The sequence below is a fragment of the Pseudomonas sp. URMO17WK12:I11 genome, assembly GCF_007677725.1.
Classification (GTDB): domain Bacteria; phylum Pseudomonadota; class Gammaproteobacteria; order Pseudomonadales; family Pseudomonadaceae; genus Aquipseudomonas.
Map to the genome: position 1 here is coordinate 55,234 of NZ_VEDF01000011.1, position 57,100 is coordinate 112,333.

Annotated in this window: 52 protein-coding genes (2 of these 52 running past the window's edge); 19 read left to right on the forward strand and 33 right to left on the reverse strand. The window is 62.2% G+C overall.

Features of this window, described 5'->3' with window-relative positions; all coding sequences use genetic code 11:
• The 15 genes from FS665_RS19430 to mtnA all read right to left on the reverse strand — a co-directional run.
• Positions 1-364: the 5' portion of an NAD(P)-dependent oxidoreductase gene (locus FS665_RS19430; protein ID WP_145192154.1), read on the reverse strand. It extends 563 nt beyond the left edge of the window; only the first 364 of its 927 coding nucleotides appear in the window; the start codon lies at positions 362-364; its stop codon lies off the left edge, out of view.
• Between the two features lie 200 nt (positions 365-564).
• Complete coding sequence (gene wecB, locus FS665_RS19435) at positions 565-1,689, reverse strand: non-hydrolyzing UDP-N-acetylglucosamine 2-epimerase (RefSeq protein WP_145192156.1); 1,125 nt, start codon at positions 1,687-1,689, stop codon at positions 565-567.
• On the reverse strand, positions 1,682-2,692 hold the full coding sequence (locus FS665_RS19440) for a polysaccharide biosynthesis protein (protein WP_145192159.1): 1,011 nt from the start codon (positions 2,690-2,692) through the stop codon (positions 1,682-1,684). Before FS665_RS19440 ends, wecB begins: the two co-directional genes overlap by 8 nt.
• 21 nt (positions 2,693-2,713) lie before the next feature.
• Entirely contained in the window at positions 2,714-3,574 is an 861-nt protein-coding gene (locus tag FS665_RS19445) for an SDR family oxidoreductase (RefSeq protein WP_145192163.1), read from the reverse strand.
• Complete coding sequence (locus tag FS665_RS19450; RefSeq protein WP_256675113.1) at positions 3,571-4,830, reverse strand: glycosyltransferase family 4 protein; 1,260 nt, start codon at positions 4,828-4,830, stop codon at positions 3,571-3,573. Before FS665_RS19450 ends, FS665_RS19445 begins: the two co-directional genes overlap by 4 nt.
• A gap of 367 nt (positions 4,831-5,197) precedes the next feature.
• Positions 5,198-6,628, reverse strand: a complete 1,431-nt coding sequence (locus FS665_RS19455; RefSeq protein WP_145192165.1) for an MBL fold metallo-hydrolase — start codon at positions 6,626-6,628, stop codon at positions 5,198-5,200.
• 101 nt (positions 6,629-6,729) lie between these two features.
• Entirely contained in the window at positions 6,730-6,993 is a 264-nt protein-coding gene (locus FS665_RS19460; RefSeq protein ID WP_145192168.1) for a lipopolysaccharide assembly protein LapA domain-containing protein, read from the reverse strand.
• A 15-nt stretch (positions 6,994-7,008) separates the two neighbouring features.
• Positions 7,009-7,305, reverse strand: a complete 297-nt coding sequence (gene ihfB / locus FS665_RS19465) for an integration host factor subunit beta (protein ID WP_145192171.1) — start codon at positions 7,303-7,305, stop codon at positions 7,009-7,011.
• 764 nt (positions 7,306-8,069) lie between these two features.
• Positions 8,070-9,746, reverse strand: coding sequence for a 30S ribosomal protein S1 (rpsA, locus tag FS665_RS19470; RefSeq protein ID WP_008095150.1), 1,677 nt, complete (start codon positions 9,744-9,746; stop codon positions 8,070-8,072).
• A 124-nt stretch (positions 9,747-9,870) separates the two neighbouring features.
• Complete coding sequence (gene cmk / locus FS665_RS19475) at positions 9,871-10,557, reverse strand: (d)CMP kinase (protein ID WP_145192175.1); 687 nt, start codon at positions 10,555-10,557, stop codon at positions 9,871-9,873.
• The gene (locus FS665_RS19480) at positions 10,554-12,761 is read right to left on the reverse strand and encodes a bifunctional prephenate dehydrogenase/3-phosphoshikimate 1-carboxyvinyltransferase (protein WP_256675114.1); all 2,208 of its coding nucleotides are present in this window, start codon (positions 12,759-12,761) and stop codon (positions 10,554-10,556) included. Before FS665_RS19480 ends, cmk begins: the two co-directional genes overlap by 4 nt.
• A gap of 140 nt (positions 12,762-12,901) precedes the next feature.
• Positions 12,902-13,996: a prephenate dehydratase gene (gene pheA, locus FS665_RS19485; protein ID WP_145192180.1), complete on the reverse strand. Its 1,095-nt coding sequence runs from the start codon at positions 13,994-13,996 to the stop codon at positions 12,902-12,904.
• Complete coding sequence (gene serC, locus FS665_RS19490; protein WP_145192183.1) at positions 13,996-15,081, reverse strand: 3-phosphoserine/phosphohydroxythreonine transaminase; 1,086 nt, start codon at positions 15,079-15,081, stop codon at positions 13,996-13,998. Before serC ends, pheA begins: the two co-directional genes overlap by 1 nt.
• Before the next feature lie 129 nt (positions 15,082-15,210).
• Entirely contained in the window at positions 15,211-17,988 is a 2,778-nt protein-coding gene (gene gyrA / locus FS665_RS19495; RefSeq protein WP_145192186.1) for a DNA gyrase subunit A, read from the reverse strand.
• Positions 17,989-18,264: 276 nt separating this feature from the next.
• Entirely contained in the window at positions 18,265-19,341 is a 1,077-nt protein-coding gene (mtnA, locus tag FS665_RS19500; protein ID WP_145192189.1) for an S-methyl-5-thioribose-1-phosphate isomerase, read from the reverse strand.
• Between the two features lie 202 nt (positions 19,342-19,543).
• Between mtnA and ubiG the strand changes: the two genes are divergently transcribed.
• The 3 genes from ubiG to FS665_RS19515 all read left to right on the forward strand — a co-directional run bounded on the left by ubiG (position 19,544) and on the right by FS665_RS19515 (position 21,769).
• Positions 19,544-20,242, forward strand: a complete 699-nt coding sequence (gene ubiG, locus FS665_RS19505) for a bifunctional 2-polyprenyl-6-hydroxyphenol methylase/3-demethylubiquinol 3-O-methyltransferase UbiG (protein WP_145192192.1) — start codon at positions 19,544-19,546, stop codon at positions 20,240-20,242.
• A gap of 2 nt (positions 20,243-20,244) precedes the next feature.
• Positions 20,245-20,916 carry an N-acetylmuramic acid 6-phosphate phosphatase MupP gene (gene mupP, locus FS665_RS19510; protein ID WP_145192195.1) on the forward strand — a complete coding sequence of 224 codons (672 nt, stop codon included), beginning with the start codon at positions 20,245-20,247 and terminating at the stop codon, positions 20,914-20,916.
• A 112-nt stretch (positions 20,917-21,028) separates the two neighbouring features.
• On the forward strand, positions 21,029-21,769 hold the full coding sequence (locus tag FS665_RS19515; RefSeq protein WP_145192198.1) for a YciK family oxidoreductase: 741 nt from the start codon (positions 21,029-21,031) through the stop codon (positions 21,767-21,769).
• A gap of 43 nt (positions 21,770-21,812) precedes the next feature.
• On the opposite strand, the gene FS665_RS19520 is transcribed toward FS665_RS19515, so the two are convergent.
• From FS665_RS19520 to FS665_RS19550, 7 genes are all read right to left on the reverse strand, one after another.
• Positions 21,813-22,607, reverse strand: coding sequence for a TenA family transcriptional regulator (locus FS665_RS19520; protein WP_145192201.1), 795 nt, complete (start codon positions 22,605-22,607; stop codon positions 21,813-21,815).
• A 39-nt stretch (positions 22,608-22,646) separates the two neighbouring features.
• Positions 22,647-25,103: an EAL domain-containing protein gene (locus tag FS665_RS19525; protein ID WP_145192204.1), complete on the reverse strand. Its 2,457-nt coding sequence runs from the start codon at positions 25,101-25,103 to the stop codon at positions 22,647-22,649.
• Between the two features lie 162 nt (positions 25,104-25,265).
• The gene (locus tag FS665_RS19530; RefSeq protein ID WP_145192207.1) at positions 25,266-27,098 is read right to left on the reverse strand and encodes an ABC transporter ATP-binding protein; all 1,833 of its coding nucleotides are present in this window, start codon (positions 27,096-27,098) and stop codon (positions 25,266-25,268) included.
• Complete coding sequence (locus tag FS665_RS19535; RefSeq protein ID WP_145192210.1) at positions 27,091-27,723, reverse strand: DsbA family protein; 633 nt, start codon at positions 27,721-27,723, stop codon at positions 27,091-27,093. The genes FS665_RS19530 and FS665_RS19535 overlap by 8 nt, the downstream gene beginning before the upstream one ends.
• 4 nt (positions 27,724-27,727) lie before the next feature.
• Positions 27,728-28,660, reverse strand: a complete 933-nt coding sequence (locus tag FS665_RS19540; protein WP_145192213.1) for a rhodanese-related sulfurtransferase — start codon at positions 28,658-28,660, stop codon at positions 27,728-27,730.
• Between the two features lie 225 nt (positions 28,661-28,885).
• Positions 28,886-29,182 carry a BolA family transcriptional regulator gene (locus FS665_RS19545; protein ID WP_145192216.1) on the reverse strand — a complete coding sequence of 99 codons (297 nt, stop codon included), beginning with the start codon at positions 29,180-29,182 and terminating at the stop codon, positions 28,886-28,888.
• A gap of 9 nt (positions 29,183-29,191) precedes the next feature.
• Positions 29,192-29,716, reverse strand: a complete 525-nt coding sequence (locus FS665_RS19550; RefSeq protein ID WP_145192219.1) for a DUF2059 domain-containing protein — start codon at positions 29,714-29,716, stop codon at positions 29,192-29,194.
• Positions 29,717-29,870: 154 nt separating this feature from the next.
• On the opposite strand from FS665_RS19550, the gene FS665_RS19555 reads away from it, so the two are divergent.
• A complete protein-coding gene (locus FS665_RS19555) occupies positions 29,871-31,265 on the forward strand; it encodes a class II fumarate hydratase (protein WP_145192222.1) in 1,395 nt (464 codons plus the stop codon).
• An 82-nt stretch (positions 31,266-31,347) separates the two neighbouring features.
• Here FS665_RS19555 and FS665_RS19560 read toward each other — a convergent pair whose 3' ends face one another.
• Together FS665_RS19560 and pap are read right to left on the reverse strand one after the other, a co-directional pair.
• Complete coding sequence (locus FS665_RS19560) at positions 31,348-32,301, reverse strand: DMT family transporter (protein ID WP_145192225.1); 954 nt, start codon at positions 32,299-32,301, stop codon at positions 31,348-31,350.
• A gap of 145 nt (positions 32,302-32,446) precedes the next feature.
• Positions 32,447-33,940, reverse strand: coding sequence for a polyphosphate:AMP phosphotransferase (gene pap, locus FS665_RS19565; RefSeq protein WP_145192228.1), 1,494 nt, complete (start codon positions 33,938-33,940; stop codon positions 32,447-32,449).
• 135 nt (positions 33,941-34,075) lie between these two features.
• Here pap and mnmC point away from each other — a divergent pair, with 135 nt between their 5' ends.
• The 5 genes from mnmC (at position 34,076) to FS665_RS19590 (ending at position 41,313) form a co-directional block, all read left to right on the forward strand.
• Positions 34,076-36,046: a bifunctional tRNA (5-methylaminomethyl-2-thiouridine)(34)-methyltransferase MnmD/FAD-dependent 5-carboxymethylaminomethyl-2-thiouridine(34) oxidoreductase MnmC gene (gene mnmC, locus FS665_RS19570; RefSeq protein ID WP_145192231.1), complete on the forward strand. Its 1,971-nt coding sequence runs from the start codon at positions 34,076-34,078 to the stop codon at positions 36,044-36,046.
• 164 nt (positions 36,047-36,210) lie between these two features.
• Positions 36,211-37,998, forward strand: coding sequence for an N-acetylglutaminylglutamine amidotransferase (locus FS665_RS19575; protein WP_145192234.1), 1,788 nt, complete (start codon positions 36,211-36,213; stop codon positions 37,996-37,998).
• Between the two features lie 3 nt (positions 37,999-38,001).
• Complete coding sequence (gene ngg, locus FS665_RS19580) at positions 38,002-39,747, forward strand: N-acetylglutaminylglutamine synthetase (RefSeq protein ID WP_145192237.1); 1,746 nt, start codon at positions 38,002-38,004, stop codon at positions 39,745-39,747.
• Positions 39,748-39,845: 98 nt separating this feature from the next.
• On the forward strand, positions 39,846-41,030 hold the full coding sequence (locus FS665_RS19585; protein WP_145192240.1) for an osmoprotectant NAGGN system M42 family peptidase: 1,185 nt from the start codon (positions 39,846-39,848) through the stop codon (positions 41,028-41,030).
• 55 nt (positions 41,031-41,085) lie between these two features.
• Positions 41,086-41,313: a YheU family protein gene (locus FS665_RS19590; RefSeq protein ID WP_145192242.1), complete on the forward strand. Its 228-nt coding sequence runs from the start codon at positions 41,086-41,088 to the stop codon at positions 41,311-41,313.
• A gap of 32 nt (positions 41,314-41,345) precedes the next feature.
• Here the strand turns inward: FS665_RS19590 and csrA are convergent, their stop codons facing one another.
• Complete coding sequence (csrA, locus tag FS665_RS19595) at positions 41,346-41,531, reverse strand: carbon storage regulator CsrA (RefSeq protein ID WP_145192245.1); 186 nt, start codon at positions 41,529-41,531, stop codon at positions 41,346-41,348.
• A 129-nt stretch (positions 41,532-41,660) separates the two neighbouring features.
• The gene (locus tag FS665_RS19600; protein ID WP_145192248.1) at positions 41,661-42,470 is read right to left on the reverse strand and encodes an SDR family oxidoreductase; all 810 of its coding nucleotides are present in this window, start codon (positions 42,468-42,470) and stop codon (positions 41,661-41,663) included.
• A gap of 213 nt (positions 42,471-42,683) precedes the next feature.
• On the opposite strand from FS665_RS19600, the gene FS665_RS19605 reads away from it, so the two are divergent.
• A complete protein-coding gene (locus tag FS665_RS19605; protein ID WP_103438227.1) occupies positions 42,684-42,836 on the forward strand; it encodes a DUF3309 family protein in 153 nt (50 codons plus the stop codon).
• Positions 42,837-42,887: 51 nt separating this feature from the next.
• Here FS665_RS19605 and FS665_RS19610 read toward each other — a convergent pair whose 3' ends face one another.
• The 3 genes from FS665_RS19610 to FS665_RS19620 form a co-directional block, all read right to left on the reverse strand.
• Complete coding sequence (locus tag FS665_RS19610; protein WP_145192251.1) at positions 42,888-44,552, reverse strand: cation acetate symporter; 1,665 nt, start codon at positions 44,550-44,552, stop codon at positions 42,888-42,890.
• A complete protein-coding gene (locus FS665_RS19615) occupies positions 44,549-44,860 on the reverse strand; it encodes a DUF485 domain-containing protein (RefSeq protein ID WP_145192254.1) in 312 nt (103 codons plus the stop codon). Before FS665_RS19615 ends, FS665_RS19610 begins: the two co-directional genes overlap by 4 nt.
• A gap of 191 nt (positions 44,861-45,051) precedes the next feature.
• Entirely contained in the window at positions 45,052-45,912 is an 861-nt protein-coding gene (locus FS665_RS19620; RefSeq protein ID WP_145192257.1) for a glycine betaine ABC transporter substrate-binding protein, read from the reverse strand.
• Between the two features lie 197 nt (positions 45,913-46,109).
• Between FS665_RS19620 and FS665_RS19625 the strand changes: the two genes are divergently transcribed.
• Positions 46,110-47,678, forward strand: coding sequence for a beta (1-6) glucans synthase (locus tag FS665_RS19625; protein ID WP_145192260.1), 1,569 nt, complete (start codon positions 46,110-46,112; stop codon positions 47,676-47,678).
• A gap of 25 nt (positions 47,679-47,703) precedes the next feature.
• On the opposite strand, the gene FS665_RS19630 is transcribed toward FS665_RS19625, so the two are convergent.
• Positions 47,704-48,069: a hypothetical protein gene (locus FS665_RS19630; protein WP_145192263.1), complete on the reverse strand. Its 366-nt coding sequence runs from the start codon at positions 48,067-48,069 to the stop codon at positions 47,704-47,706.
• A 189-nt stretch (positions 48,070-48,258) separates the two neighbouring features.
• Between FS665_RS19630 and FS665_RS19635 the strand changes: the two genes are divergently transcribed.
• A complete protein-coding gene (locus FS665_RS19635; protein ID WP_145192265.1) occupies positions 48,259-49,557 on the forward strand; it encodes a serine/threonine protein kinase in 1,299 nt (432 codons plus the stop codon).
• A complete protein-coding gene (locus FS665_RS19640) occupies positions 49,550-50,377 on the forward strand; it encodes a VacJ family lipoprotein (RefSeq protein ID WP_145192269.1) in 828 nt (275 codons plus the stop codon). Before FS665_RS19635 ends, FS665_RS19640 begins: the two co-directional genes overlap by 8 nt.
• A gap of 33 nt (positions 50,378-50,410) precedes the next feature.
• Here FS665_RS19640 and FS665_RS19645 read toward each other — a convergent pair whose 3' ends face one another.
• On the reverse strand, positions 50,411-51,346 hold the full coding sequence (locus FS665_RS19645; protein ID WP_145192272.1) for a lipid A biosynthesis lauroyl acyltransferase: 936 nt from the start codon (positions 51,344-51,346) through the stop codon (positions 50,411-50,413).
• Positions 51,347-51,457: 111 nt separating this feature from the next.
• Between FS665_RS19645 and minC the strand changes: the two genes are divergently transcribed.
• From minC to FS665_RS19670, 5 genes are all read left to right on the forward strand, one after another.
• Positions 51,458-52,216 (forward strand): septum site-determining protein MinC, encoded by a 759-nt coding sequence (gene minC, locus FS665_RS19650; protein ID WP_145192275.1) that lies wholly within the window; start codon positions 51,458-51,460, stop codon positions 52,214-52,216.
• A 100-nt stretch (positions 52,217-52,316) separates the two neighbouring features.
• Positions 52,317-53,129, forward strand: coding sequence for a septum site-determining protein MinD (minD, locus tag FS665_RS19655; RefSeq protein WP_054893840.1), 813 nt, complete (start codon positions 52,317-52,319; stop codon positions 53,127-53,129).
• 3 nt (positions 53,130-53,132) lie between these two features.
• Positions 53,133-53,387: a cell division topological specificity factor MinE gene (gene minE, locus FS665_RS19660; RefSeq protein ID WP_021782476.1), complete on the forward strand. Its 255-nt coding sequence runs from the start codon at positions 53,133-53,135 to the stop codon at positions 53,385-53,387.
• Between the two features lie 150 nt (positions 53,388-53,537).
• A complete protein-coding gene (locus tag FS665_RS19665; protein WP_145192278.1) occupies positions 53,538-54,173 on the forward strand; it encodes an RluA family pseudouridine synthase in 636 nt (211 codons plus the stop codon).
• 118 nt (positions 54,174-54,291) lie between these two features.
• Positions 54,292-55,581 carry a M18 family aminopeptidase gene (locus tag FS665_RS19670; RefSeq protein WP_145192281.1) on the forward strand — a complete coding sequence of 430 codons (1,290 nt, stop codon included), beginning with the start codon at positions 54,292-54,294 and terminating at the stop codon, positions 55,579-55,581.
• Here FS665_RS19670 and FS665_RS19675 read toward each other — a convergent pair.
• Both FS665_RS19675 and FS665_RS19680 read right to left on the reverse strand, forming a co-directional pair.
• Positions 55,557-56,360, reverse strand: coding sequence for a hypothetical protein (locus FS665_RS19675; protein WP_145192284.1), 804 nt, complete (start codon positions 56,358-56,360; stop codon positions 55,557-55,559). The genes FS665_RS19670 and FS665_RS19675 overlap by 25 nt on opposite strands.
• Before the next feature lie 46 nt (positions 56,361-56,406).
• Positions 56,407-56,949: a hypothetical protein gene (locus tag FS665_RS19680; RefSeq protein ID WP_145192287.1), complete on the reverse strand. Its 543-nt coding sequence runs from the start codon at positions 56,947-56,949 to the stop codon at positions 56,407-56,409.
• A 103-nt stretch (positions 56,950-57,052) separates the two neighbouring features.
• Here FS665_RS19680 and FS665_RS23440 point away from each other — a divergent pair, with 103 nt between their 5' ends.
• Positions 57,053-57,100 carry the start of a hypothetical protein gene (locus tag FS665_RS23440; protein ID WP_178108374.1) on the forward strand. Its footprint extends 120 nt past the window's final position, so 48 of the gene's 168 nt are visible here — the first part of the coding sequence; its start codon is at positions 57,053-57,055; the stop codon falls past the right edge of the window.

The window sequence follows — 57,100 nt, forward strand, 5'->3', positions numbered from 1 at the left end:
GCGTTTGGGCATCCACGACATCAGCCGCTGCCGATCCAAACACATCGATACTTGAGACGTGCACGTATCGCTTGATGCGCGAGCGCTCACAGGCTTGAAGAATGTTGACAATGGCCGGTTCGAACCAACCGCTGCCATCGGGTCTGAGCAGGTTCAGGACTGTACATCCTGGCGTCAGGATTGCGGTCAACGATCCCGGATCACTCACGTCGAAACGTTCGCAACGGACGTCGCTTTGAATCAGCCAGTCCGGCTCACTACGGTGAACCGCGTACACAATTTCAGTGCCTGCCGGCCTGTTATTCGCAGCGAGCAAATGCCGTCCTACGAACCCCGTGCCACCAATCACTACCAACTTATTCATGAGCTGCTAGATTCTCCATGCGAATATGAGTAGTGCGCACTCGTGCCATCGTGAGGCGCAGCAAACCTCGCGTCACTAGCCAAGCGCCTTGGCTGACATGTGTCTACGAGGCCCGCCAGAGGCAGAAGGGCAACCTATTGAGGCGCATAACTGCCCTGCGCATCCCGGCAGTGACCTGCCGGGATGCGCAGAGGAAGGTGCTATTTCGCCCACACGGTCCGGTTGATGTAGTCGGTGTAGCTATAAACGATGCGTACAACCTGCTTGGAAACCGGTCCGCCGAGGTAGTCCTGAACAACCGGGATCACGCGCTCACCACGGTCATGCTGACTGACCACAACGCGCACAGCGTCCAGCACCCGAGAAGGGGTCAAGCCGCACATGATCAATGTACCCTCGTCCATACCTTCAGGGCGCTCATGAGCATTCCGGATGGTTACCGCTGGCAGATTGAGCAGCGAGGCCTCTTCGGTAATCGTGCCACTGTCGGACAGCACACAGAGCGCGCCCATCTGCAGCCGAATGTAATCCAGCAAGCCATACGGTTTGACGAACCGAATCAGCGGATGCTCAAGGCTTTCGCCCAGATCTTCCAAACGTTTACGCGTGCGCGGGTGTGTCGAGACGATAATCGGGTGGCCATAGGCGTCGGCCAGTGCTCGCAAGGAAGCCAGCAGGTCTCGAAGGTTTTGCGGAGTATCGACGTTTTCTTCACGATGGGTGCTGACGATGAAGTACTTACCCTCCTCCAGCGACTCTTTCTGAAGCACGGTCGAAGCTTCAATTTGCGGCCGGTAGTAATCGAGCACTTCGTGCATGTGCGAGCCGGTCTTGATGATGGTCTCCGGTCGAATACCTTCGTCCAGCAAATAGCGACGGGCATGCTCGGTGAGGACCATGTTGATGTCGCTGAGGTGGTCGAGCACTTTGCGGTTCAGCTCTTCCGGCACTCGCTGGTCGAAGCAGCGGTTGCCAGCCTCCATGTGGAACACCGGGATCTTGCGGCGCTTGGCCGCAATGACGGCCAAACAGGTATTGGTGTCACCGTACAGCAGCAACGCATCGGGCTTTTCCAACTCGAAGATTGCATCCGATTTGGCGATAACCTCTGCAATGGTACCGGCTGCCGTGGCGCCGACTGCACCCAGGAAATGGTCAGGCTTTCGAATGCCGAGGTCATCGAAGAAAACCTGATTCAGCTCGAAGTCGTAGTTCTGCCCGGAATGCACGAGTACATGATGAGTCTGCTCATCGAGTTCCGCGATGACGCGGCTCATCTTGATCAGTTCAGGTCGGGTGCCGACCAGCGTCATAACCTTAAGCATTGAGTTCTTCCCGGACGTAGTCGAGCTTCAAGAGCAGGGTTTTGATGCCTTCGATGTCCAAGCGTTCCGTGTTATGCGAGGTATAGTCATCGAGCTCAGAAATATGCTGCTCGCCTTCGACGAAATATTTTTTGTAGTTAAGGTCACGGTTATCCGCTGGAATCCGATAGTAGCGCCCCATGTCATCCGCTTTGGCCATCTCTTCGCGGGAGATCAGCGACTCATACAGCTTCTCACCGTGGCGGGTGCCAATCACCTTCACCGGGTTCTCTCGCTTGAACAGCTGCTTCAGCGACTCTGCCAGATCGGCAACGGTGGACGCTGGTGCTTTTTGTACGAAAATATCGCCTTGCTCGGCGTGCTCGAACGCGTGCAGCACTAGATCCACGGAGTCTTCCAGCGACATGAGGAAACGGGTCATGTTGGGGTCGGTCACAGTTAGCTCGTTACCAGCCTTGAGCTGATCGACGAACAGCGGAATGACCGAACCACGCGAGGCCATGACGTTGCCATAGCGTGTTGCGCAAATCACAGGACCTTGCTGAGGGATCATGCGCGACTTCGCCACCATCAGCTTCTCGGCCATTGCCTTGGAAATACCCATCGCATTGATCGGATACACGGCTTTATCGGTGCTGAGCACCACTACACGCTTGACGCCGTTGGCGATAGCGGCATTCAGCACGTTCTCTGTACCCAGCACGTTGGTTTTGACCGCCTCCATTGGATAGAACTCGCAGGATGGAACCTGCTTGAGGGCGGCCGCGTGGAAGATATAGTCGACCCCGACCATTGCCTCGGACACACTCTGATAATCGCGGACGTCGCCGATGTAGAACTTGACCTTGTCATTGGACAAAGCAATGCGCATGTCTTCCTGCTTCTTTTCGTCGCGGCTGAAGACCCGGATTTCTTTTACATTGGTGTTGAGAAAGCGCTTGAGTACGGTATTACCAAACGAGCCAGTGCCACCGGTAATCATGAGAATCTTGTTATCGAACACAGATAAGTCCTTATAAATTAGTTAAACGCGCTGAGCGTGCATGAATTCGATGAGCGCTGGCCAGGCCGGCGGCTGATAACCAGTAGTGGTGCGGAAGCGGGTAGAGTCCAGTGAGCGATCAATCACCAGCTTCGCATCTGGGCTGATCTCGATAGACTTGCCGTAAATCCGCGCCACGAGTTCAAGCAACGTGAATTTGTCGATGGGCTCGGCAGACACATGGTAAAGACCCTTCAGCGAAGGGTTGGGAATGACGTAATCGAGGATGACTCGTGCCAATTCCGCAGTGGGCAAGCCCGAAAAAATCGCTTTGGTGAAGCCCCTGGTGCTGCCTTCCTGCGAGAGGAACCAGTCGATCAGCGAGGCGCTGCTCTGCAGCTCGTGACCAATGATCGACGTACGCAACGTCACCGCGTGATCTAGATGATGCAGCTCTCCGATGAATTTGGATTTGCCATACAGATCAGTGCAATCTGATTCATCGCTTTCCGTGTACATACCTTTGCTACCGGAGAAAACGCAATCCGTGCTGATGTGAATCAGCCGTGCGCCCGCCACCTTGCAGAGCGTCGCCAGCCGATGCGGCAACATGGCGTTGATGGGCAATGCGGTCAGCGGATCTTTAGCATCCGCCAGTTGCTTGATCAAACCCACACAGTTGATCACGACATCTGGCTTGGCCTTGGCGAAAGCAGCTGCCAGTGCATCCGGGTCAAGAACGTCGACACCCGCCAATAGGCAGTCCTGCTCAGCGCGCGAGAAAAACTTATCGGCGGCTCGCGATCGAACGGTGCCTGTTACGCGATGAGGAGAATTAGCTGACAAATACCGAAAAACGGCACTCCCCAGCATGCCAGAAACACCCAAAACCAAAACATTCATGGTATAGCCCTGTCCTTTCCAATCCTTTGCTCGAACATCTGCAGCAGTGCCATGCACTGCGCCTTGAGTTCAAAATTTTCTGAGAAATAGGCCCGCCCTTGAGCCCCCATAGATTCCCGCGCTTCAGCCGGCAACGCCTGCAGCGTGCTAATGCACGTCGCAAGCTGTTCACTATTTTCCGCAGGACACGTTACACCAGCACCAGCCTCATTGATAACGCGTGCGCCTTCGCCATCCAGGCACCCGATGATCGGTCGGCCCGCGGCCAGATAGGCCTGGACTTTGCTTGGAATGGTGAAGCCGAATATCTTGTCACGGTTGAGGGTGACCAACAGGGCACCGCTGAGCGCAAACAGTTGCGCCATCGCCTCACGCGGGTAGGCGCCGGCAATAATCAAGTTATCCAACCCCAGTCGGGTTGTTTCCTCTTGCAGCCATGATGCTCTGCTGCCGGTGCCCACTACGACAATCGCAGCTTGTGACTGGCGAGCTTTCAATGCGCGCGCCGCATCGACGATGGTTGGCAGTGCCTGCGCGCTTCCCAAATTGCCAGCGAACACCACGCAAAATCTTGATTGCAGCGTCTCGATCAACCAAGCGGGAAGCAAATTGTTCTGGCCAGATGCTGTTTGCTGAAGATAAGAATTTGGGTAGTAAACAATCTTCTCAGCCTTGGCATAACGCTTCACAGGGTCGATGAATGCCTTGGATTGGACCAACAATACGTCCACACCCCAGTACAAGGCCCGCACAAACTGGCCTACGCCGCGAAGCACCCATTTGTTTTTAATGAAGCCGGTCGCCTCCAGACTTTCAGGCCATAGGTCCTGCACCCACAGATACACCGGTGCGCGCCGCGCGCACTTCATCGCCAAGGCAGGTATGACAGAAGTAATCGGCGAGGGCGCGAAGACGAAGTACAGATCAAACTCACCACGCTTTGCGTGAGACCAAAAGTGTCTTGAACCATTGACTGCGAACGACAGGTAATTCAAGAGCAGATTTTTTGCGCCGCCAGGTCCGCGGGGGCGCAGTGGGGCCCGATGCACTGTGATCGCCTCAGCGAACTGCTCCTGGACTGTACCTTCTGCGCAATAGCCGGAAAAAACCTCGCCAGAAGGATAGTTTGGCTTACCTGTAAAGACCTCAACATCGACACCCAATGCCCTGAGCTCGAGCACGATATCGTTGATGATGAAATTCTCGGGATAAAAATATTGGCTTACGACAGCAATTTTCAATGGTCTCAGCGTCACGCCGGCTTATCCTTGTGGGTCTTGCAATAGCTCATGATGCCCGTGAAATCCGTGTACCAAGACTGCCAGCGCGCAGGGATCAAAAATCGAGAGGCCAGCATCGAGACTCTGACGCTAGCGATGCTGCAGATACCGGCGCATATTATTGCAGTTGTCCTTTAGCCGCCACCTTTAGAACATCGCTGAGGGAGACAGGTGAAGAGCAAACGGAAAATTTAGCCAGACAACCTACTACCTTGAGCGGTCCGCTTCAACACCTGGCGGCCGAGCATGCCGCATCCGAGCACCGACCTCACGCTCAGTTCCCTTTTCTCATCTTTCGTGTGCGCGAGCGCAGCGAAGAGCAAGTCGTCCCGCCCGCGCGAGCTCAAGGAATGCTGACAGCAACTTCCCGACCCATGCTTTCAAAGATGCCAATAAGACGATCACGCAACGCCGATTTGGCCCCTGCTGTGCCATGCACAAGGACAATCCTGCTGGGCGGCCGTAGGGTGCAGAGTGCGAAGTGTGAAAGCCCTGCTTGGTCGGCATGCCCTGAATACCCGCTCATGGTCATCACCTTGGCTCGTATCTCAACAAATTCTCCATCCAGTTCAACACGCCCAGGTCCTTGCGCACCTTGGCTAGCCTGAATTGCGGCCCCTGGCGTACCCTTTACCTGATAGCCCACAAACATCACTTCGTGGCGGGGTTCAGGCAACATCGCCTTCAAGTACCGTACGATACGCCCTCCCGAACACATTCCATTTCCAGCAATAACGATCGCCGGCCGCCCCGTGCTACGTAGATAGTTCACAACCTGCAGATGACGTGAATGGCTGTCGACTGTCACAAGTTGACCAAAACCCAAGGGGTCACGTCCCTGGACGATCTTCGTCCTCGCCTGCTCATTCCAGTGCTGGTGCAGCTGTCGATAGACAGCCGTTATTCGCTGCGCCAGCGGCGAGTCCAGAATGATGGGTAGCTGTGACCATCTGAATGCATCGGCACCCATGAGGACGTGAGGATCTCCCACCAACGCTTTTTGATGAAGGATGTCTTCGATCTCAAATAGCAGCTCCTGCGTGCGGCCCAGGCTGAATGCAGGTATTAGAATCGTGCCGCGATCTTGAAGGGCGCGGTCGATCAGATGCTCGAGCTGCTCGCGCCTGCAATCGCGAGGCGGATGAAGGCGATCGCCGTAAGTACTCTCGAGCACCAAAACGTCTGCCCGCTCGGGAGGCTGTACCGGATTCAGCAGTGGATTGCCGTGAGGCCCAATATCGCCAGAGAATACAATCCGCAGGTCCGATTGTTGGGACCGCACATCGCATTCCACATAGCTGGAACCAAGCAGATGCCCAGCGCACCTCAAGCGTATGGCACACGACAAGTCACCACGCTGCACCACCAAATGCCAGCGGTCGTATGCTAAAGGCACTATGAGCGCTCGAACGATACCTAGGTAGTGCTCGATATGAGCAGAATCGTTGCTGATGGTCAGCCTGTAGGCATCTTCCAATACCAGTGGCAACAACGCTGCAGAGGGTTCACTGCAAATGACCGGCCCGCGGTAGCCAGCTGCGAGAAGCGCCGGTATGCGACCCACATGGTCCAGATGAACGTGTGTGACGATCAGCGCGCATATACCATTGATCTCGAAGCCGACCGGCTCCGCATCGGTTCCGGGCCGGGCGTCCGAGCCTTGCGCTAGACCGCAGTCAACCAGGAGGCTCAACATCGGATTCAGGTGGAGTTGGTGGCAAGACCCCGTAACACCTTCGGTGCCACCGTGATGTGAAATGCAGGGAAATGGCATGGCAAAACGCTCGTCGAGGCAGCGCAAAGGATGCCCATTAGCCCACTTTGCCGGCTTTCCTGCCTAGTTGAGGTCTGCCTATATACTGGTAGGCAGATTCTTCAATTTCCACTGAGCGCCGCCTGACGAGCCGATGCACGAATCTTGCGCTTACTGCGCTGCACACCATATGCCCCGAGCAACGGCCCAATTGCCAAGCCGACGACCAATGCTCCCAACACAGGCACTGCTACCGGCACCGCCGGCGCTGACCAGCCGAACAGCACAAGCGCCACCGTCTGCTGATTTTCCAGTACGAAGAACATCACTACGGCCGCCAGCAGCAGCACGAACAACGCCGCGAAGGCGCGCTTGAGGTTACGCATTGGGATGCTCCTTGCTTAAACTTCGTGCTCTTCTTCTTCATTGACCCGGTCGCGCAGCTCTTTCCCGGGTTTGAAATGGGGAACGAACTTGCCTTCGAGCTCGACAGACTGGCCAGTCTTAGGGTTGCGCCCCACGCGCGGCGCGCGGTAGTGCAGTGAGAAGCTGCCGAATCCGCGGATCTCGATACGGTCGCCAGTGGCCAGGCATTGGGACATCTGCTCAAGCATGGTCTTGATGGCCAACTCCACGTCCTTGGACGAGAGCAGCCCTTGATGGGTGACAATACGTTCGATCAGCTCCGACTTCGTCATATTTTTCCCTTCGTTATCAAGCAGCTAGATCATTGCTCAATCAGGTTGTAGCACGCTCGGAGGGATTTGAACAGAGCGCGTCTTGACTTAATAAAAAAATTCAAGAACGCATTGCTAAAAAAAGGATGCCTAGCCCCGTCGGTGGGCGCTGTGGCCTGTTTAACTGACAGTGCTCAGAGTGTCACAAGTCGGATAGGTGGATCGTGTCCAAGGAAGTGGTGTAACTCATCATGGCTCTGGCCATTGAGTTTGCCGTTTAGTTGATCATGGCCTACAGCTTGGCCTGTGAATTATCGCTGACTGCTTCACGTTAGCCTAGAACTACGATGACCATTCTCTTTCGCCTGCAGGGCACCTTCGGTTGCTTCAGTTACACCACTTCTCGGGACACGATCCGCGGTGTGGCTGGCGGGTGCAGTCGGGGAGTATGGCGCTGTGAGATCGAGCGCCGCCCATGCGGCGCATCGCGAGCTTTGCTCGCTCCTACGGTTCGCGCAGGCCAATGATTCCTGGATATTTGTGGGTGTGCGCTTTCGCGCATCCGATTTTACGTCGCACCAACGAGGCGGTCGCGCGTGCCTGCGACAGTTTTTACTCGCCTAAACAAACGTAGGAGCGAGCAAAGCTCGCGATGCGCCGCATGGGCGGCGCTCAATCTCACAAACGCCAACCCCCGCACGGCGCCCCCCAAACCCTAAACACATTTTCAGCGCGAAAAAAAAGGGTGGCCCGAAGGCCACCCCTTTTTACCGATCAAACAGAACTCAGTTCTGCTTGGCCATAGCTTCGCGCAGCAGCGCGGCCATGGTGGTGTCGGCAGCCGCTTCCGGAGCGTTTTTCAGGCTCTGGATGGCTTCACGCTCTTCAGCGTCGTCTTTCGACTTGATCGACAGGCTGATGACGCGGGATTTGCGGTCAACGCTGATGATCTTGGCTTCGATCTCTTCGCCTTCCTTCAGGACGTTACGCGCGTCTTCAACGCGGTCACGGCTGATTTCGGAAGCTTTCAGAGTGGCTTCGATGTCGTCGGCCAGGGTGACGATTGCACCTTTGGCGTCAACTTCTTTCACGATGCCCTTGACGATAGCGCCCTTGTCATTGACAGCAACGAAGTTGGAGAACGGATCGTCTTCCAGCTGCTTGATGCCCAGGGAGATGCGCTCGCGCTCTGGGTCGACCGACAGGATGACGGTTTCCAGCTCGTCGCCCTTCTTGAAACGACGTACGGCTTCTTCGCCGGTTTCGTTCCAAGAGATGTCGGACAGGTGAACCAGGCCGTCGATGCCGCCGTCCAGACCGATGAAGATACCGAAGTCGGTGATCGACTTGATGGTACCGGTGATCTTGTCACCCTTGTTGAACTGGCCGGAGAAGTCTTCCCATGGGTTGGACTTGCACTGCTTGATGCCCAGGGAGATACGACGACGCTCTTCGTCGATGTCCAGAACCATGACTTCCACTTCGTCGCCAACCTGAACGACTTTCGACGGGTGGATGTTCTTGTTGGTCCAGTCCATTTCGGAAACGTGTACCAGACCTTCAACGCCTTCTTCCAGCTCAGCGAAGCAGCCGTAGTCGGTCAGGTTGGTAACGCGAGCCTGTACGCGAGTACCTTCTGGGTAACGCGAAGTGATAGCTACCCACGGATCTTCGCCCATCTGCTTCAGACCCAGCGAAACGCGGTTGCGCTCACGGTCGAACTTCAGAACGCGTACGTCGACTTCGTCGCCAACGTTAACGATTTCCGACGGGTGCTTGATGCGCTTCCAAGCCATGTCGGTGATGTGCAGCAGGCCGTCGATACCGCCCAGGTCCACGAATGCGCCGTAGTCGGTGAGGTTCTTGACGATACCTTTGACTTGCTGGCCTTCCTGCAGGGTTTCCAGCAGGGCTTCGCGCTCGGCGGAGTTCTCGGCTTCCAGCACGCTGCGGCGGGAAACGACAACGTTGTTGCGCTTCTGGTCCAGCTTGATGACCTTGAATTCCAGCTCTTTGCCTTCGAGGTGGGTGGTGTCGCGCACTGGGCGGACATCAACCAGGGAGCCCGGCAGGAACGCACGGATGCCGTTAACGTCGACAGTGAAGCCGCCCTTAACCTTACCGTTGATAACGCCCTTGACCACTTCTTCGGCGGCGAAAGCTGCTTCCAGAACAATCCAGCACTCAGCGCGCTTGGCTTTTTCACGGGACAGTTTGGTTTCGCCAAAGCCGTCTTCGACCGCGTCCAGCGCAACGTGCACTTCGTCACCGACCTTGATGGTCAGCTCGCCAGCTTCGTTGTAGAACTGCTCGAGCGGGATGACGCCCTCGGACTTCAGGCCAGCGTGTACGGTAACCCAGTCGCCGTCAATGTCGACAACGATACCGGAGATGATGGCACCCGGCTGAAGATTGAGGGTTTTCAGGCTTTCTTCAAAGAGTTCTGCAAAGCTTTCGCTCATTTTAATTCCTGTAGATTCGGGCGAAACAGACGCCCATCGCCACATTCCAGACAATGTGGGTTTGTTTTAAGTAAAGGAAAGCCGGCAGGACGTTGACTGGTGCCCCTGCCTGCTCTCCTGGTTATCAGACCAAGCCGCGCTGGGCGAGCTCGCTCCTGATACGTTGCAGCACCTGCTCGATGGACAACTCGGTGGAATCCAGCTGAATGGCATCGGCCGCTGGTTTCAGCGGGGCCACTGCGCGCTGGGTATCGCGCTCATCACGCGCCTTAATCTCATCTAGCAGACTCGACAGACTAACATCTTCCCCTTTGCCCTTCAACTGCAGGTAACGGCGACGGGCACGCTCCTCGGCGCTGGCAGTGAGGAACACCTTCAGCGGCGCGTCTGGAAAGACCACGGTGCCCATGTCGCGGCCATCGGCGATCAGCCCGGGTGTTTCGCGAAAGGCGCGCTGACGTTGCAGCAAGGCTTCGCGTACCGCTGGCAGCGAGGCGACCATCGAGGCGCCGGCGCCGACCGTTTCGGTGCGAATCACGTTGCTGACGTCCTCACCCTCGAGGATGATCTGCTGCAGCTTACCTGGCTCGGCAGCGATGAACTGCACATCCAGATGGGCGGCCAGGGCCTTGAGCAGCTCTTCGTTGGTCAGGTCGACACCGTGGTTGCTGGCATTGAACGCGAGCAAGCGATACAGCGCACCCGAGTCGAGCAGCCGCCAGCCCAGTTCGCGCGCCAGCAGCCCGGCGACAGTGCCCTTGCCCGAGCCGCTCGGGCCGTCGATGGTGATGACCGGGGCCGGGGTATTCACGACTTGCCCTCTTCGGCAACGCGAATGCCGACGTCGGCGCACAGCGTGAGGAAGTTGGGGAACGAGGTGGCGACGTTGGCGCAGTCGTGAATGCGAATGGGCGCACTGGCGCGCAGCGAGGCGACGCTGAAGGCCATGGCGATGCGGTGGTCACCGTGACCGTGCACTTCGCCGCCACCGATCGGGCCGCCGTCAATGATGATGCCGTCCGGGGTCGGCTCGCACTGCACCCCAAGCGTGATCAGGCCGTCGGCCATGACCTGGATGCGGTCCGATTCCTTGACCCGCAGCTCTTCGGCGCCGCGCAGCACGGTGCGCCCTTCGGCGCACGCGGCGGCCACGAACAGCACCGGGAATTCGTCGATGGCCAACGGCACCAGTTCTTCAGGAATGTCGATCCCCTTGAGCTTGGCGCCGCGCACGCGCAGGTCGGCCACCGGCTCGCCGCCGACTTCACGCTGGTTTTCCAGGGTGATGTCGCCGCCCATCAGGCGCAGGATGTCGATCACGCCGGTGCGCGTAGGGTTGATACCAACGTGCTCGAGCACCAGCTCGGAGCCTTCGGCGATCGATGCCGCGACCAGGAAGAACGCTGCCGAGGAAATGTCCGCAGGCACTTCGATGCGGGTTGCCGTCAGTGTGCCACCGGACTGCAGCGAGGCAACCGGGCCATTGCTTTCGACCGCATAACCAAAGCCGCGCAGCATGCGCTCGGTGTGGTCACGGGTTGGGGCAGGTTCGGTGACGGTGGTCTTGCCTTCGGCGTACAGGCCGGCCAGCAGCAGGCACGATTTGACCTGGGCACTGGCCATCGGCAGCGTATAGGTCAGCGCCTTGAGCTTGCTGCCACCGCGGATGGTCAGCGGCGGACGGCCTTCAGGGCCGGTCTCGACCACTGCGCCCATTTCCCGCAGCGGATTGGCCACGCGGTTCATCGGACGCTTGGACAGCGACGCATCGCCAGTCATGGTCACATCGAACGACTGACCGGCCAGCAAGCCGGACAGCAGGCGCATCGAGGTCCCGGAGTTACCGACATACAGGGGGCCGGGTGGCGGCTTCAAGCCATGCAGGCCAACGCCGTGGATAGTCACGCGGCCGTGGTTGGGGCCTTCGATGACCACACCCATGTCGCGAAATGCCTGCAGGGTCGCCAGGGCATCCTCGCCTTCGAGGAAGCCTTCGACTTCGGTCGTGCCTTCGGCCAGCGAGCCGAGCATGATCGAACGGTGGGAAATCGACTTGTCGCCCGGTACGCGGATTCGCCCAGTCAGGCGGCCACCCGGTTGGGCCAGGAAAATCAGATCGTTGGCGTTCATAGCGTCCACATAGGCCCGGCGGGCCAAGATTTTACTGAAATGCTCGCGGGCCACCCGTGCGCGGGTGAATACCCCCAGCAACTGGTGCCCGTCCCCAGCATCGACCGCGTCGCGCAAGGCGTCGAGATCGCTGCGAAAAGTGTCCAGGGTGCGCAGGACGGCCTCGCGGTTGGCGAGGAAGATGTCATGCCACATGGTCGGATCGCTGCCAGCGATACGGGTGAAATCACGAAACCCTCCGGCAGCGTACCGGAAGATCTCGAGGTTTTCATTGCGCTTGGCCAACGAGTCGACCAAACCAAAGGCCAGCAGGTGCGGCAGGTGGCTGGTCGCGGCCAGCACTTCGTCATGGCGCTCGACCGGCATGTGCTCGACGTCGGCCTCCAGCGCCCGCCAAAGGCGGTCGATCAAGGTCAGGGCGGCCGGGTCGGTTTCCGGCAACGGGGTGAGGATGACTTTGTGACGGCGGAACAGGCTCGGGTTGGCGGCTTCTACCCCGCTCTGCTCGGAGCCGGCAATCGGGTGACCGGGCACGAAACGTGGCACGCGTTCGCCGAACACAGCACGCGCTTCGCGCACGACATTGCCCTTGGCGCTACCGACGTCGGTGATGATCGCCCCGCCGAGGTCGAGCTGCGCCAGGCGCGCCAGGACTTTCTCCATGGCCAGGATCGGCACCGCCAGCTGGATGACATCGGCGCCGACACAGGCGGTGGCGAGGTCGGCTTCACAGCGGTCGACCACGCCCAGTTCTACGGCGAGCTTACGCGATGGCGCATCGAGATCGACGCCAACCACTTCGCGGCACAAGCCGCTCTCACGCAGGCCCTTGGCGAACGAGCCGCCAATCAGGCCCAGACCCACCACGACCAGGCGGTCGAGGATAGGCGCGGGTTTGGTGTTTGCTGCATTTACCACTGGTGCGAACCCTGTTCAAAAATCTAGGCGGTCAGTGAAGCCCATTTGGGGCTGCTTGGCAGCCCATCGCGACGCAAGGCCGCTGCCACAGGCCCGCCGACCTCGGATCACAGCACTGCTTTTGGATAAGAGCCCAGCACTTTCAGCGCCACGGCCTCCTGGCTGATCTGCTCCAGCACCGCCTTGATCAACGGGTCACGGTGATGGCCGACGAAGTCGATGAAGAACACGTAGGTCCACTTGCCGCTGCGTGACGGACGGGTCTCGATGCGGGTCAGGTCGATGCCGTTTTCGTGGAACGGCACCAGCAGTTCGTGCAGGGCACCTGGCTTGTTGCTCATCGATACGATGATTGACGTCTTGTCATCCCCCGTTGGCGGCACTTCTTGCTGCCCAATCATCAAGAAGCGCGTGGAGTTGTCCGGGCGGTCCTCGATCTTTTCCGCCAGGCGGGTCAGACCATACAGATTGGCCGCCATGTCGCCAGCAATCGCCGCCGAGTTCCACTCGCCCTTGACCCGCTTGGCCGCTTCGGCGTTGCTGGAAACCGCCACGCGCTCAACGTTCGGGTAATGGGCGTCCAGCCACTTGCGGCACTGGGCCAGGGACTGGGCGTGGGAATAGATGCGGGTAATGCTGTTGGTCTTGGTGTTCTCGCCCACCAGCAGGTGGTGGTGGATACGCAGCTCGACTTCGCCGCAGATCACCATGTCGTGCTCGAGGAAGCTGTCCAGGGTGTGGCTGACCGCACCCTCGGTGGAGTTCTCGACCGGCACCACGCCGAAGTTGACGGCCCCGGCCGCCACTTCGCGGAACACTTCATCGATGGCAGCCATCGGCCGACTGACCACGGCATGACCGAAATGCTTCATCGCCGCCGCCTGGGTGAAGGTGCCTTCAGGGCCGAGATAGGCGACCTTGAGCGGCTCTTCAAGGGCCAGGCACGAGGACATGATCTCGCGGAACAGCCGCGCCATCTCTTCATTGCCCAGCGGACCCTTGTTGCGCTCCATCACCCGCTTGAGCACCGCAGCTTCGCGCTCGGGACGGTAGAACACCGGCTTCTCGCCCTCCGGCAGCGAGGCGGTCTTGACCCGCGCCACTTCTTCGGCGCAGCGGGCGCGGTCGCTGATCAGCTCGAGGATCTTCTCGTCGAGGCTGTCGATGCGCACGCGCAGGGCTTTGAGTTCCTGTTCGGACATCAGCCGTGCTCCTTCTCGAATTCGGCCATGTAGGCGACCAGTGCTTCCACCGCTTCAAGGCCCAGGGCGTTGTAGATCGAGGCGCGCATGCCACCCACCGAGCGGTGACCCTTGAGGTTGAGCAGGCCACGCGCATCGGCACCGGCCAGGAAGGCCTTGTCGAGGCGCTCGTCGGCCAGGCGGAATGGCACGTTCATCCAGGAACGGGCGTTGTGGCTGATCGGGTTGGTGTAGAACTCGCTGGCATCGATGAAACCGTACAGGCGGTCTTTCTTGGCGCGGTTGCGCTGCTCCATGGCCTCGACACCGCCCTGCTCCTTGAGCCACTCGAACACCAGGCCGGAGAGGTACCAGGAATAGGTCGCCGGGGTGTTGTACATCGAGCCGTTGTCGGCGGCGATCTTGTAGTCGAGCATGGTCGGGCAGCTGCTGCGAGCATGGCCGATCAGGTCTTCGCGCACGATCACCACCACCAGGCCGCTGGGGCCGATGTTCTTCTGGGCACCGGCGTAGATCATGCCGTACTGCGAGACATCGATGCCGCGCGACAGAATGTCGGAAGACATGTCCACGACCAACGGCACGTCACCGGTCTGCGGCACCCAGTCAAACTGCAGGCCGCCGATGGTTTCGTTGGAGGCGTAGTGCACGTAGGCCGCGTTGTTCGTCAGCTGCCATTCGTTCTGCCCAGGAATGGCCAGGTAATCGTAGGGCTTGGCGCTGGCGGCCACGTTGACGCTGCCGAAGCGACGCGCTTCCTCGATGGCCTTTTTCGACCAGATACCGGTTTCGATGTAGTCGGCGGTGCCGTTTTCCGGGAGCAGGTTCAGCGGAATTTCGGCGAACTGCTGGCTGGCGCCGCCTTGCAGGAACAGCACCTTGTAGTTGGAGGGGATGGACAGCAGGTCACGCAGGTCCTGCTCGGCCTTCTCGGCGATGGCCACGTAGTCGTCGCTGCGATGGCTCATCTCCATCACCGACAGGCCCTTGCCGTTCCAGTCCAGCATTTCGGCCTGGGCGCGCTGCAACACAGCGTCAGGAAGCGCGGCTGGGCCTGCGCAGAAGTTAAAGGCTCGTTTGCTCACATCCACTCTCGCTCTGCCAAATGGTACTAAATCGTTGTTGCACACACCGCGCTGCTAAAACCAGGTGATAGCGGCCCTACTCAGTCAAACGGGGCGACCTTGGTCGCCCCGTTCGGGTTTTACGCTTGCTTACTTTTGCGGGGCCTCTTCGGCACCGGCAGCGTCGTCGTTGTCTGGCGCTTGAGCCTCGACGCCCTCCTCGTCCGTCTCGAGCAGCTCGTCGAGTTCCTCCTCGGACGGCTCCTGGATCCGCTCCAGGCCCACCAATGTCTCGTCGCTGGCGAGCTTGATCAGGGTCACGCCCTGGGTATTTCGACCCAGGCTGGAGACTTCACCCACGCGGGTGCGCACCAATGTGCCCTGGTCGGAGATCAGCATGATCTCCTCGCCTTCCTGCACCTGGATGGCGCCGATCAGCAGACCGTTACGCCCCTTGGTACCCATGGCGATCACGCCCTGACCACCGCGACCGCGACGCGGGAACTTCGACAGCGGCGTGCGCTTGCCGAACCCGCGCTCGGAGGCGGTGAGGATCTGCGCACCGGACTCGGGGATCAGCATCGAGATGATCTGCTGGCCCTTGCCCAGCTTCATGCCGCGCACGCCACGGGCGGTCCGGCCCATCTGACGCACCACGCTTTCGGCGAAGCGGATCACCTTGCCGGCGTCGGAGAACATCATGACTTCCTTGGCGCCGTCGGTGATCGCCGCTGCGATCAGGGTGTCGCCTTCCTTGAGCTTCAAGGCGATCAGGCCATTGGAGCGCGGACGGGCGAACTGCACCAGCGGGGTCTTCTTCACGGTACCTGACGCGGTGGCCATGAAGATGTAGGCGCCGGTTGGCTCGGCTGCCCACTCTGGGGTGTCGCCGTCTTCTTCGTCGATCTCTTCAGGCTCGACGATTTCGCCTTCGAGCACGCCTTCGATGACGCCGTCATCACCGTCTTCGAGCTCTTCGTCAGGGTCGGCTTGCTGCTGCAGGGCCTCGAGGTCGATCTGCAGCATGGCGGTGATGCGCTCACCTTCTTCCAGCGGCAGCAGGTTGACCAGCGGGCGACCGCGGGCGGCGCGGGAAGCTTCGGGAATGTCGTAGGTCTTGAGCCAGTACACCTTGCCCTTGCTGGAGAACAGCAACAGGGTGGCGTGGCTGTTGGCGACCAGCAGGTGCTCGATGTAGTCCTCGTCCTTGACCCCAGTGGCCGACTTGCCTTTGCCACCCCGGCGCTGGGCCTGGTAGGCCGACAGCGGCTGGGTCTTGGCATAGCCGCCGTGGGAGATGGTCACCACGCGCTCTTCTTCGGGGATCATGTCGCCGTAGTTGAGGTCGTGACGGGCATCGAGGATTTCCGTGCGACGGGCATCGCCGTATTCGGCGCGGATGGCTTCGAGCTCTTCGCGGATCACTTCCATCAGGCGCTGGGCGCTGTTGAGGATGCGGATCAGCTCGCCGATCTGCTCGAGGATCTCCTGGTACTCGGCCAGCAGCTTCTCGTGCTCCAGGCCAGTCAGGCGGTGCAGGCGCAGGTCGAGAATGGCCTGGGCCTGCTCCGGCGACAGGTAGTACTTGCCGTCACGCAGACCGTATTGCTCGGGCAGGTCCTGCGGGCGGCACGACTCGGCACCGGCGCGCTCGACCATGACTTGCACGGCACTGGATTCCCAGGCCTGGGCGATCAGCGCTTCCTTGGCTTCCGACGGCGTCGGCGAAGCCTTGATCAGGGCGATGACCGGGTCGATGTTGGACAGCGCAACCGCCTGGCCTTCGAGGATATGGCCACGCTCGCGAGCCTTGCGCAGCTCGAACACGGTACGGCGGGTCACCACTTCGCGGCGGTGACGGACGAACGCTTCGAGCAGGTCCTTGAGGTTGAGCAGGCGTGGACGACCGTCGATCAGGGCCACCACGTTGATGCCGAACACGCTCTGCAGCTGGGTTTGCTGGTAGAGGTTGTTGAGCACCACTTCCGGCACCTCACCGCGACGCAGCTCGATGACGATGCGCATGCCGTCCTTGTCGGACTCGTCGCGCAGCTCGGTGATGCCTTCGATCTTCTTCTCTTTGACCAGCTCGGCGATCTTCTCGATCAGACGCGCCTTGTTCAGCTGGTACGGCAGCTCGGTGACCACGATTTGCTGGCGGCCACCGACCTTGTCGATGTCCTCGATCTGCGAGCGGGCGCGCATGTAGATGCGGCCACGGCCGGTGCGGTAGGCCTCGATGATGCCCTGGCGACCGTTGATCATGCCCGCGGTCGGGAAGTCGGGACCGGGGATGTACTGCATCAGCTCGTCGACGGTGACATCGGGGTTGTCGATCAGCGCCAGGCAGCCGTCGATGACTTCGCCGAGGTTGTGCGGCGGGATGTTGGTCGCCATGCCCACGGCGATACCGCTGGAACCGTTGACCAGCAGGTTGGGGATACGGGTCGGCATGACCGCCGGGATCTGCTCGGTGCCATCATAGTTGGGCACCCAGTCCACGGTTTCCTTGTGCAGGTCGGCCAGCAGCTCGTGGGCCAGCTTGGCCATGCGCACTTCGGTGTATCGCATCGCTGCGGCGTTGTCGCCGTCGACCGAACCGAAGTTGCCCTGACCGTCGACCAGCAGGTAGCGCAGCGAGAACGGCTGGGCCATACGCACGATGGTGTCGTAGACCGCAGTGTCGCCGTGCGGGTGGTACTTACCGATCACGTCACCGACCACACGGGCGGATTTCTTGTACGGCTTGTTCCAGTCGTTGCCCAGTTCGCTCATTGCATAGAGGACGCGACGATGCACGGGCTTCAAGCCATCACGCGCATCGGGCAGCGCTCGCCCGACAATCACGCTCATCGCGTAGTCGAGGTAAGACTGTCTCAGTTCGTCTTCGATATTGACCGGGAGGATTTCTTTGGCCAGTTCGCCCATGAGAAGCCTGATTCCTTTTTCTGGTGAAACTTCGCAGCTCCATCAAGGGCCGAACGAAGCTCGTTGCCGCAGCGCATAAGGTGCGACGACTTACGACAAATCAATGAGTTGTTGCATGGATCTGCGCAATGAAGACCGCCTGTGTGAGCGGTCTTGGAAACTGCCGGATGTTACCACAAAGCCGGGGCGGTGGGGAGATGTGGCAGGTGGCCGCGAACCGGTATCGATCCAGCGCGCCGCCCTTGGCTTGTCCGTACCAGGGACGGCACCCAGCCATCAATGCAGGCGCTTGCGGCACACCAGCTGGGCCAGCTTGGCGGCATCGGGCCGCTCGACGATGCCGCGTTCGGTGACGATCACGTCGATCAGGTCTGCCGGGGTCACGTCGAACACCGGATTGAACGCCTGCACCGGCGGCGCCACGCGGGTGCCAGCGTAGTCGAGCAACTCATCGGCCTCGCGCTCTTCCAGGGCGATATCCTCGCCGCTGGCCAGGTTCAGGTCGATGCTGCTGCTCGGCGCCACCACCATGAAGCGCACGCCATGGTGCATGGCGCCGACAGCCAGCTGGTAGGTGCCGATCTTGCTGGCGACATCACCATTGGCAGCGATGCAGTCGGCGCCGACCACCACCCAGGTAATGCCCTTGGTCTTCATCAGGTGAGCCAGCGCCGAGTCGGCGCACAGGGTCACCGGGATGCCTTCGTTGGCCAGCTCCCAGGCCGTCAGGCGCGAACCCTGCAGCCAAGGCCGGGTTTCGCCGGCGTACACCCGCTCGACCATGCCTTCGAGGTAGCCCGCGCGGATCACCCCCAGGGCGGTGCCGATACCACCGCTGGCCAGGGCGCCGGCATTGCCGTAGGTGAGCAAGGTCTGCTCATTGCCCTGGTGCCGGCGGATCAGCTCGATGCCGTACTGGGCCATGGTCAGGTTGGCCTCGCGATCGCTTTGATGGATGGCGATGGCTTCTGCCTCCAGCGCTGCCAGCGGGTCTTCTGCGCCACGCAGGCGCTGTAGACGCTCGCGCATGCGGTTCAGCGCCCAGAACAGGTTGGCAGCGGTCGGCCGAGCTTCGGCCAGGCTGAGAAAATCCTCTTCCAGGTCCATCTCCCAATCGCCGCCTTCAGCCAGGCGCTCTTCGAGGGCCAGCACCAGGCCATAGGCGGCGGCGATGCCGATGGCGGCAGCGCCCCGCACCGCCATGTCGCGAATCGCTGCCACCACCTGCGCGACATTGTCGCAGGTCAACCAACGCTCCTGCGACGGCAACAGGCGTTGGTCGAGCAGGTGCAGGGCGCGGCCTTGCCAGCGCATCCCGGTCACCTTCTCCGCCGCCAATAGTTGCTCGCGCATCGCCTCTCCCCGTCGTTTGGATATCAAAAGCGGGCGATTATAGCGACCCTGGGCCGCAGACGCTCGGGTATACTGCGACCCTTTGGAGCGCAAGCTACGAGCCACAGCCTGCAAGAAACCGCCGAACGCGCGCCAACCCGTCTTTTCTTGCCGCTTGCAGCTCGCCACTTGCCGCTCAGACTCCGTTCCAGAGGATTGTTCAATGAGCAACGTCGATCACGCAGAAATCGCCAAGTTCGAAGCCTTGGCCCACCGCTGGTGGGACCGTGAAAGCGAGTTCAAGCCCCTGCACGACATCAACCCGCTGCGCGTCAACTGGATCGACGAGCGCGTCGCCCTGGCCGGCAAGAAAGTCCTGGACGTCGGTTGCGGCGGCGGTATTCTCAGCGAAGCCATGGCCCTGCGCGGCGCCACCGTCACCGGTATCGACATGGGCGAGGCGCCCCTGGCAGTGGCCCAGCTGCACCAGCTCGAATCGGGCGTCGAGGTGGATTACCGGCAGATCACCGCCGAAGCGCTGGCCGACGAGATGGCCGGGCAGTTCGATGTGGTCACCTGCCTCGAGATGCTCGAGCACGTGCCTGATCCGTCCTCGGTGATCCGCGCCTGTCATCGCCTGGTCAAGCCCGGCGGCCAGGTGTTCTTCTCGACCATCAACCGCAACCCCAAGGCCTACCTGCTGGCGATCGTCGGCGCCGAGTACATCCTCAAGATGCTGCCGCGCGGCACCCACGACTTCAAGAAATTCATCCGCCCTTCCGAGCTGGGCGCCTGGAGCCGTGCGGCCGGGCTCGAGGTCAAGGACATCATCGGCCTGACCTACAACCCGCTGACCAAGCACTACAAGCTCAGCAGCGACGTCGACGTCAACTACATGATCCAGACCCTGCGCGAGGAATGAGCATGCGTTTGCGAGCGGTACTCTTCGACATGGACGGCACCTTGCTCGACACGGCGCCAGACTTCATCGCCATCTGCCAGGCCATGCTGGCCGACCGCGGCTTGCCGGCGGTCGACGACCAGTTGATTCGCGGGGTGATCTCCGGCGGTGCGCGCGCCATGGTGGCCGCGACCTTCGCCATGGACCCTGACGCCGAGGGCTTCGAGGCCTTGCGCCTGGAGTTTCTCGAGCGCTACCAGCGTGACTGCGCGGTGCACAGCAAGCTGTTCGATGGCATGGCCGAGCTGCTGGCCGATATCGAAAAAGGCAACCTGCTGTGGGGCGTGGTCACCAACAAGCCGCTGCGCTTCGCCGAGCCGATCATGCAGCGCCTGGGCCTGGCCGAACGTTCGGCCCTGCTGATCTGCCCCGACCATGTAAAAAACAGCAAGCCCGATCCTGAACCACTGATCCTGGCCTGCACTACCCTGAAGCTGGACCCGGCCAGCGTACTGTTCGTCGGTGACGATCTGCGCGACATCGAATCCGGGCGCGATGCCGGCACCCGCACCGCCGCCGTGCGCTACGGTTACATTCACCCGGAGGACAACCCGAACAACTGGGGTGCCGACGTAGTGGTGGACCATCCGCAAGACCTGCGCAAGGTCATCGACGGCGCCCTCTGCGGTTGCTGATACCTCCAAAGTGGCAAGTGGCGAGCTGCGACCTGCACGTGAAAAGCTGCAGTCACCAGCGCTTTCATGGTGCAGCTCAAGGCCACTTGCAGCTCAAGCCAAGGACAGAATCATGTTCGACTATACCGCGCGTCCCGACCTGCTCGCAGGGCGCATCATTCTGGTAACCGGCGCTGGCCGGGGGATCGGCGCCGCAGCGGCCAAGGCCTATGCAGCCCTGGGCGCAACCGTACTGCTGCTGGGCAAGACCGAAGCCAACCTCAACGAAGTCTACGACCAGATCGAAGCAGCCGGGCATCCGCAGGCGGCGGTCATTCCGTTCAACCTCGAGACTGCCCTGCCCCACCAGTACGACGAGCTGGCGGCGATGATCGAAACCCAGTTCGGTCGCCTTGACGGGCTGCTCAACAACGCATCGATCATTGGCCCGCGCACGCCGCTGGAGCAGCTGTCCGGCGACAATTTCATGCGCGTCATGCACATCAACGTCAACGCCACCTTCATGCTGACCAGCACACTGCTGCCGCTGCTCAAGCTTTCCGAGGACGCCTCGGTGGTGTTCACCTCCAGCAGTGTCGGGCGCGTGGGGCGGGCTTACTGGGGCGCTTACGGGGTGTCGAAGTTCGCCACCGAAGGGCTGATGCAGACCCTCGCCGACGAGCTTGAAGGGGTGGCGGCGGTGCGCTCCAACAGCATCAACCCGGGCGCCACCCGCACCGCGATGCGCGCGCAGGCGTATCCGAGCGAGAACCCGCAGAACAACCCGCTGCCGGAGCAGATCATGCCGGTGTATCTGTACCTGATGGGGCCTGACAGCAAAGCCGTCAACGGGCAGGCGTTCAACGCCCAGTAGCAGCAGAAAATAACTGGGGCCGCGAATGCGGCCCCAGTGGCGTTCAACCAGCGGCCAAGGCCGGGCGCAGGCGACCTTGCTGCTGGCCCTGCTGCCCCTCCAATTGCATGCACCGCTCCAGGAACAGGTACATGCAGTCGTAGCTCTTGCAAATGGCCTTGCGCAGTTCGTTGCGCAGCCCCTGGGTCGGGTTCTCACCGGCCAGCGTGCAGATGATCTCCAGCGCCTCCCACGGATGCGCATCATCGTACTGGGCGTGCATCTTCAGCCATTTCATCGCGCGCTTGCGCTGGCCTTCCGGGAAACCCATGGCGTAGGTGTCGTCGGCGCAGACCACAGCCGACCATTCACCGGTCGCGCCTTCGATCGCATAGTTGGTCGCCGCCATGGCGATGGCCAGCGACTCGGTGGTGCACACGCGCCAGCACCAGTCATTGAGGCCATTGAGTTCCGGCGGCACATCCTGCGCCTGCAGGTCGTGCAGGTGCACGCCATGGGCATGGCACCAGTTCACCCAATAGTCGGCATGGTTGAGCTCGACCCGAATGTTGCGCATCAGCCAGCGCCGCGCCATGTCCTCGCCAGGGTGGCGGGCATAGCGGGTCTTGGTCAGGTTGTGGGCCATGTACAGGGAAAACTGCTCGACCACCGGCCAGCCACCGATCAGGTACTGGCGGATGGTCGACTGGCGCAGCTGGCCATCGCGCAGGCGCTGGTAGAACTCATGTTCGACCACTCGGCGCTTGCTCTCTCGGCAGTCCTCGATCAACTGCTGGGCCCACTGGGGATAGCTGGCCGGGTCCATCAAGGGCCCGATACGTACGAATGCATCAATCACTTTCAGCTCCTTGATCCTTGTGATTTAGCGGACGTGTTATCAGCGAAACGTACCAGGCGCCCGGTGCAACAAGGGCCGCGCGGCAATCCGTTGGCGCTGCAGACTGTCGCAGGTGAACACCTGCGGTCTTTCGATCAGATAGCCCTGGGCGTAGTCCACGCCGATCTCCTGCAAGGCCTGCTCGATCAACGGTGTTTCAACGAACTCGGCAATGGTCCGCTTACCCATGACGTGGCCGATGTGATTGATCACCTCGACCATGGCACGGTTGACCGGGTCGTCGAGCATATCTTTGACGAAACTTCCGTCGATCTTCAAGAAGTCGACAGGTAAATGTTTCAAATAGGCGAATGACGACATTCCGGCACAGAAGTCATCCAGCGAGAACTTGCAGCCTAGTCCCTTCAATTCATTGATGAAGCGAATCGCGCTGCCGAGGTTGGCGATGGCGCTGGTTTCGGTGATCTCGAAGCAGATCATGCGCGGCGGAATGTCGAACTCGACAAACAAGCGTTGCAGATAGTCGAGGAACTTGTCATCGCCGATGCTCGACCCGGACAAGTTGATGGCGCACATCGACAACGGCCCCTCGCGCTCCTGGTCCAGGCACTGGCGAATGACTTCGAACACGCTGCGCACCACCCAACGGTCCAGGGCGGTCATCAGCCCGTAACGCTCGGCGGCGGGAATGAAGCTGTCCGGCAGAATGGTCCGCCCGCTTTCGTCGTGCAGGCGCAGCAGGATCTCGATATGGCCAGCGCCGTCCATGGGCGTCAGCGCAGCGATTTCCTGGCAGTACAGACAGAAACGGTTTTCCTCGAGGGCGACGTGCAGGCGCTGGATCCAGGCCATTTCGCCAAAGCGCATGGACAATTCGCTGTCATCGGCGTGATAGACCTGCACGCGGTTGCGGCCCTTCTCCTTGGCCATGTAGCACGCCATGTCGGCAGCACGCAGCGACGCCTCGAGCGTGCCAGGGGCTTGCGGCATGTGCACCAGGCCGATACTGACGGTGGTCACGAACGGCCTGCCCTTCCACACGAAGTGCAGGCTCTGCACGGACTGGCGCAGGTTTTCGCCGATGCGTTCAGCCTGGTCGGGCGGGCAGTTCTCGAGCAATACGCCGAACTCGTCACCGCCCAGGCGGGCCAGGGTATCGCCTTCGCGCAGCGCCGATTGCAGCACCGCGCAAATGTGCCTGAGCAGCTCGTCACCGGCTGCATGGCCGCAGGTGTCATTGACCAACTTGAATTGATCGAGGTCGAGGAACATCAGGGTATGCCGCGCACTTTGCCGCGCCAGGCCGTTGAGCGCCTGCTCCAGGCGGTATTCGAACTCACGGCGGTTGGCCAGCCCGGTCAGGGCATCGTGGGTAGCCTGCCAGGACAGGTTGGCGATGTACTGGCGCTCCTGGGTCATGTCGTGCAGCACCAGCACGATACCGGCGACCTGGCCGTTGTTGATGATCGGCGAGCCGACCAGGTTGACCGACACCGTACTGCCGTCCAGGCGCTGGATCAGCCGTGCATGTTCGGCGCCGCCCATGAGGCTGCCGCTGAGCACCTGCTCCACCAAGGTGCAGCCAAGGCCCTGCTCCTGCTCGTCGAGCAGGTTGAACAAGGCCCCCAGCGGCAAACCGAGGGCTTGGCCGGACTGCCAGTGGGTCAATTGCTCGGCTGCAGGGTTCATGTAGACGATATTGCCGTCGACGTCGGCAGTGATGACGGCATCGCCAATCGATTCGAGGGTGATCTGCGCCCGTTCCTTCTCGGCCTGCAGGGCGCTGGCGAATGCCTGACGCTGGGCCAGCAGCTTGCTCGAGCGGCGCCAGGCGATGGCGATCAGGAACAGCGCGGTGAGCAGATTGGTGAACAGCAGTACGCGCAAAAGCATGCGCGAGCCCTCGCCAAGGGCGTCGCTGAAGGCTTTTGCAGCCGGGGTCACGCCTTCGTTGATGGCAACGATGCGGCCTTTCCATTCATCGAGCCGAGCGCTGCCGACCTGGCCGGCGGCAAAGCCTGCGTGCATCTCGCGGGCGAGCACATCGAGCTTGAGCAGAAATTCATCGCCAATGTTCCAGTAGTCGATGGCGGTCTGCATGTAGCTGATCTGGCGGAAGTTGCGGTAGAACCAGATGATGCGCTCGACGTCGTCAGGGTGGTTGCCCCCGCGCAGCACCGCCTGGCGAGCGCCTTCGATGTCGGGATCCGGTTGATCGAGCAACTGGCGCACTTCGTGATCGCCCTGGGGCACGCTCATGGCCTGGCGATAGCGCTGGTAGGTACGCTCGTCGCGGTCGTCGGCATACAGGTTGAGGTAGTAGATGGCATCTTTCTGCGCCTTGGACCAAAGGCTTTCGCCGGCCACGTAGGCACGAACCGCCGATAGCGCGTAGAGGCTGAGGCTACCTAGCAGCACCTGCAACACCACCACGGCGATGAAGGGCCAGATGATACCTATCAACCTTGGCGCTTCTTGAGTGCGATTTCCCTTCATTTAGTCCCTGTCGCAGAGCAGATAAGACCCAGAATCAACCCAGACAAGCACAGCGTAGCTCAGAACGGCAGCTGCACGCTGCACGCTGCAAGCTACAAGAAAAAGCCATCCAGCGCTCGTTGCTTCTGCTTTTGCTTTTACTTGCCGCTTGCCGCTTGCCGCTCAACTCTGCTGCAAGTGGCCGTAGAGTTTGGCATACAACCCACCTTCTGCGATCAACTGCTGGTGGTCGCCGTCTTCAGCGACGCGCCCGCCATCGAACACCAGCACACGGTCGGCCTGTTTCACGGCCGACAAGCGGTGGGCGATGATCAAGGTGGTGCGGCCACTGAGAAACTTCGCCAGCGCCAAATGCAGGTTGTATTCGGTAGCGGCGTCCAGCGCCGAGGTGGCCTCATCGAGGATCACCACCTTTGGCTCGGCCAAGACCATGCGCGCGATGGCCAGGCGCTGGCGCTGGCCGCCGGACAGGCGCACGCCTGAGCGCCCTACCACGCTGTCCAGACCCTGCGGCAACGCGGCGATGGTGGCGTCCAGCTGGGCAATGCGCAGGGCCTGCCAGCATGCCTCATCGCTGCAATCGCGGCCCATGGTCAGGTTGGCGCGCACGCTGTCGTTGAACAGCGACGGGTGCTGCAGCACCACTGCCACGTTTTCGCGCAGGGTTTCCAAGCCGATTTCCTGCAGGCTGGCACCGCCGAAGCGGATGGTGCCAGCCTGGGCGCTGTACAGGCCCAGCAACAACTGCACCAGGGTGCTCTTGCCACCGCCGCTGGCACCGACGATCGCGACCTTTTCACCCGCGGCAATGCTCAGGTTCAACTGATCCAGCACCGGTTCGTCGGCATAGGCAAAACTCACATCGCGCACGTCGATGCCCACCGTTTCACGACCGCCGAACGGGTCGCTGGCGGCCGCATACTGGGGCTCGTCGGCGCGTGCGAGCAATTCGTTGAGCCGGCTCAGGGCCCCGCCCGCAGCGTAGTAGGCGTATTGCAGATTGAGCAGCTGCTCGACTGGCCCGATCATGAACCACAGGTAGCTGAACACCGCCAGCATCTGGCCGATCGACAGGTCCGAGAACAGCACCGTGAGCATCGCCGCGGCGCGGAAGATATCGATACCGAACTGGAACAACAGCCCGCTGGCGCGTCCGCTGGCGTCGCTTTTCCATTGCGATTCCACGGCGTAGTCGCGCACTTCGCGGGCGCGCAGGCCCAACCGCCCAAGGAAGTAGCCCTGGCGGTTGCCGGCGCGGATTTCCTGAATGGCGTCGAGGGTTTCGGTCAAGGCCTGGGTGAAGCGCGAGGTGCTGTCGTTCTCGAGCTTCTTCAGGTGCTTGACGCGCTTGCCCAACTGCACGGTGAAGTAGATCACCAGCGGGTTGAACAGCAAGATCAGCAGCGCCAGTTTCCAGTGCATGAAGATCAGGATCGTGGCGGTACCGGTGAGCGTCAGCATGGCCACCAGGAACCGGCTGAGGGTTTCACCGACGAATTTGTCGAGGGTGTCCAGGTCGGTGACCAGGTGCGTGGTCACCGTGCCACTGCCCAGGCTTTCATACTCCTTGAGCGAGATGCGCTTGAGGCGCTCGATCAAGCGCACGCGCAGGCGGTAGACGATGTCTTTGGCAAGGCCGGCGAACAGCTTGGCCTGCACCACGTTGAAGGCCAGCGCCGCCACGCGCAGGCACAGGGTCAGCGCCAGCATCAGGCCAATGTAGCCGGCCGCGACCTGCCAAGCGCTGGGTAACACTTGGTTCATCCACTTCAACGCGCTATCGCCATGGCCGAGCAGCACTTCATCGACCAACAGTGGCAGCAGCAACGGGATCGGCACGCTGCAGCAGGCGGCCAGCACTGCAACCAGGTTGGCGGTCCAGAGGTGTTTCTTGTGGTGCAACGCCAGGCGGCGAATCTCCGCCCAGCTCAAGCGCTCGGCCACGCCCGCGGGTTTCCCTGGTACAGGGTCGGGCGACCCTGGCAGGTCAAGCACAGACGGCCTGCTGCAGCCAGCGGCCCAACAGGGGTTGCAGGTTGCCCAGTGGCTGGTAGCCATTGGTCAAGAGTGCCAGCTGGCCGTTACGCTCAGCCAGCAGGGTTGGAAAACCGGCAATGCCCAGGCCTTGCACCCAGGAAAAATCCGCCGCCGTCGCGGCGCGAGCATCATGGCTGGCAAATTGCTGGGCGAAACGCTCGCGCTCGTAGCCGGCCTGCTCGGCAAGCTCGACCAGTTGCGGCGCGCGGGTCACATCGACGCCCTGCTCATAGAAGGCGCGTTGAATCAGCTCGAGCAACGGCCAGACCCGTTCGGCGTCCAGCCCACGGGCGGCCACCAGCGCGCGACAGGCGGGTTCGGTGTCGTAGACGAAACCGTCGGGCATGGCGCCGTCGAACCGAAAAGACTGACCGCTGGCCTCTGCGACCGCCTGCCAATGCTCGAGGATGTACTTGCGGGTCGCAGCATCGAGCGCCGTGGCGCCGCTACGCAAGCCACCCGCTACCAGATGCGTGGCGATACCCGCCTGCGCGGCCTGCTCGATGAGTGCCGAGGCCACTGGAGCGAAACCCCAGCACCACGAGCACATCGGGTCCATTACATACAGCAGGCGGGCAGTCATCGGCTCAAGCCTCGGCTTTGTAGTTGTAACCGATCGGGTGTGGCAGGTTGCGGGCTTTGGCCAACTCGATCTGCTTCTGCCGGTCGATGGCGCTACGCCGGGTCTTTTCACTGAGGCTGTCCCAGCAATGTGGGCAGCTCACACCTGGCGAGTAGTGCTCGGACGCGCGGTCTTGCGCATCGACCGGATGACGGCAAGCATGGCACTGATCGTACTCGCCCTCGCTCAGGTCGTGGCGCACCGTGACGCGGTTGTCGAAGACGAAGCAGTCGCCATCCCACAGGCTTTGTTCCTGGGGCACTTCCTCGAAGTACTTGAGGATGCCGCCTTTAAGATGATAGACCGCCTCGAAGCCTTCACCGAGCATGTAGCTCGAAGCTTTTTCGCAGCGGATGCCGCCGGTGCAGAACATCGCCACTTTCTTGTGCTTGCTCGGGTCGAAGTTGGCCTTGATGTACTCGGGAAACTCGCGGAACGACTCGGTCTTGGGGTCGATGGCGCCCTTGAAGGTGCCGATGGCCACTTCGTAGTCGTTGCGGGTGTCGATCAGCAGCACCTCGGGGTCGCTGATCAGGGCGTTCCAGTCCTTGGGCTCGACATAGGTGCCGACCGCCTGGTTCGGGTCGACGCCTGGCACGCCCAGCGTGACGATCTCTTTCTTGAGCTTGACCTTGGTGCGGTAGAACGGCTGCTCGTCGCAGTAGGACTCCTTGTGGTCGATATCGACCAGGCGCGGGTCGTTACGCAGCCACGCGAGCAGGCCGTCGATGCCTTCGCGGCTGGCCGAGACGGTGCCATTGATGCCTTCGTTGGCCAGCAGCAAGGTGCCTTTGACGCCGTTGTCGAGCATGGCTTGGAGCAGCGGCTCGCGCAGCTCGACGTAGTCTTCGAGGGTGACGAACTTGTACAGCGCCGCCACGACGATAGCTTGGGACATTTGAATCGGTTCTCCAGGTGGTCACCCTCGTAAGGGGTGGACCGGGCATGACTTGATAAGCATGGAGGCGCACCGCGCCCCAATCGTGACCCAAGGCCGCTCCCACACAGAAAGCGCCGCGGTTACCGGCGGTGCCTAGTCTAAGTAAGAGCGGCCTTGGATCGCGAAAGGGCCGCAAAGCGGCCCCCGGATTTCGCAGGATTGTACCAGAACGACAGAGAGGATTCAGTGCCCGCCGCCAGCGCACACCGGCGATGCCGGCGCCACGCCGACCTTGGCCCACTCTTCGGCGGTGTAGGTATGAATGGCCAGGGCGTGGATCTCGCCCATCAGCTCAGCCATGGTGGCGTACACCTTCTGATGGCGCTTGACGCTGTTGAGCCCGGCGAACTGATCGCTGACGATCACCGCCTTGTAATGGGTTTCCTGGCCACGGCTGTGCATGTGGCTTTCGTTGAGCACTTCAAGGTGCTGCGGCGCCAATGCGCTCAGCTGCTGCTCGATGCGTTGCTGCATGCTCATTGGCTCAACTCACTTCTTGGCTGGGGCGGCGGCCTTGCCAGCGTTGGGGTCGAGCTCCTTGGTCATGTCTTCGAGCAGCTTGTTGACCGTTGGCACTGCTGGCTCCAGGCTGGTCTGGGTCAGCTGGGCGGACTGCTGGGTAACCTTGGGCATCTCACGCAGGACCTTCTTGCCCAGCGGCGACTCATAGAACTTGACCAGGTCCTTGAGCTCTTGCTCGGTGAAGGTCTGGGTGTAGAGGTCGACCATTTTCGGCTTGAGCTTGTTCCAGCCGATGGCGTTGTCCAGCGCAGCGTTGGCCTTGGCCTGGTAGCTCTCGAGCACCGGCTGCTTGGAGGCCGGAGCCTTGGTCTGGGCAAAGCGCTGGGCGAACATCTGCTGGACCTGCATGTACACCGGGGTACCCAACTTGTCAGCGTTGGCCAGGCTCAGGAATTTCTCGGCGGCAGCATTGTGGCTGGCGGTGGCAGCGAGTACCTGGCCACTGGCACAGGCCAGGGCGACGGCAGCACAGAGGACACGGAGACGGGTCATTGCATTTCCTTCAGGAGGGGGAGGCGGTACCTCAGAGATGAGCATTCTGCTCCCGCACGGGCGCAGCGCTCAAGTGGCACGTCGAGGGAATGAACCGCTCGCACGCATGAGGGCCTAAACTGCTGATTCTGACTGACAATGGAGTGAACGCAGCATGAGCCGTATCGAGACAGACAGCCTGGGGCCGGTCGAAGTTCCTGATGACGCCTACTGGGGCGCGCAGACCCAGCGCTCGCTGATCAACTTTGCCATCGGCCAGGAACGCATGCCGCTGGCGGTGCTGCACGCCCTGGCCTTGATCAAGAAAGCCGCAGCGCGGGTCAACGACCGCAACGGCGATCTGCCCGCCGACATCGCCCGCCTGATCGAACAGGCCGCCAATGAAGTGCTCGACGGCGAGCATGACGATCAGTTCCCGCTGGTGGTCTGGCAGACCGGCAGCGGCACGCAGAGCAACATGAACGTCAACGAAGTCATCGCCGGGCGCGCCAACGAGCTGGCCGGCAATGGCCGCGGCGGCAAGGCGCCGGTACACCCCAACGATCACGTCAACCGCTCGCAGAGCTCGAACGACTGCTTCCCCACTGCCATGCACATCGCCGCCGCGCAGGCTGTGCACGAGCAGTTGCTGCCGGCAGTCGCCGAGCTGTCCGCGGGCTTTGCAGAGTTGGCGGCGCGCCACCAGAAACTGGTCAAGACGGGCCGCACGCACATGATGGACGCCACGCCGATCACCTTCGGCCAGGAAGTCTCCGCCTATGTTGCCCAGCTCGACTATGCCGAGCGGGCCATCCGCGCCAGCCTGCCAGCGGTATACGAGCTGGCCCAGGGTGGCACGGCCGTGGGTACCGGGCTCAACGCCCCGCACGGCTTCGCCGAAGCGGTGGCGGCGGAACTGGCGGCGCTTTCCGGGCTGCCATTCGTCACGGCACCGAACAAGTTCGCCGCCCTGGCCGGCCACGAAGCGCTGACCAGCCTTGCCGGCGCGCTGAAAACCCTGGCCGTGGCGCTGATGAAGATCGCCAACGACCTGCGCCTGCTCGGTTCCGGTCCGCGCGCTGGGCTGGCTGAGGTGCGCCTGCCGGCCAACGAGCCGGGCAGCTCGATCATGCCCGGCAAGGTCAACCCGACCCAGTGCGAAGCGCTGTCGATGCTGGCCTGCCAGGTGCTGGGCAACGATGCAGCGATCGGCTTCGCCGCCAGCCAGGGGCATCTGCAGCTCAATGTGTTCAAGCCGGTGATCATTCATAACGTGTTGCAGTCCATCACCCTGCTCGCTGACGGTTGCCGCAATTTCCAGCAGCACTGCGTGGCCGGCATCGAGCCGGATGCCGAGCAGATGGCGGCGCATCTGGAACGCGGCCTGATGCTGGTAACCGCGCTGAACCCGCACATCGGCTACGACAAGGCGGCGGAGATTGCCAAAAAGGCCTACGCCGAAGGCAAGACCTTGCGCGAGGCCGCGCTGGAGTTGAAGTACCTGACCAACGAGCAGTTCGATGAATGGGTCAGGCCTGAAAACATGCTGGCACCCGGCGGCAAAGGCTGACCCTGCCCAAGCCCTGCGCAGTTGCTTCCACAAAGTTGGGATGTACCTCAAAGGGTCGCTGTAGATCTGACGATGAGCAGGGCTAGGCCAGGCGCGCTCGCCTGGCCCTCCACCCGGCCACCAAGGACGGCCCCAAGGCCACCAGGGTCGAACCCGCCACCACGGTCACTGCGCCGATGTAACCCAAGGCGTTGATGTCTTCGGCATGCACATACTCCGGCCACACCAGGGCCGCCAGCGCTACCGCCACGAAGGTCACCAACGGGGTCAAGGCCAAGGTGGCGCTCACCCGCGAGGCTTCCCAGTGCGCCAGCGCTTCGGCGAAGGCGCCGTAGGCAACCAAGGTGTTCAGGCAGCACGCCAGCAGCAACCAGCCCTGCACAGGGGTGAGCTGCACCGCCTCCAGGGGGTGTACCCATGGCGTCAGCAGCGCCGCGCAGCTGAGGTAGATCACCATCATCACCTGCTGCGAATTCCATACCGTCAGCAATTGCTTCTGGCTCAGGGCATAGAACACCCAGATGCTGGTGGCCAGCAAGATGGTCAACACGCCAGTGGTGTAGGTGCTCAGCGACGTCAGCAGCTCTTCGAGGCGCTGATTGAAGAACAGTGCGAATCCGCCAATCAATACCAGCAGCCCCAGCCCTTGCCCCAGGCTGAAGCGCTCCTTGAACACGAACACACTGGCCACCAGCAGCAATACCGGCCCTACCTGCACCACCAGCTGCGCGGTCCCCGGGCTGAGCAGGTTCAGACCGATCAGGTACAGCAGGTAGTTGCCCATCAGCCCGCACACAGCCACCAGCACCAGGCCCTTACCCTTGGCTGAAAGCCGGCGTGGCGACGGCAAGCGGCGCTGCGCCGCAAGCCAGGCGAACAAAAGCCCGCCCGACACCAGCAGGCGGTACCAGGTGACCGTCACCGGGTCGACCACTTGCAGCACCTGCTTGAGCTTGATCGGCAAGATGCCCCAGAGCAGCGCCGTCAGCAGCGCCAGAAACAGGCCGTAGACCCAGCGGCCAGATGTCGTATGCATACCGTTCCCGTTCGTTCCCAGGGTGGGGGTGCATGCAGTCTACGGGTTTGTCGGGCGCCGCGTGGCGAGAAAAGAATTCATCACCTCATTCGATTACGGCATGGCTGGGGCGCTCGGCGGTGCTGCCGGCTCCTGCGCCGCCGCGCTATTTCTTGTGCTTGGCGAACGCGGCTTCAAGCGCCTCGTTGAGGGTGCGCAGCACTTTCACCCGCGCCCAGCGCTTGTCGTTGGCCTCTACCAGCGTCCATGGGGCGATCTCGGTGCTGGTACGGTCGACCATGTCGCCCACCGCCTGCACGTAGTCATCCCACTTGTCACGGTTGCGCCAGTCATCTTCGGTGATCTTGTAGCGCTTGAACGGGGTCTGCTCGCGCTCCTCGAAGCGCTCCAGCTGGGTTTGCTGATCGATGGCCAGCCAGAATTTCACTACCACCACGCCGGCGTTGCTCAATTGCTCTTCGAAGTCATTGATTTCACCGTAGGCGCGCAACCAGTCGGCCGGGCTGCAGAAGCCTTCGACCCGCTCGACCAGCACCCGTCCGTACCATGAACGGTCGAAGATGGTGAACTTGCCGCGTGCCGGAATGTGCCGCCAGAACCGCCACAGGTAGGGCTGCGCGCGCTCCTCTTCGGTGGGCGCAGCAATCGGCACGATGCGGTACTGGCGCGGGTCCAGGGCTGCCGCCACGCGGCGGATTGCCCCGCCCTTGCCCGCCGCGTCGTTGCCTTCGAACACCGCCACCAGGGCGTGCCGACGCATGCGTTTGTCACGCAGCAGGCCGGCCAGGCGCGCCTGCTCGAGCACCAGCTGCTCCTGATAGTCGTGCTTGTCCAGGCGCACGCTCAGGTCCAGCGCGCCGAGCAGGCTGCGCTGGTCGATGGCCCGGCCCAGCGGCGCGACGTTGCCCTTGTGCTTGCCCTTGGGGTTGTTGGCCAGCGCCGCCTGCAAGCTTTCGAGCAGAATGCGCCCCACCGCCAGGCTGCGGTAATAGGGGTCGACCCCTTCAACGATATGCCACGGCGCATAATCGCGACTGGTGCGGCGCAACACCCGCTCGCCGAAGCGTACGAACCGGTCGTAGGTGTGCGACTGTTGCCAGTCCAGCGGGCTGATCTTCCAGCTGTGCAGCGGATCGTCCTTGAGCGACTTCAGGCGCGCTTTCATCTGCTTCTTGGACAGGTGGAACCAGAACTTGATGATCAGCGCGCCTTCGTCGCAGAGCATCTGTTCCAGGCGCTCGGCACCGTTGATGGCCTGGTCGAGCACAGCATCCTTGAACACCCCATGCACCCGCCCCTGCAACATCTGGCTGTACCAGTTGCCGAAAAACACGCCCATCCGCCCTTTTGGCGGCAGCGCCCGCCAGTAGCGCCAGGCCGGCGGCCGGGCCAGCTCCTCATCGGTCTGCTGGTCGAAGGTGAGCACGTCGATCATGCGCGGGTCCATCCACTCGTTGAGCAACTTGACCGTCTCGCCCTTGCCAGCGCCCTCGACGCCGTTGATCAGCACGATCACCGGGAAGCGCGCCTGCTGCTTGAGTTCGTACTGCGCCTCGAGCAACGCCTGGCGCAGCGCCGGCACCTCGGCGTCGTAAGTGTCCTTGTCGATGCTGTGACCGATTTGCGCGGATTCGAACATGCATGGGCTCCTGTGATGGATAAGCAAGACTAGCGGATTTGCGCTGTGCCGGTATTGACCGCAGCGCTGCCAGTTCGGCCTGCGCAAAACCTGCAGATGGCATAAAATCGGCCATCCGCTGCAACCGAGCCAATCATGTCCACCCTCCTCCAGCACGCCCAGATCGACTGGGACGACCAGGGCCGCCCGCACTCGCGCCAGTACGACGACGTCTATTTTTCGCGTGACGAAGGTACCGCGGAAACCCGCTATGTGTTCCTCGAGCAGACCCGCCTGCGCCAGCGTTTCACCGAACTGGCGCCGCACGCCTGCCTGGTGATCGGCGAAACCGGTTTCGGCACCGGCATGAACTTCTTCTGCGCCTGGCAGCTGTTCGCCGAACTGGCCGCGCCCCAGGCGCGCCTGCATTTCATCAGCGTCGAAAAGTACCCACTGAGCCGCGACGACATGGCCCGCGCGGTGCGTCTGTGGCCGGAGCTGGCAGCGTTCACCGAGCCGTTCCTGCGGCAGTACGTGGCGCTGCACCCAGGTTTTCAGCAATTCACCTTCGACAACGGTCGCGTGACCCTGACCCTGCTGGTTGGCGACGTCTTGCAACAGTTGCCGCAACTCGATGCTGCTGTCGACGTGTGGTTCCTGGATGGTTTCGCCCCGGCCAAGAACCCCGACATGTGGACCCCGGAGCTGTTCGCGCAACTGGCCCGGCTGGCCCACGACGGCACTACGCTGGGCACCTTCACCACCACCGGCTGGGTTCGCCGGGGCCTGATCGAGGCCGGTTTCCGGATGAAGAAGATCCCCGGCATCGGCAAGAAATGGGAGGTGATGAGCGGCGAATACACAGGTCCCCTGGCGCATGGCCAGGCGGCGCCGTGGTATGCCCGCCCGACGCCGCTCGCAGGCCCTCGTCAGGCCCTGGTGATCGGCGCCGGTCTGGCTGGCAGCGCCACGGCTGCCAGCCTGGCGGCACGCGGCTGGCAGGTCACGGTGCTGGAGCGCCATGCCCAGGCGGCGCAGGAAGCGTCAGGCAACCCCCAGGGCGTGCTGTACCTGAAGCTGTCCGCCCATGGCACGGCGCTGTCGCAGATGATCCTCTCCGGCTTCGGCTACACTCGCCGCCAGCTCGAACGCCTGCAGCGCGGCCGCGACTGGGAAGCGTGCGGCGTGTTGCAACTGACCTTCGATGACAAGGAGCGAGGGCGCCAGGGCAAGCTGGCAGCGGCCTTCGACGACAGCCTGCTGCGCGCCGTGTCTCAGCCTGAGGCCCAGGCGCTTGCCGGGGTAGCACTGGCGGCAGGCGGCCTGTTTTACCCTGAAGGCGGCTGGGTGCATCCGCCGGCGCTGTGCCGGGCGCAACTGGGGCAGCCGAACATCGACCTGCAACTGCACGTCGAGGCCATCGAACTGCGCAAGGCCGATGGATTATGGCAGGCCTGGGCAGGCACACGGTTGCTCGCCTGTGCGCCGCTGGTGGTGCTGGCCGGCGCTGCCGACGTGCGCCGCTTCGCGCCCTGTGCGCAGCTGCCGCTCAAACGCATTCGCGGGCAGATCACCCGCCTGCCGGCAACCGCAGCCAGCCGCGCGCTGCGCACGGTGGTATGCGCCGAGGGCTATGTCGCGCCGCCTCGCGACGATGAGCATACCTTGGGTGCCAGCTTCGACTTTCACAGCGACGACCTGACCCCAACAGTGGCCGAGCATCAGGGCAACCTGGCGCTGCTCGATGAAATCTCCGCCGACCTGGCAACTCGCCTGGCGGTCGAAGCACTGGACCCAGCGCAGTTGGACGGGCGCGCCGCGTTTCGCTGTACCAGCCCGGATTATCTGCCGATCGTCGGGCCGTTGGCCGACCCCGTCCGGTTCGCCGACGCGTATGCGCTGCTCGGCAAGGACGCACGGCAGGTACCGGACGTCGCCTGCCCATGGCTCGACGGCTTGTATGTGAACACCGGTCACGGCTCGCGCGGTTTGATCACCGCGCCCCTGAGCGGCGAATTGATCGCGGCGTGGGCCAGCGGCGAACCGTTACCGTTGCCGCGGGCAGTGGCCGAAGCCTGCCATCCGAACCGCTTCATGTTGCGCCAGTTGATCCGTGGCAAATCCTGAATGCATGCCCATGTGCCACGCTGCAAGGCGCGCAGGTAAACGGAACCTGACCGCGCCGTTATAACAGATTGATCTAAAACTCCGCTATTGCACGCAGGTCAGTTCCTTACAGGGTGCCCTAATCCGGGGCACTCATTCCCCAACGGAACAACCGGTAAGGACCTATGTGCGGATTAGCTGGAGAGTTGCGTTTCACCCCCATCGATCAAGCGCCCCGCCCCGCCGACCTGGCTGCGGTAGAGCGCATCACCCATCACTTGGCGCCGCGTGGGCCGGATGCGTGGGGCTTCCATAGCCACGGCCCGATCGCCCTCGGCCACCGCCGCCTGAAGATCATGGACCTGTCGGACGGCTCAGCGCAGCCGATGGCCGATAACACCCTGGGCCTATCGCTGGCTTTCAACGGCGCCATCTACAACTTCCCTGAATTGCGCAAGGAATTGCAGGACCTGGGCTACAGCTTCTGGTCCGATGGCGACACCGAAGTACTGCTCAAGGGTTATCACGCCTGGGGCGCAGCGATGCTGCCCAAGCTCAACGGCATGTTCGCCCTGGCCATCTGGGAGCGCGACAACCAACGCCTGTTCCTGGCCCGCGACCGCCTCGGCGTCAAGCCGCTGTACCTGTCGCGCAACGGCGAGCGCCTGCGCTTCGCCTCGACCTTGCCAGCGCTGCTCAAGGGCGGCGATATCGACCCGGTCATCGACCCGGTGGCGCTCAACCATTACCTCAACTTCCACGCCGTGGTGCCTGCGCCACGTACGCTGCTGGCAAATGTGCAGAAGCTCGAGCCTGGCACCTGGATGCGCGTCGATCGCCACGGCGAAGTCGAGCGCCAGACCTGGTGGCAGCTGCAGTACGGCCCCAACGCGGACGAGCGTGAGCTTGACCTCGAAGACTGGACGACCCGCGTGCTGGACGCGACCCGCGACGCCGTGGCCATCCGTCAACGCGCTGCGGTCGATGTCGGCGTACTGCTATCGGGTGGCGTCGACTCCAGCCTGTTGGTGGGCCTGCTGCGCGAAGTCGGCGTGGATGACCTGTCGACCTTCTCCATCGGCTTTGAAGACGCTGGCGGCGAGCGTGGCGATGAGTTCCAGTACTCCGACCTGATCGCCAAGCACTACGGCACGCGCCATCACCAACTGCGCATTGCCGAGCACGAGATCATCGACCAGCTGCCGGCGGCGTTCCGCGCCATGAGCGAGCCGATGGTCAGCCACGACTGCATCGCCTTCTACCTGCTGTCGCGGGAAGTGGCCAAGCACTGCAAGGGCGTGCAGAGCGGCCAGGGTGCCGACGAGCTGTTCGCCGGTTACCACTGGTACCCGAAAGTCGACGGCGCCAGCGACCCCTTCGCGGCTTACCGCGAGGCGTTCTTCGACCGCAGCCATGACGAGTATCGCGACACGGTACAGGCGCCGTGGCAGCTGGATAACGACGCTGCGGGCGATTTCGTGCGCGAGCATTTCGCCCGCCCTGGTGCGCCGGATGCGGTGGACAAGGCACTGCGCCTGGACAGCACGGTGATGCTGGTGGATGACCCGGTCAAGCGCGTCGACAACATGACCATGGCCTGGGGCCTGGAGGCGCGTACGCCGTTCCTGGACTATCGCCTGGCCGAGTTGTCGGCGCGAATCCCGGCACGCTTCAAGCTGCCGGACGGCGGCAAGCATGTGCTCAAGCAGGCCGCACGGCGGGTCATTCCCCACGAGGTGATCGATCGCAAGAAGGGTTACTTCCCGGTTCCAGGTCTCAAGCACCTGGAGGGCGCCACCCTTGGCTGGGTCCGCGACCTGCTGACCGACCCGAGCCAGGACCGTGGATTGTTCAACCCGGCAACGATCGACCGACTGCTGAGCAACCCGCATGGTCAGTTGACCCCACTGCGCGGCTCCAAGCTGTGGCAACTGGCGGCTCTGAACCTGTGGCTCAGCGAACAAGGACTTTGACCGATGAAACCCCATGAAATCGCCTACGGCCAGCGCTTGTTGCGCGGCCAGGCGCCGTCCTATGAGCGCCTGCAGGCGCGCCTGGCCGGCGATGGCAGCGAGCCCCACGATCAACCGCGGGCCTTGCACTGTGGTTGGGGGCGCCTGCTGATCGGCCATACCTACCCAGACCCAGCCAGCCTGGCCGCGGCGCTGCAGGAAGAACGCCCTGGCGAGCGCGATATCGCGCTGTATGTCGCGGCGCCGCAGCAGTTGCTGGCCCAGGCGCCGCAGCAGCTGTTTCTCGACCCCTCCGACACCCTGCGCCTGTGGTTCACCGACTACCGCCCGGCACAGCGCGTGTTCCGCGGCTTTCGCGTACGCCGCGCACAGAGTGCCGGCGACTGGCAGGCGATCAACACCCTGTACCAGGCGCGCGGCATGCTGCCCGTCGACCCTGAACTGGTCACCCCGCGCCACTTGGGCGGCCCAGTGTTCTGGCTCGCCGAGGATGAAGACAGCGGCGCGGTGATCGGCAGTGTCATGGGCCTGAACCATTGCAAGGCCTTCGACGATCCCGAGCACGGCAGCAGCCTCTGGTGCCTGGCGGTGGATCCGCAGTGCACCCGCCCTGGGGTGGGCGAGGTACTGGTGCGCCACTTGATCGAACACTTCATGAGCCGTGGCCTGGCCTACCTGGACCTGTCGGTGCTGCACGATAACCGCCAGGCCAAGCGGCTGTATGAAAAGCTCGGGTTTCGCAACCTGCCGACCTTCGCGGTCAAGCGCAAGAACGGCATCAACCAGCAGCTGTTCCTCGGCCCAGGCCCGGAAGCAAGCCTCAACCCCTACGCGCGCATCATCGTCGACGAAGCCTTGCGGCGCGGTATCGAGGTGCACGTGGACGACGCGGCGGCTGGCTTGTTCACCCTGAGTCTGGGCGGTCGGCGGATCCGCTGCCGTGAGTCGCTGAGCGACCTGACCACCGCAGTGACCATGACCCTGTGTCAGGACAAACGCCTAACCCAGCAGGCTCTACAGCAAGCTGGGCTGCAAGTGCCTGCCCAGCAACTGGCCGGCAACGCCGATGACAACCTGGCCTTTCTCGACGAGCACGGCGCCATCGTGGTCAAGCCGGTGGACGGCGAGCAGGGTCAAGGCGTGGCGGTCAACCTGACGAGCATCGAAGACGTCACCCAGGCCGTGGAAAACGCCCGCCGCTTCGACAGTCGGGTGCTGCTGGAAAGCTTCCATGCCGGGCACGACCTGCGCATCGTGGTCATCGGCTACGAAGTGGTGGCAGCCGCCATTCGTCATCCGGCGCAGGTGGTCGGTGACGGCAAGCACACCATCTTGCAACTGATCGAAGCGCAGAGTCGCCGCCGCCAGGCGGCCACCGGCGGAGAAAGCCGCATCCCGATGGATGATGAAACCGAACGCACGCTGCAGGCCGCTGGGCTGAACTACGACGATGTGCTGGAGCCGGGTCGACGATTGGCGGTGCGGCGTACTGCCAACCTGCATACCGGCGGCACGCTGGAGGATGTCACCGAACGTCTCAATCCCGTGCTGGCTGACGCGGCGGTGCGGGCAGCTCGCGCCCTGGAGATTCCGGTGGTCGGCCTGGATTTCATGGTGCGCGATGCCGAGCAGCCTGACTACGTGATCATCGAAGCCAACGAGCGCGCCGGGCTTGCCAACCATGAGCCGCAGCCGACGGCCGAACGCTTCGTCGACCTGCTGTTTCCGCACAGCCAGGCATTGGCGTAGACCCCTGACGGCCTTCACACCCCGCGCCAGCAACGCTGTGGGCGCGCGGCGTGTGCCGTAGCTGTAGAAGTCACTGCGCAATACCCTAAGGAGTACCCATGTCCGAACAACTTCCAGAACCCGATCTCGAGTACCTCAAGCGCGTCCTGCTGGAAATGCTCGCCATCCCAAGCCCGACCGGCTTCACTGACACCATCGTGCGTTATGTGGCCGAGCGCCTGGATGAACTGGGCATTCCCTTCGAACTGACCCGCCGTGGCACCATTCGCGCCACCCTCAAGGGCCGCCAGAGCTCGCCCGACCGCGCAGTCTCGGCGCACCTGGACACCATCGGCGCCAGTGTCCGTCAAGTGCAGGACAACGGGCGTCTGGCGTTGGCCCCGGTCGGCTGCTGGTCGAGCCGCTTCGCCGAGGGCAGCCGGGTCAGCGTATTCACCGACACCGGTGTGTTTCGCGGCAGCGTGTTGCCGTTGATGGCCAGCGGTCATGCATTCAACACCGCAATCGACCAGATGCCGATCAGCTGGGAGCATGTCGAGGTGCGCCTGGATGCCTACTGCGCGACCCGCGCCGATTGCGAAGCCCTGGGCATCGGCATCGGCGACTTCGTGGCCTTCGATCCGCTGCCTGAATTCACCGAAAGCGGCCATATCAGCGCCCGCCACCTGGATGACAAGGCGGGCGTGGCGGCGCTGCTGGCAGCGCTCAAGGCCGTGGTGGAAAGCGGGCGTCAGCCGCTGATCGACTGCCATCCGCTGTTCACCATCACCGAAGAAACCGGCTCCGGTGCCGCCGGTGCGCTGCCATGGGATGTCAGCGAGTTCGTCGGCATCGACATCGCCCCGGTCGCGCCGGGCCAAGCCTCCAGCGAGCATGCCGTGAGCGTGGCGATGCAGGATTCGTCCGGGCCTTACGACTATCACCTGTCGCGGCATTTGCTCAAGCTCGCCGGGGAGCAGGAGTTGCCAGTACGCCGCGACCTGTTCCGCTATTACTTCAGCGACGCCCACTCGGCAGTGACCGCAGGTCACGACATTCGTACCGCACTGGTGGCTTTCGGCTGCGATGCCACCCATGGCTACGAACGCACGCACATCGACAGCCTCGCTGCGCTCAGCCGCCTGCTTTCGGCCTACCTGTTGAGCCCGCCGGTATTTGCCAGCGATTCGCAACCGGCCAACGCCTCGCTCGAGCGCTTCAGCCACCAGCTTGAACACGATGCGCAAATGGAGAGCGAAACCCGGGTGCCAGCGGTGGACAGCCTGCTGGGAAACAAAAGCTGATGGCCGCGCAATGGCGTAGCATGGCGCTATCCACCCTGCCACTTGTGCCCGAGCCATGCTGATCCCTTACGAGCAACTAGAAGCCGACACCCTGACCCGCCTGATCGAGGACTTCGTCACCCGCGATGGCACTGACAACGGCGACGACACGCCCCTGGAAACCCGCGTGCTGCGGGTACGCCAGGCGTTGGCCAAGGGTCAGGCGTTCATCCTCTTCGACCTGGAAAGCCAGCAGTGCCAGCTGCTGGCCAGGCATGACGTGCCCCGCGAGTTGCTCGAGTAACAGGCGCGTGCCGGCGGGGCGATGCCGGCGTTTCAGGATTGCTCCTTGCGCTTTTGCGCTTCCTGAATACGCCGGTAGACTTCGGCGCGGTGCACCGGCACGTGGCGCGGGGCGATGATGCCGAAGCGCACCATGCCGTTACGCGACTCCACCACCTTGATGCGAATGTCGTCTCCAATGAGGATGACTTCGCCCACCTCTCTTCCGATCACCAACATGCTCCGGTCCCTCGCAACAGGAAAAGACCGCAGAGTGCTCGGGGTTATTCCACAGAACAAGGCTTTGCCGCAAATTCAGAGCGGACCTACACGGGGCGGTAAACTTTCCTACAGAAATGCCCCTGTAGCTCAACGCGGCTGGGCTTTTGCTCGCATTTTATCTGCCATGTGCGCCATTTCATCGTACAGCCGCTGCGGCGCCTCGCGCTTGAGCAACCAGGCTTGGCGACCGGCCTCGTGGGGCAGGATCAGGAAGTCCCCTGCCGCGACCTGCTGGTGAATGCATTCGGCGATGTCCGCCGCGCTGATCGGTGAGCCCTCCAGCAACTTGCCGACCTGCGCCTTCATCGCCGGGTTGGGGCCGCGGAACGAGTCGAGCAGGTTGGTCTGGAAGAACGACGGGCACACCACGTGCACCGCCACATCCAGCGCCCGCAGTTCCACCAGCAAGCTTTCCGACAGCGCCAGCACGCCCGCCTTGGCCACGTTGTAGTTGCTCATGCCCGGGCCTTGCATCAAGGCCGCCATCGACGCCACGTTGATGATCCGCCCCTTGCTGCGCTCGAGCAGCGGCAGAAACGCCTTGCAGCCCTTGACCACGCCCATGAGGTTGACCGCGATCTGCCAGTCCCAGTCTTCCAGCGACAGCTCGGCGAAGAAGCCGCCGGAGGCGACACCGGCGTTGTTGACGATGACGTCGATGCCGCCGAACTTCTCTTCGCAGGCCTGGGCCAGCGCGGTCAGCTGGCTGTAGTCGCGGACATCGCAGCGCTGCACGAAGCCCTCGCCGCCCGCCTCGCGCACCTGCTGCAGGGTTTCCCGCAGCCCGCCTTCGTTGACATCGGCCAGCGCCAGGCGCCAACCTTCGCGCGCCCAGCGCAGGGCGATCTCGCGGCCGAGGCCCGAGCCTGCGCCAGTGATCATGATGCGATTTTGCATGGTGGCACGCCTTGTTCTGACTGGAGTTAGGTCGAGTCTAATCAAGGCCACGGTGCGCAGCAGGGTCTATCAAGGCAGTGAATGGGTGGGCATGAGCGGGTGCGCCACAGGCCGGCGCAGCGCGATGGAATCTTTTGCAAGCGGTACGGGTCGGAATTAACAAGCGGCCAGTGTTGCAAGGCCCTTGACCCCTAACCACGCAAGGATTTCGCCATGACCACGATTCTCATCATCATCCTGATCTTGTTGCTGATCGGTGGCTTACCGGTATTCCCTCACTCGCGCAGCTGGGGCTATGGCCCGTCCGGCATCATCGGTGCAGTGCTGGTCGTACTGCTGGTGTTGCTGTTACTCGGGATGATCTAGCGAAATCATAAAAAAACCGCGCCTAGGCGCGGTTTTTTTATGGGCGATGAATCAGTGCGAAACCGCACCCGAGGCGCCCAGGCCAGTTTGCGAGCGGACGAACTGCGGGTAGAACAAGGCACGTTCGTCGTCGGCCGCCTTGGACTTGTCGGTGACCGAGAAGAACCAGATACCCACGAATGCGATCAGCATCGAGAACAGTGCCGGGTACTCGTACGGGTAGATCGCCTTCTCATGGCCAAGGATCTGCACCCAGATGGTCGGGCCCAGGATCATCAGCCCCACCGCACTGACCAAGCCCAGCCAGCCGCCGATCATGGCGCCGCGGGTGGTCAGTTTCTTCCAGTACATCGAGAGCAGCAGCACCGGGAAGTTGCAGCTGGCGGCAATGGAGAAGGCCAGGCCGACCATGAAGGCGATGTTCTGCTTCTCGAACAGAATGCCCAGGCCGATCGCCAGCACGCCGAGGGCCACCGTGGTGATCTTGGACACGCGGATCTCGTCCTTGTCGTTGGCCTTGCCCTTGCGCCAGACGCTGGCGTACAGGTCATGGGACACCGCCGAGGCACCGGCCAGGGTCAGACCAGCCACCACCGCAAGAATGGTGGCGAACGCCACTGCCGAGATGAAGCCCAGGAACACGCTACCGCCCACTGCATCGGCCAAGTGCACCGCGGCCATGTTGTTGCCGCCGATCAGGGCGCCAGCGGCGTCCTTGAAGTCAGGGTTGGTGCTGACCAGCAGGATCGCGCCGAAGCCGATGATGAAGGTCAGGATGTAGAAGTAGCCGATGAAGCCGGTGGCGTAGAGCACGCTCTTGCGTGCTTCCTTGGCATCGCTGACGGTGAAGAAGCGCATCAGGATGTGCGGCAGGCCGGCGGTACCGAACATCAGCGCCAGGCCCAGCGAGAACGCCGAGATCGGGTCCTTGACCAGACCGCCAGGGCTCATGATCGCCTCGCCCTTGGCGTGCACCTTGATGGCTTCGGAGAACAGCGTGTTGAAGTCGAAGCCCACGTGCTTCATCACCATCAGCGCCATGAAGCTGGCACCGGAGAGCAACAGCACGGCCTTGATGATCTGTACCCAGGTGGTAGCCAGCATGCCGCCGAACAGCACGTACAGGCACATGAGGATACCGACCAGGATGACCGCGACGTGGTAGTCGAGGCCAAACAGCAGCTCGATCAGCTTACCGGCGCCGACCATCTGCGCGATCAGGTAGAACGCCACCACCACCAGCGACCCGGAGGCCGACAGGGTGCGGATTTCCTTCTGCCCCAAACGATAGGAAGCGACGTCGGCGAACGTGTACTTGCCCAGGTTGCGCAGGCGCTCGGCGATCAGGAACAGGATGATCGGCCAGCCGACCAGGAAGCCGATCGAGTAGATCAGGCCATCGTAGCCCGAGGTGAATACCAGCGCGGAAATGCCCAGGAACGAGGCTGCCGACATGTAGTCACCGGCAATCGCCAGGCCGTTCTGGAAACCGGTGATCTTGCCGCCAGCGGCGTAATAGTCAGCGGCCGACTTGTTGCGCTTCGAGGCCCAATAGGTGATGCCCAGGGTGAAGGCGACGAAGGCCACGAACATGGCGATCGCGGCGACGTTCAGCGGTTGTTTCTGCACCTCGCCGGTCAGGGCATCGGCAGCCCACACGGCGGGTGCAAAGGCACCGCAGGCCAGTACGGCCAATGTTTTGCAGTGGCGAATCATTGCTGCGCCTCCTTCAGGATGGCCTTGTTCAACTCATCGAACTCGCCGTTGGCGCGGCGTACGTAGATGGCGGTCAGTACGAATGCCGAAAGAATCAGACCGACGCCCAGGGGAATGCCCCAGGTGATCGACGATTCCGGGCTGAGCTTGGCGCCCAGCACCTGAGGACCGTAGGCAATCAGAAGGATGAAAGCGCAATAGAGGCCGAGCATGATCGCCGAGAGAATCCAGGCGAAACGTTCACGTTTGCTCACCAGCTCCTTGAAGCGCGGGCTGTTTTGTATCGAGAGGTAAATGCTGTCGTTCATTGTTTTTGTCCTAGCAGCACAAGTAGGGAGAAAACCCACACCCTTACTTTATGCAGCCATGGCACGCCAACCAGACGACCTTAGTCTTAGATGCAACGGTGTTTTACCAATGCTGTAACAAACATGAAAAAATCCGCGCCGGTACGGGCGCGGATTTTTTCCAAAACGATTGAGCCGTAGTTATGTAAGGGTTACTTGCCGGTCCATTCCTTGACCCGCTCAGGGTGCTTGGCTACCCAGTCCTTGGCTGCGACTTCTGGCTTGGCGCCCTCCTGGATGGCCAGCATCACTTCGCCGATCTCATCCTTGGACTGCCAGCTGAACTTCTTCAGGAAGTCCGCGACTTCTGGCGCCTTGGTCGCCAACTCCTTGCTGCCGATGCTGTTGACGGTTTCGGCCGCGCCATAGACGCCTTTCGGGTCTTCGAGGAACTTCAACTTCCACTTGGCGAACATCCAGTGCGGCACCCAGCCAGTCACGGCGATCGATTGCTGCTTGCCGTAGGCGCGGCCCAGTTCGGCGGTCATGGCGGCGCCGGAGCTGGCCTGCAACTTGTAGCCGGTCAGGTCGTAGTCCTTGATCGCCTGCTCGGTCTTGATCATCACCCCCGAGCCTGCGTCGATACCGACGATCTTCTGCTTGAAGGTCGTGTCGGTCTTGAGGTCGGCGATGCTCGTTGCCTTGACGTACTCGGGCACGATCAGGCCGATCTTGGCGTCCTTGAAGTTGGCGCCGTAGTCGACCACGTTGTCCTTGTTCTTGCTCCAGTATTCACCGTGGGTCACCGGGAGCCAGGCCGAGAGCATGGCATCGAGCTTGCCGGTGGCAACCCCCTGCCACATGATGCCGGTGGCCACAGCCTGCAACTTCACGTCGTAGCCGAGTTTCTGCTTGATCACTTGTGCCGCCACGTTGGTGGTGGCGACGCTGTCGGCCCAACCGTCCACGTAGCCGATGCTGACTTCCTTGGCCATTGCCTGTGCAGTGCTCATGGCCAATACCAGGGCGCTGCCCACGCCCAGGATACGTCGCATTCTTGTTGTCTTCGCCATCAATGCATCCCCTCGTCAGGTGTTGGAGATTCCATCATCGTCCTGCCACCTGCGACGACCTGCTCCAGCTACGACCTGTACCCGCCCCATATGCGACAGCACTGTGCCATTAGCGGCAACGGCCCTGCGCCGTCTGCGCGATCCTTGCATGCCAAAGCTTTGGCGCCGGGCTACTATCTAGCGCTTTGCACCTGAAGATGGACCGCCCGATGCCCGTTGCCTCCCGCCTGCTGCTACCGCTGTACCTGCTCGCCTGCCTGCTGGCCCTGCTCGGGCTGGGGACGCTCTGGTACGGGCTGGGCAAGCCGGTGCTGCTGCCCGACGCGGCCAGCCCAACGCATAAGTTGCAGTGTGCGTCGTATACCCCGTTCGACAAGGACCAGTCGCCGTTCGATCAGCCTTTTCGCTTGCGCCCGGCGCGCATGGACGCCGACCTGGCCTTGCTGGCTGCCCGTTTTCAGTGCATTCGCACCTATTCCATGAGCGGTCTGGAAGCGATCCCGGCACTGGCGCGCAAACATGGGCTGAAAGTCATGCTCGGGGCCTGGGTCAACGCCAATCCGCTCGACACCGACAAAGAGGTCGCAGCGCTGATCGCCGCCGCCAATGCCAATCCGGATGTGGTCAGCGCGGTCATCGTCGGCAACGAAACCCTGCTGCGCAAGGAGGTCACCGGCGAACGCCTGGCCGCACTGATCGACCGGGTCAAACGCCAGGTCAAGGTACCGGTCACCTACGCCGATGTCTGGGAATTCTGGCTGCAACACCCTCAGATCGCCCCGGCGGTGGATTTTCTGACCATCCATCTTTTGCCGTACTGGGAGGACGACCCAAGCGGCATCGACGATGCCCTGGCCCATGTCGCCGAGGTGCGCCGGGCATTCGGCACGCAGTTCGCGCCCAAGGATGTGTTCATTGGCGAAACCGGCTGGCCCAGCGAAGGCCGCCAGCGCGAGACCGCCGTCCCCAGCCGCGCCAACGAGGCGCGGTTCATCCGTGGCTTCGTCGCCATGGCCGAGGCCAACGGCTGGCACTACAACTTGATCGAAGCCTTCGACCAGCCCTGGAAACGCGCCAGCGAAGGCGCCGTGGGCGGTTACTGGGGGCTGTACGACGCCGAGCGCATGGATAAAGGCGTGCTCGAGGGGCCGGTGAGCAACCTCGCCTACTGGCCACAGTGGTTGCTCGCAAGCGCGCTGCTGATGGTGGTTGCCCTGCTGCTCGCCGGGCGCCCGGCGACTCCGCGGGCGGCGCTGGGGCTGCCGTTGCTGGCGGCCTTCGGTGCCGGTTGCATGGGCCTGTGGGGCGAGTTGATGCGCACCCACGCACGCTTCGTTGGGGAATGGCTGTGGGCTGCGCTATTGATAGGGCTGAACGCCCTGGTGCTGCTGCACGGCGTACTGGCGCTGGCGCAGCGCAGCGGGTGGCGCGAGCGGCTGTACGCCGCGCTGCAGGCACGTGCGGGCTGGTTGGTGCTGGCTGCTGGGTTCGCCGCGGCGGTGAGCATGTTGGCGATGGTCTTCGACCCGCGCTACCGCAGTTTCCCCACCGCGGCGTTGGCATTGCCAGCCCTGCTGTATGTGCTCAGGCCGGTCGCGACCCGGCGCGCCGAAGCTGCGCTGCTGGCGTTCATGATTGGCGCTGGCGTCCTGCCTCAGTTGTACCAGGAAGGCCTGGCGAACCAGCAAGCGTGGGCATGGGCGCTGGTCAGCGTGGTGATGACTGCCGCGCTGTGGCGTAGCTTGCGCCGCACACCCAAGCCTTGATTTCTTCTGACAGCGCGCGCAGCCCTCAGGCAGCAGGCTGCCTGACCAGCCGCAGACCCGCCAGCACTACCGCGAACACCGCGATGCTGGCGGTGTACAGCACCAATGCCGGCACGCCGAACAGCAGCGCCAGCGCGGCCAGCCACCAGCCACCGCGCCCTCTGACGAACTGGGCCAGCACGGCAAGCCCAAGCCCGGCCCATGCCATGATCTGGAAATGAATGCTCAAGCCCAACCAGGCTCTTACCTGGCATTGCCAATGCTCGCCCGGCGCGCCGCACAGCCCGACCCACCGGGCGTCTTCCATCAGGCCATAACGCAAGCCATAACTGGCCGCGAGCCAGAGCGCCACTCCCATCAAAAGCCAAGCGGCCGGCAGCGTTCGAGACATGCCCTTCTCCAATAGCGGTAATCGAAAGCATCCATGATCGCCCAAGCACCGTTGTAAGGCAAAATGCCAACCCTGCAGCTATGTTGCAGATAACAGGCACACAAAAGGCCATCACGGCTGGCAACTTTGCCGAGGCCGGCGTGGTCCTAGCCTGCATACTGCTCGACCTTGATCCTTCTGGGGGACTACATGCTTCGATCTTGGCGCCTCGCCGCCCTTCTTGGTGGCCTGCTCATGGCTGCGGCCGCGTCGGCGCGGGATATCGACGCCGCCAGCTACGGCTACCCCTTGACCAACCCGTTCGAGGCGACCATCGCCACCACGCCGCCGGAACAGCGCCCGACGCTGCCCAGCGACGATGAAATCGACCAATCCGATTACAGCCTTACCCTGCGCCCGGAGCGCGAGTTCACCTTGCCCGACAACTTCTGGGCGGTGAAGAAACTCAAGTATCGCCTGGCTCGCCAGGACCACGCCGCGCCGTTGATCTTCATCATCGCCGGGACTGGGGCACCGTATTCCAGCACCATCAACGAATACCTCAAGAAGCTGTTCTACCAAGCCGGTTACCACGTCGTACAACTGTCTTCACCGACCAGCTACGACTTCATGAGCGCTGCCTCGCGCTTCGCCACCCCCGGGATCAGCAAGGAAGACGCCGAGGACATGTACCGGGTGATGCAGGCCGTACGCGCCCAGCATCCGCGCCTACCGGTCAGCGAGTATTACCTGACCGGCTACAGCCTGGGCGCCCTGGACGCCGCCTTCGTCAGCCACCTGGACGAAACCCGCCGCAGCTTCAACTTCAAGCGGGTGCTGCTGCTCAACCCGCCGGTCAACCTGTTCACCTCGATCAACAACCTCGACAAGCTGGTGCAAACCCAGGTCAAGGGCATCGATCGCAGCACCACCTTCTATGAACTGATGCTGGAAAAGCTGACGCGCTATTTCCAGGACAAGGGCTTCGTCGACCTCAACGACGCGCTGCTGTATGACTTCCAGCGCTCGCGCCAGCACCTGTCCAACGAACAGATGGCCATGCTCATCGGCACCTCGTTCCGCTTCTCGGCCGCCGACATCGCCTTTACCTCGGACCTGATCAACCGCCGTGGGCTGATCATCCCGCCGAAGTTTCCGATCACCGAGGGCAGCAGCCTGACACCGTTCTTCAAGCGTGCGCTGCAATGCGACTTCGACTGCTACATGACCGAGCAGGTGATCCCGATGTGGCGCGCCCGCACCGACGGCAACAGCATCCTGCAACTGATCAACCAGGTCAGCCTGTACGCCCTGGAAGACTACCTGCACAAAAGCGACAAGATCGCCGTGATGCACAACGCCGATGACGTGATCCTCGGCCCTGGCGATATCGGTTTCCTGCGCAAGGTGTTCGGCGAGCGCCTGACCCTCTACCCCCATGGCGGCCATTGCGGCAACCTCAACTACCGCGTCAACAGCGACGCCATGCTGGAGTTCTTCCGTGGCTAACAAACTGCTCCTCGCCGCTGCCCTGCTCGTTGCCGGCAATGCCCTGGCGGCGGAAACCGCGCCGCGCGCCAGCGTGGTCGAAGGCGACCCGCAAATCACCGACCAGGCGCCCCTGACGCCGGAAAGCGATGGCTTCCTCGACCCACTGCGTGCACTGAAATTCAACCCCGGCCTGGATCAACGCGAATTCGAACGCTCCACCCTCGAAGCGCTCAACGTGTATGACCCGCTGGAATCGATGAACCGGCGCATCTACCACTTCAACTACCGTCTCGACCAATGGGTGCTGCTGCCCCTGGTCAACGGCTACCAGTACGTGACGCCGAGCTTCGTGCGCGCCGGGGTGAGCAACTTCTTCAACAACCTGGGCGATGTGCCGAACCTGTTCAACAGCGTGTTGCAGCTCAAGGCCAAGCGTTCGGCCGAGATCACCGCGCGGCTGATGTTCAACACCATCATCGGCGTGGGCGGCTTGTGGGACCCGGCGACCAAGATGGGCATCCCGCGCCAGAGCGAAGATTTTGGCCAGACCCTGGGCTTCTATGGCGTGCCCGATGGGCCGTACCTGATGCTGCCGTTGTTTGGCCCGTCCAACCTGCGCGACACCACAGGCCTGGTGGTCGACTACGCCGGCGAGCAGGCAGCCAACTACCTGAACGTGGCCGACGCCAGCAAGCGCTACCCGGAAATCTTCGCCCTGCGCGTGGTCGACAAGCGCTACACCACCAACTTCCGCTATGGCCAACTCAACTCGCCGTTCGAGTACGAGAAAGTGCGCTACGTCTACACTCAGTCGCGCAAGCTGCAGATCGCCGAGTGAGCCGCTGCGGCGCCCGGGCGGGCGCCGCAGCCATCAGCGCGGGCGTTTCTCGTAGAGCCGGGGCGCCCCTTGCGGGCGCGACTTGAAGCGTCGGTGCGCCCACAGGTATTGCTCGGGGCATTCGCGCAGCACCTGCTCGACCCACTGGTTGATGCGCAGGCAATCGGCTTCTTCGCTTTCCCCCGGAAAATCCGCCAGCGGCGGATGCACCACCAGACGATAACCACTGCCGTCTTCCAGGCGCTTCTGGGTGAACGGAATCACCTGGGCCTTGCCCAGGCGGGCGAACTTGGTAGTTGCCGTGACCGTCGCCGCAGGAATCCCAAACAGCGGCACGAAGATGCTTTGCTTGGCGCCGTAGTCCTGATCCGGCGCGTACCAGATCGCCCGCCCCGCACGCAGCAGCTTGAGCATGCCGCGCACATCGTCACGCTCGACGGCCAGCGAGTCGAGGTTGTGCCGCTCGCGGCCGCTGCGCTGGATGAAGTCGAACAGCGGGTTGCCGTGCTCGCGGTACATGCCGTCGATGGTATGCGCCTGGCCCAGTAGCGCGGCGCCGATTTCCAGGGTAGTGAAGTGCACGGCCATGAGGATCGCCCCCTGCCCGGCCTGTTGCGCCGCCTGCAGGTGCTCGATGCCCTCGATGTGCGCCAGGCGCGCCAGGCGCGCCTTGGGCCACCACCAGCTCATGGCCATTTCGAAGAAGGCGATGCCGGTGGAGGCGAAATTGGCCTTGAGCAGGCGCCGCCGTTCGTCGTCGGACAGCTCGGGAAAACACAGCTCGAGGTTGCGCGCGGCGATACGCCGACGTTCACCGGCGACGCGGTACATCAGCGCGCCCAACGCACTGCCGAGCCACAGCAGGGCGCGGTAAGGCAACTGCACCACCAGCCACAGCAGGCCCAGGCCCAACCACAGGCCCCAGAAGCGCGGATGGAGGAAATAGGGTTGAAAACGCGGGCGTTCCATTGAAGCTTCCGGCAAGACAAGGGCCGAGCATTCTACATCGGATCGGCACCGGTTGCGGCCAACCGGTCTTATCGTTATAAGTCAGGGCACTTTTTTCGCAACAAGCCGTCTATGCAGACCATGAGCCCAAACCACACACCCGACACCGCCTCCGTGTTCCAGCTCAAGGGCAGCATGCTCGCCATCACTGTGCTGGAACTGGGGCGTAACGACCTGCAAGCCCTCGATCGCCAGCTGGCGGCGAAAGTGGCCCAGGCCCCGAACTTCTTCAGCAATACGCCGCTGGTGCTGGCGCTGGACAAGCTGCCTGCCGACGAGGGTGCAGTCGACCTGCCGGGGCTGATGCGTATCTGCCGTCATCATGGCCTGCGAACCTTGGCGATCCGTGCCAACCGCATCGAGGACATCGCCGCGGCGATCGCCATCGACCTGCCGGTGCTGCCGCCCTCCGGTGCGCGCGAACGGCCGCTGGAGCCAGAGCCCGAAGCGAAAAAACCGGAACCTGCGCCGGCCCCGGCCGTGGCCGCTGAGCCGGACGTGCGCCCCACGCGCATCATCACCTCGCCGGTGCGCGGCGGTCAGCAGATCTACGCCCAGGGCGGCGATCTGATCGTCACGGCTTCGGTAAGCCCGGGTGCGGAACTTCTGGCCGATGGCAACATCCATGTGTACGGCGCCATGCGCGGCCGTGCCCTGGCCGGCATAAAAGGCAATACCAAGGCCCGTATCTTCTGTCAGCAGATGACCGCTGAAATGGTCTCGATCGCGGGCCAGTACAAGGTTTGCGAAGACCTGCGCCGCGACCCGCTGTGGGGCGCCGGCGTGCAAGTCAGCCTGTCCGGTGACGTGTTGAACATCACCCGTCTTTAACGGATACTTGCCGTCATTTTTAGAGCAACTTTTTTATCTGTTGCCGTTTATTTGCTTATTGCAGGGACCCGTGTCCCAACTTATTTAGGGGTGAAACACCTTGGCCAAGATTCTCGTCGTCACTTCCGGCAAAGGGGGTGTGGGCAAGACCACCACCAGCGCCGCCATCGGCACCGGCCTCGCACTGCGCGGCCACAAGACTGTCATCGTCGACTTCGACGTGGGCTTGCGTAACCTCGACCTGATCATGGGTTGCGAGCGTCGCGTGGTGTACGACTTCGTCAACGTGGTCAATGGTGAAGCCAACCTGCAGCAGGCGCTGATCAAGGACAAGCGCCTGGAGAACCTGTTCGTGCTGGCCGCCAGCCAGACCCGCGACAAGGACGCGCTGACCCAGGAAGGCGTGGAAAAAGTGCTGATGGAGCTCAAGGAGCAGTTCGACTACGTGATCTGCGACTCCCCGGCCGGTATCGAGAAAGGCGCGCACCTGGCGATGTACTTTGCCGACGAAGCCATTGTCGTGACCAACCCTGAAGTGTCTTCGGTACGTGACTCGGACCGCATGCTGGGCATCCTGTCGAGCAAGTCGCGTCGCTCCGAGAACGGCGAGGAGCCGATCAAGGAACACCTGCTGATCACCCGCTACCACCCAGAGCGCGTCGAAAAAGGCGAAATGCTCAGCATCGCCGACGTCGAAGAGATCCTCGCGATCAAGCTCAAGGGCGTGATTCCCGAGTCGCAAGCCGTACTCAAGGCTTCCAACCAGGGCATCCCGGTGATCCTCGACGACCAGAGCGATGCAGGCCAGGCCTACAGCGATACGGTCGACCGCCTCCTGGGCAAAGAGAAACCCCTGCGTTTCATCGAAGTGCCGAAGCAAGGATTCTTCGCGCGCCTGTTTGGAGGCAAATAAACCATGAACCTTTTTGACTTCTTTCGTGGCAGACAGAAACAGTCCAGCGCATCGGTCGCGAAAGAGCGTCTACAGATCATCGTGGCGCACGAGCGCGGCCAGCGCAGCGAACCGGACTACTTGCCGGCGCTGCAGAAAGAACTGCTGGAAGTGATCCGCAAGTATGTGAACATCGGCAACGACGACGTACACATCGAGCTGGAGAACCAGGGCAGCTGCTCGATCCTGGAGCTGAACATCACCTTGCCTGATCGCTGATCCGGCAAAAAAACCGGGGCTGCTTTGCAGCCCGTCGCGACACAAGGCCGCTCCTACAGGGGATACGCATTCCCCTGCAGAAGCGGCCTTGTGTCGCGATGGGCCGCAAAGTGGCCCCAATGGTTTTCCCGATATAACCGAGACCTTGCAATGCCGCTGTCGAACATCCAGATCCTTCACGAAGACGCCGCCATTTTGGTGATCAACAAGCCGACGCTGCTGTTGTCCGTGCCGGGTCGTGCCGAGGACAACAAGGACTGCCTGATCACCCGCCTGCAGGACAATGGCTATCCCGACGCGCTGATCGTGCACCGCCTGGACTGGGAAACCTCGGGCATCATCCTGCTCGCCCGCGATGCCGCCAGCCACCGCGAGCTGTCGCGCCAGTTCCACGACCGCGAAACCGAAAAGGCCTACACGGCGCTGTGTTGGGGCCAGCCGGCGCTGGACAGCGGCAGCATCGATCTGCCGCTGCGCTACGACCCGCCGACCAAGCCTCGGCACGTGGTCGACCACGAGCAGGGCAAGCATGCCCTGACCTACTGGCGCGTGGTCGAGCGCTGTGGCGACCACTGCCGTGTCGAGCTGACGCCGATCACCGGCCGTTCGCACCAGTTGCGCGTGCACATGCTGTCGATCGGTCATCCGCTGCTCGGCGATCGTCTGTACGCCAACCCTGAAGCCTTGGCAGCCCATGAGCGCCTGTGCCTGCATGCCTCGATGCTGAGCTTCACCCACCCGGTCAGCGGCGAACGCCTGAAGTTCGACTGCCCCGCACCCTTTTGAGCTGCAGGCTGCAAGCTGCAAGGAAGAGCAAGGGCGGACCGCGTCGCAGCTTGTTTTTGCTTGCAGCTTGCAGCTAGAGGCTTGAAGCTTGAAGCTTGCCGTTCGCCCTGGAGTAGATATGCGCGAAACCCTGAACACTGGCCTGATCGAATTTCTCAAGGGCTCACCGACGCCTTTCCACGCCACCGCCAGCCTCGCCCAGCGCTTGGAAGCGGCCGGCTTCCAGCGCCTGGACGAGCGTGACAGCTGGGCCACGGTACCCGGCGGGCGCTACTACGTGACCCGCAACGACTCGTCGATCATCGCCATCAAGCTCGGCAAGCAGTCGCCGCTGCAAAACGGTATTCGCATGGTCGGCGCGCACACCGACAGCCCGTGCCTGCGGGTCAAGCCACAGCCTGAGTTGCAGCGCCAGGGCTTTCTGCAACTCGGGGTCGAGGTCTACGGCGGTGCGCTACTATCGCCATGGTTCGACCGCGACCTGTCGCTGGCCGGGCGAGTGACCTTCCGCCGCGACGGCAAGGTCGAGAGCCAACTGATCGACTTCAAGCTGCCGATCGCCATCGTGCCGAACCTGGCGATTCACCTGAACCGCACGGCCAACGAAGGCTGGCACATCAACCCGCAGACCGAGCTGCCGCCGATCCTGGCCCAGGTCGCAGGCGATGAACGCATCGATTTTCGCGCCGTGCTCACCGAGCAACTGGCCCGCGAGCACGGCCTGAACGCCGATGTGGTGCTGGACTACGAACTGAGCTTCTACGACACCCAGGACGCTGCACTGATTGGCCTTAACGGCGACTTCATCGCCGGGGCGCGCCTGGACAACCTGCTGTCGTGCTATGCCGGCTTGCAGGCGTTGCTCGCCGCTGACAGCGACGAGACCTGCGTGCTGGTGTGCAACGACCACGAGGAAGTCGGCAGCTGCTCGGCATGCGGCGCCGATGGCCCGATGCTCGAGCAGACCTTGCAGCGCCTGCTGCCCGATGGCGACGCCTATGTACGCACCATTCAACGCTCGCTGATGGTCTCGGCGGACAACGCACATGGCGTGCACCCCAACTATGCCGACAAGCACGATGGCAACCATGGGCCCAAGCTCAACGCCGGCCCGGTGATCAAGGTCAACAACAACCAGCGCTACGCCACCAACAGCGAAACCGCCGGCTTCTTCCGCCACCTGTGCATGGCCGAGGAAGTGCCGGTGCAGAGCTTCGTGGTACGCAGCGACATGGGGTGCGGTTCGACCATCGGCCCGATCACGGCCAGCCATCTAGGTGTGCGCACGGTCGACATTGGCCTGCCGACCTTTGCCATGCACTCGATACGCGAACTGTGTGGCAGCCATGACCTGGCGCATCTGGTCAAAGTGCTGACCGCCTTCTACCGCAGCCGCGAATTGCCTTGACCCTCGGCGGGGCCCGTCTCGACAGCCGAGGTGGGTTCCGCAGCTGGCGGCTGCAGCAGATGCTCGGTGTTGAGCTTGCCGTCCTCAGGCCAATCGATCAGTTGCCAGAGTGACAACGCTTCCGGCAGGCGTCCGTGTTCTTTTTCTGCCTGAAACAGCTCGGCGGCCACCGACTCTCGCTCGCCGTCTGGGTAGTTGAGCCGCTCCACCGGGGTGATATTGTCGAGAAACTCCAAGTAGCCTTTATACAGAGGCCTCAAGTCATGGGTGCTGTTGGCGTAGTCGATGAGGCGGGTGAAGTAAATAGTATCTTTTTGCCACTTGGCTCTTTGTGCCGCACTACGCTCCTCCATTGAATAATGCTCTTCATCAAGTTCGATCGCCGCTAATTCATCACGGCTCATCTCCCAGAACGGATTCTTGTCGGATCTGGTTTCTGTGCCGGTGAGCTTCTGTAAACAAACTAGGTAATCCAGTGTCTTGCTGAATCGCTGGACTTCTGCGGCACCGTAATGTTCGGGTGGGCTGATAAGACGGAAGCGCTCCTCGCCAAGCGCTAGGTACTCTTGCCGGAGCTGGGATGCCAAGCTGTCCTTCCCATAGATACGCGCATGTTGAGCCAGTAAATCGCTTCTCGTCTTGGCTTTTTCCAGGCCCTGCGAGGAAAGCGTGACTGATTGATCACGGCTCTGCTCCTGTTCAGGCAAGCCAGTGGGTAGCGAAGGCGAGGCCGGTGAGCGGAGGTGGAACGTCGACCCCGTAGGCATTATTTTCATCATTCGACCCTCTTGTAATAAAGCGGACATCAATGATGCCCGCTGGCAATCACTGCACCGTGAACCGTACCGTGTAGTCGTACGGTAGATTTGTGGATATTTTCTCGAGTTTTACTGTGCAGATGGCGCGGGCCGAGCCCGTCGAGGTTGCCTCTTTCTTCCAGTTGGGGACGTAGTACGGTGGTGGCGCTGTGTGGGAGACGACGAATCGACATTTTTTAGCCCCTGCGCTGTAGCTGAAACGCATGCCTGAGGCGCTGTCGGTGAAGCTAGTTACAACAAAGGTGCCTATCTTGTTTCCTGGCACCTCGCTAAATACCGGCTTAGCGGTACCCGAAAATTGCTCGTAAGTAAACTTAGCCGGATCTGTAGTTTTATTATCAATCAATACAGTGGCCGTATTATTGGCAGCGACGGCTCCAGCACTGGATAGCGCCCCTATTAGCACTAGCCCTGCACCGCCGAATTTTGAATTTAAAGTCACAATGACCTCCAAAGGAAAAACCACACAATTTGTGGTACTTCCTGTATCGGCCCGTCCCCAAATTTCTATGTAGGAAAGTGGTCTGATTAGTGCGTAGGAAAAATCCACTACATTTCTCCTGCACTGAACATTTCGTGATGCATGTCACGCCCGACCGCCCTCCGCCAGCTATGCTTGAGGTACAGCCATGCCACGCAGAAGGACCCCTGCCATGTCCCCCTTCCTCACGTTGTTCGTGCCGGTATTTCTGTTCCTGATG

Excerpts from the sequence above, each read along its gene's own strand:
- wecB (WP_145192156.1), bottom strand. The coding sequence starts at position 1,689 with ATGCTTAAGGTTATGACGCTGGTCGGCACCCGACCTGAACTGATCAAG.
- FS665_RS19445 (WP_145192163.1), bottom strand. The coding sequence starts at position 3,574 with ATGAATGTTTTGGTTTTGGGTGTTTCTGGCATGCTGGGGAGTGCCGTT.
- FS665_RS19455 (WP_145192165.1), bottom strand. The coding sequence starts at position 6,628 with ATGCCATTTCCCTGCATTTCACATCACGGTGGCACCGAAGGTGTTACG.
- FS665_RS19460 (WP_145192168.1), bottom strand. The coding sequence starts at position 6,993 with ATGCGTAACCTCAAGCGCGCCTTCGCGGCGTTGTTCGTGCTGCTGCTG.
- ihfB (WP_145192171.1), bottom strand. The coding sequence starts at position 7,305 with ATGACGAAGTCGGAGCTGATCGAACGTATTGTCACCCATCAAGGGCTG.
- rpsA (WP_008095150.1), bottom strand. The coding sequence starts at position 9,746 with ATGAGCGAAAGCTTTGCAGAACTCTTTGAAGAAAGCCTGAAAACCCTC.
- pheA (WP_145192180.1), bottom strand. The coding sequence starts at position 13,996 with ATGTCCGAACAGGAACTCAAAGCCCTGCGCGTGCGCATCGACAGCCTC.
- gyrA (WP_145192186.1), bottom strand. The coding sequence starts at position 17,988 with ATGGGCGAACTGGCCAAAGAAATCCTCCCGGTCAATATCGAAGACGAA.
- mtnA (WP_145192189.1), bottom strand. The coding sequence starts at position 19,341 with ATGCGCGAGCAACTATTGGCGGCGGAGAAGGTGACCGGGATGCGCTGG.
- ubiG (WP_145192192.1), top strand. The coding sequence starts at position 19,544 with ATGAGCAACGTCGATCACGCAGAAATCGCCAAGTTCGAAGCCTTGGCC.
- mupP (WP_145192195.1), top strand. The coding sequence starts at position 20,245 with ATGCGTTTGCGAGCGGTACTCTTCGACATGGACGGCACCTTGCTCGAC.
- FS665_RS19515 (WP_145192198.1), top strand. The coding sequence starts at position 21,029 with ATGTTCGACTATACCGCGCGTCCCGACCTGCTCGCAGGGCGCATCATT.
- FS665_RS19525 (WP_145192204.1), bottom strand. The coding sequence starts at position 25,103 with ATGAAGGGAAATCGCACTCAAGAAGCGCCAAGGTTGATAGGTATCATC.
- FS665_RS19535 (WP_145192210.1), bottom strand. The coding sequence starts at position 27,723 with ATGACTGCCCGCCTGCTGTATGTAATGGACCCGATGTGCTCGTGGTGC.
- FS665_RS19540 (WP_145192213.1), bottom strand. The coding sequence starts at position 28,660 with ATGTCCCAAGCTATCGTCGTGGCGGCGCTGTACAAGTTCGTCACCCTC.
- FS665_RS19545 (WP_145192216.1), bottom strand. The coding sequence starts at position 29,182 with ATGAGCATGCAGCAACGCATCGAGCAGCAGCTGAGCGCATTGGCGCCG.
- FS665_RS19550 (WP_145192219.1), bottom strand. The coding sequence starts at position 29,716 with ATGACCCGTCTCCGTGTCCTCTGTGCTGCCGTCGCCCTGGCCTGTGCC.
- FS665_RS19555 (WP_145192222.1), top strand. The coding sequence starts at position 29,871 with ATGAGCCGTATCGAGACAGACAGCCTGGGGCCGGTCGAAGTTCCTGAT.
- FS665_RS19560 (WP_145192225.1), bottom strand. The coding sequence starts at position 32,301 with ATGCATACGACATCTGGCCGCTGGGTCTACGGCCTGTTTCTGGCGCTG.
- pap (WP_145192228.1), bottom strand. The coding sequence starts at position 33,940 with ATGTTCGAATCCGCGCAAATCGGTCACAGCATCGACAAGGACACTTAC.
- mnmC (WP_145192231.1), top strand. The coding sequence starts at position 34,076 with ATGTCCACCCTCCTCCAGCACGCCCAGATCGACTGGGACGACCAGGGC.
- FS665_RS19575 (WP_145192234.1), top strand. The coding sequence starts at position 36,211 with ATGTGCGGATTAGCTGGAGAGTTGCGTTTCACCCCCATCGATCAAGCG.
- ngg (WP_145192237.1), top strand. The coding sequence starts at position 38,002 with ATGAAACCCCATGAAATCGCCTACGGCCAGCGCTTGTTGCGCGGCCAG.
- FS665_RS19585 (WP_145192240.1), top strand. The coding sequence starts at position 39,846 with ATGTCCGAACAACTTCCAGAACCCGATCTCGAGTACCTCAAGCGCGTC.
- FS665_RS19590 (WP_145192242.1), top strand. The coding sequence starts at position 41,086 with ATGCTGATCCCTTACGAGCAACTAGAAGCCGACACCCTGACCCGCCTG.
- csrA (WP_145192245.1), bottom strand. The coding sequence starts at position 41,531 with ATGTTGGTGATCGGAAGAGAGGTGGGCGAAGTCATCCTCATTGGAGAC.
- FS665_RS19600 (WP_145192248.1), bottom strand. The coding sequence starts at position 42,470 with ATGCAAAATCGCATCATGATCACTGGCGCAGGCTCGGGCCTCGGCCGC.
- FS665_RS19605 (WP_103438227.1), top strand. The coding sequence starts at position 42,684 with ATGACCACGATTCTCATCATCATCCTGATCTTGTTGCTGATCGGTGGC.
- FS665_RS19610 (WP_145192251.1), bottom strand. The coding sequence starts at position 44,552 with ATGATTCGCCACTGCAAAACATTGGCCGTACTGGCCTGCGGTGCCTTT.
- FS665_RS19615 (WP_145192254.1), bottom strand. The coding sequence starts at position 44,860 with ATGAACGACAGCATTTACCTCTCGATACAAAACAGCCCGCGCTTCAAG.
- FS665_RS19620 (WP_145192257.1), bottom strand. The coding sequence starts at position 45,912 with ATGGCGAAGACAACAAGAATGCGACGTATCCTGGGCGTGGGCAGCGCC.
- FS665_RS19625 (WP_145192260.1), top strand. The coding sequence starts at position 46,110 with ATGGACCGCCCGATGCCCGTTGCCTCCCGCCTGCTGCTACCGCTGTAC.
- FS665_RS19630 (WP_145192263.1), bottom strand. The coding sequence starts at position 48,069 with ATGTCTCGAACGCTGCCGGCCGCTTGGCTTTTGATGGGAGTGGCGCTC.
- FS665_RS19635 (WP_145192265.1), top strand. The coding sequence starts at position 48,259 with ATGCTTCGATCTTGGCGCCTCGCCGCCCTTCTTGGTGGCCTGCTCATG.
- FS665_RS19645 (WP_145192272.1), bottom strand. The coding sequence starts at position 51,346 with ATGGAACGCCCGCGTTTTCAACCCTATTTCCTCCATCCGCGCTTCTGG.
- minC (WP_145192275.1), top strand. The coding sequence starts at position 51,458 with ATGCAGACCATGAGCCCAAACCACACACCCGACACCGCCTCCGTGTTC.
- minE (WP_021782476.1), top strand. The coding sequence starts at position 53,133 with ATGAACCTTTTTGACTTCTTTCGTGGCAGACAGAAACAGTCCAGCGCA.
- FS665_RS19665 (WP_145192278.1), top strand. The coding sequence starts at position 53,538 with ATGCCGCTGTCGAACATCCAGATCCTTCACGAAGACGCCGCCATTTTG.
- FS665_RS19670 (WP_145192281.1), top strand. The coding sequence starts at position 54,292 with ATGCGCGAAACCCTGAACACTGGCCTGATCGAATTTCTCAAGGGCTCA.
- FS665_RS19675 (WP_145192284.1), bottom strand. The coding sequence starts at position 56,360 with ATGATGAAAATAATGCCTACGGGGTCGACGTTCCACCTCCGCTCACCG.